This window comes from Putridiphycobacter roseus (assembly GCF_003234935.1).
Lineage (GTDB): Bacteria > Bacteroidota > Bacteroidia > Flavobacteriales_D > Crocinitomicaceae > Putridiphycobacter > Putridiphycobacter roseus.
The window spans coordinates 229,785-287,455 of record NZ_QKSB01000001.1 but is presented as its reverse complement, the minus strand read 5'-3'; the positions used below and the strand labels follow the sequence as shown (position 1 = coordinate 287,455).

Below are 57,671 nucleotides of genomic sequence, written 5' to 3'. Positions count from 1 at the left end.
CTATTTCAGAAAATAATAATAAACTTACATTGGCACCAACAGGAACTGTACCTGGCGTGACAAATTTTTGACCATCAAAATAACCTGCCATTACGGATTGGAAATTATTAAAATGGATAAAAAATAAGGTATTGGAGTTGTCATGCTTATCTCCTAATGTAACGGATAGTTGTGTTTTACTTCCTAATGAATTATAGAAATAATCACAGTTAATCCAATTGGAATTTAAACTATCTAATGCAAATGAATAGTAATCCTGAAATAAACCGTTTACTGTTTCGGTTAAAATAGGCGTAGCGACTGGTTGTCCTAATGTATCTAAAACCGGTTTCCAGTTTACAAAGCCTGTTGCATCTTCATAACCTTCAAATAATTTCATGTTAGGAGAGCTGATATCTGTAGGTACGCCTACATAAACAACGGTATCTGAACTAATGTATACTTGACTACTGTTATAAGTAAAGTTTATTCTAAACTGACCTCCTGTTACTAACACTTCATTGTCTGAAGTTGTCGTTTTATTCATTAGAACCATGTTTGCAGGGTCTAATATTTCTACAATATCAATATTAACATCTCCAAGAATAGTATCTCCTGCAGCACCTCTAAATGTATAAGGAGGTATTGTAAATACTATACCTTTGTTAGTAACAAAGTCACCACCACCAAGACCATTCACGGTAAAGTATTGAATAGAATCAAAAAAGTTAAACTCTAATGAATCTCTTATAGAAGAAGATGGGACAGGAGGAGGGATGATTTGATATTTCTTTTTACAAGAATATAAGCCAGCTCCAATTATCATGATGGCTAAAATTAATATTTGCTTTTTCATAAATCGTTTTTTATTTAATACCCTGCAATTAACAAAAGGTTGCCCAAATATAATAAAAAATTAAGTTTTTCTTTTTTTCTTTTTTGCAGCGGGGAATAAAATGTTATTTAATATCAATCTATAACCTGGTGAATTTGGGTGTAATTTCAAGTCTGTTGGCGGGTCGCCCACCATATGTCTATAGTCTTCGGGGTCGTGACCACCATAAAAAGTCCAAGTTCCCATACCTAGCTCTCCATGAATGTATCTTGCGGTATTAAATGCTTTACTTTCTCCTAGAATTAATACTTCAGATTTTATAAATTCTTTTCTAAAGTCGGTAGTTTGTCCCATAAAGCCATTAATAACTTGGGTATGATTTTGACATAACATGGTTGGTACTACATCCCATTTAGCGGAAAAATCGAATAAAAAGAATTTGTCTTGACTTTCGGGTAGTTTATGATCTCTAGTGGCATCAATATTGGAATATTCATAGACCATTGGGTCTTTTTCAAGCGTAAAATCTTTAAAAGCAAAGGTCTGGTCGTATTCTAGTTTGCTTTGATAATTTGGCGCTGAAGGATCATGGTCGTACATCTGCTCACAAATATCTGTGTTTTGCGCTGCCAGGGCAATATCAAAACTGTCGGTACCAGAACACATAGTAAATAGGAATCCACCACCAATTACATAGTTTTTAATATTTTGTGCCACTGCGAGTTTAAGGTCGGATACTTTACTGTATCCTAATTTACTTGCCATGGCCTCATTGTCCCTTACTTGCTGCTGGTACCATGGCATACCTCGATATGAGCGATAAAATTTCCCATATTGTCCAGTAAAGTCTTCATGGTGTAAGTGGAGCCAATCGAATTCGGCCAATCCACCTTTAACAATACTGGAATCATAGATTTCGGTATATGGGATTTCGGCATAAGTTAATACGAGCGTTACCGCATCATCCCAAGGTTGTTTTCCTTGGGGGGTGTATACCGCAATTTTTGGTGCGGATTCTAATTGAACCACTTCCATATTAACTTCCGGATTTGCAATTTCAGATTTTATCTGTAGTACCTTAACGGTTGGAATCACCTTGTAAGAAATTCCTTTAACGATTAGTTGTTCTTCAATAACCTTATTGTATGGGTATAAAAAGCTACCACCTTGGTAATTCAATAGCCATTCAATGATGATTTTGTTTTCTAGTGCCCAAAAAGAGACACCATAGGCTTTTAAATGGTTCTTTTGGGAGACGTCCATAGGGACGAGAATAGCATTAGCCTTTACAAAGCTTAAGCTAAAAATAAATAGTAAGGTTAGTATATTCTTAAAACGGTATATCATCATTTAGTATTGAACCTCCGGGGAGATCATCATTCATTTTACTACCTACAGTATATGTGCCAGAATTACCACTTTCTTGATCGAATTCGTTATTTTGTGTAAACTTGGTACCGTAGTCTACTTCTGCAAAAGCATCTAAATTGTCAAATCGTATCAATTCTTTAATAAACCTTAAACGCACATTATCTAAAGAACCATTTCTATGTTTTGCAACAATAATTTCACCAGTACCTTCGGTTGGCATACCATTTTCATCTTCAATTAAGCCATAATACTCGGGTCTGTATATAAAACAAACCATATCTGCATCTTGCTCAATTGCACCCGACTCTCTTAAATCTGAAAGCATAGGTCTTTTATCCCCACCTCTTGTTTCTACGGAACGACTTAATTGGGATAAAGCAATAATTGGAACACTAAGTTCTTTGGCTATTTCTTTAATTGAACGTGAAATCATACTAATTTCTTGTTCTCTATTACCACTTTTTAAACCAGCGGTCATCAATTGCAAATAATCAATAATTACTAATTGAATATCGTGCTGCATTTTTAATCGTCTACACTTCGCACGCAATTCGAAAATGGACAAAGCAGGTGTATCATCTATATAAATAGGCGCTTCTGATAAATTGGTAATATTTTCATGTAATTGTTTCCAATCTTTTTCAGAAGTAAAACCTTTTTTTAGTTTTTCGGAAGCCAATCCAGTTTCCATAGACATTAGTCTTTTGGTTAACTGAACACTAGACATCTCTAATGAAAAGATAGCAACACCTTGGTTAAACTGAACGGCTGTATTTCTTGCTAAGGACAAAACAAATGCAGTTTTACCCATACCAGGTCTAGCGGCTAATACAATCATATCTGATTTTTGCCAACCAGAAGTTAATCTATCTAAGTCAGTAAATCCAGAAGGGACACCACTTACACCATCTTTGTTTTTACTTGCTTTTTCAATTTCTTCAATAGCCTCTGAGACGAGTTCTTTTACACCCGAGTAACTTTTCTTTAAGTTACCTTCTGTAATTTTAAAAAGACCTTCTTCCGCTTCACTTAACACCTCAAAAACATCTTTTGTTTCGTCGTATGAATTTTTGATTACTTCGGATGAGATGCCAATTAAAGAACGTAGAATATATTTTTCAGCAATTATTCTTGCATGGTATTCAATATGTGCGGTAGACGCTACTCTATTAGTTAACCTAGCAACGGCACCTGGTCCACCAACCAAGTCTAAATCACCGTTTTTTCTTAACCTTTCGGTTACGCTTAATATGTCAATAGTTTCAGAACTGCCAAACAATTGTAAGATAGCATTGAAAATTTTTTGGTTTTCAATTTTATAAAAACTATCTACATGTAAAATATCTATCGCGTCATTAACAGCCTCTTGACCTAATAACATGGCACCTAATACCGCCTCTTCAACGTCGGTTGAATGCGGCGGTATTTTACCTACTTCATTGGCCGATAATACTTTATTTTGACTTAAAGTACGGCGAGGACGTGTGTTTGTATTGGGGTTTTCCATGTGTCACAAATTTAGGTAAACTTTAGTGGCTACAAAACCTTAATCCATTCTTATTACAAACAAGTTGTGGACAGTTAAAGTTCGAAAATGTTGATAACCGAAAAATTTATTTTAATCCGCCTTCAAACAACTCATTATCAACTTTCTTGCCCATTTCAACCGATTTTAATTTCAGCTCAATGATCATACCATTGTTGTTCATGATTTGTTTTTCTGAAAATAACATTCCTGTTTTATCTCCTCCATACATTTTATAATCTGAAAGTTCTATGGTAATTGTCATAGATTCACCTTCGTTGGTAATGATAGATTCTGATTTATGTAACAAACCGTCTTCTACACCATACCACTCATATTTTAAGTCTTCTGAAATTGTATTTTTAACTTCTAACTTGTAATATTTTACTCCTTTCACTTCGTCTACCCCTAAGGCAGTAATAGCCAAATTAGGATTGTTAAGGTAGTGGAACTGATCGAAAGGGTAATTGGGTTGACTTTTTTCTTTGATGTCCTCTGCTGATAGTGCAACCTCACCTTGCATGGAAATTGATTTTCCAGCTGTACCATTAAAAAACTCTTGTTGCATGGTCATGCCATTTGCTTTCATCAATGTGGCACTTTTATTTGGTTGCGCACTTAGATTTGTTAACTCAAGATTCATCCCCATTTGAGGTAAAGTTCCATCATATACCGTTTTTGTGTATTTGTTTTTCTTTAGTTTTTTAAGAATTGCTTTTTGATTGTCTGCTATAAAAGTTTTATGGATAAAGTTGTCTAGGATAGTTTTTGTGGTAACTCCTTCTGGCATTGCTTCTAGCGTTATTGCTTCACCTCCTAAACCATTTTTATAGTCGATTTTACCATCTGCATCAAATTTCAATAATTTTTCTGCTACCTCTTCATTTCCAACCACTATAATGTTTAAATTATTTGGTCTTAGATAAGCTTGCGCTACATTTAATAAATCATCCGCAGTAACCGCCTCTAAATTTTTTAAATAATCAGCGTAGTAGTTCAAAGGTAAGTTATAACGTATGGTATTTAACGCGAATCTTGCTACTGTTTGTGGACTTTCTAAAGAGCGTGCAAAAGCACCAGTCTTTGACTTAATTACTAAATCCAATTCCGCAGGCGTCACTTTTTCTTGGGTAATTCGAGTAATCTCTTTAAGGATTTGCGTTACGGCACTATCGGTCACTTCATTTCTAAAACTTCCACCAGCGGTAAATTCTCCAACCAATAAATCTGAGTTAATAGAAGAATAGCAGCCATAAGTATATGCTTTGTCTTCTCTTAGGTTAGACATTAATCTTGCAGAGAAACTTCCACCACCTAGAATAGAATTTAATACACTTAATTTAATTGCGTCTTTTGATCCTGGTTTTAAATCAATGGTATTGGTAATTTTAATTACACTTTGTACAGCACCAGGCTTGTTTACAAAATACACTTGATTACCTTTTGATTGGTTTACTTGGAATTCTTTTGTTGGTATGTTTTCTTCCAATGCTTTCCAATCGCCAAAATATTTTGTGGCTAAGTTTTTAGCATTTTCTTCCGTTACATCACCAACCACTACTAAGTAGGCATTGTTTGGGCGAAAGAAATTGGTGTAATATGCGCGGATGTCGGCTAGAGAAATATTGTTTAAAGTTTCCTCGGTTAATACTTCACCATACGGATGACTTTTACCGTAGTTAATTACAGCACTTGCATTAGATGACATGCTGCTTGCGTCTGATTTATTTGCTTCTAATCCAGAAAGTGTTTGTTTTTTAATTCTTTCAAATTCACTTTCACTTAATAATGGAGAAGTAACAACGCTTTTCAATAAATTTAATAACTTTTCAGAATGCTTCGTTAATGAAGAAGCGTAAAAACCATTGCTGTTTGGAAAAAAACTGGCTCCCATAAAATCAACAGTTTCGTCAAATTCAGCTTTTGTATAGTCGCTAGTACCGCTTCCTAAAAGTTCGCCAAATAAATCTGCTGTTCCCACTTTGTTTTCTTCTAAGTGTTCTGGATTATCAATAAATAATTGATAAGATATCTTTGGTAAGTTATGGTTTTCCACCACAATTACTTTTAAGCCGTTGTCCAAAGTTGAAATTTTCGGTGTTGGAATATTAATCTTTGGATTTGGTTGTGGTGTTGGTGCCTTAGATCTATCGATTTGTGCCATGGCACTAAAGGATACTAAAACAAGGATTAGTGTGATAAAATTTTTCATTATATAAATAATTATTTTTTTGGTAAATAGTATAGTACAACTCTATTACTAGGGTTGAAATAAGTGTTTGCCACTCTTTTAATGTCTTCAGGTGTAACCGCTAAATACTTGTCAATTTCAGTATTTATTAAATTAGTTTGGCCTTGGTAATAAGTATAATATTGTGCTAAGTTTTCAGCAATACCAGCCATACTAGAAAAAGATGAAATGACATCATTTTCAATTTGATTTTGAATTTTTTTCAATTCATTATCACTTACTAATTCAACTTGCAACTTTTTGATTTCAGCATCTACTGAAGCTTGTAAGTCTGCTAAATCCACATCTTTTTGTGCCAAAGCAAAGGTTAAAACGATTCCCGGATCTTCTAAAGGGAATGGGAAAATAAATGCTTGCAAAGCCTTTTGTTGGTCTTCCACTACATTTTTGTAGATTCTAGAAGACTTTCCTTCAGACAATATTTTTGTCAACATTTCAACTGCATAATGATCTGCATGGTTTAATTCTGGTGTTCTGTAAGCCACAAACATACCCGACAATTGTATGTTATCATAAATAGTGTCTTTGATTTCCTTTGTCAACAAACCTTCTTTGATTGTTGGACGAGGAATAGGATGTGGTTTTTCTGATGCTTTAGGGAAATATTTTTTAATAAAATCTTCAGTGGAAAGACTGTTGTAGTCTCCAATAAAGTTTTTACTATCCATTAACATACCTACCTCTGTTTTGTATTTCGCTGCAAATTTTTCGCGACTTAAAAACTCTTTATCTCTGTAAATATTTAATTTGTCGCCATTAGGAATGGTTCCGAAATAATCTTCAATCCATTTTTTTGTTTGCGCTACATCAATGTCACCAGCAATAGATAAGGTCACATTATGTGGAACATAAAATGTTCTATAAAAGTTCACATAATCCTTTTCTTCTGCTGCGTTTAAGTCATCCATACTACCAATTACGGTCCATTTGTATGGGTGGTTAATATATGCACGCTTAAAGATGTTTTCTTGAAAAGAACCATATGGTTGATTGTCCATTCTTTGTCTCTTTTCTTCCTTTACAACTTCTCTTTGGGTTTCAATACCAATGTTTTCCACCTTCGCATGTAATAGTCTTTCTGATTCTAACCATAAGCCCATTTCAATTTGGTTGGATGGTAACAATTCGTAATAGAATGTTCGATCTTGAGAAGTGTTTGCGTTTAAAGTTCCTCCAGCTTTTTCTACATATTTGTCATATTGATGACGGTCAATGTTTTCAGTTCCTTCAAACATTAAATGCTCAAAAAAGTGTGCAAAACCAGTTCTTCCTTCATTTTCATTTTTAGAGCCAACATGGTACATTAGCGTCACTGCCGCAACAGGTGTTGAATGGTCTTCATGTAAAATAACATGCATGCCATTTGGCAAGTCATACTCAATAAACTCAATCTTTGTGGATTGACCGAATGAAAATCCTGACAATAATAAGAGGCCAAGACTACTTAAATATTTCTTCATCATTTTTATAACAATTTGTACAAATGTAAGAACTGTTTTTGTAAACTTTGTACATTTATGGACTTAAGGTCGTTAAATAATTATAAACGGTATGAAAGAGATAAAACGTTATAGCCTAATATGCAGCTTACTGATTATGTTTGCATGTGGGCCTGCAAATACTGTAAATAAAGAGAAGTTAGATGAGCAAATGGATAAATGGCACCAAGATGTAGCCACATTTCAATTGGATGCCTATTTTGATTTTATGCATAGTAGTTTTATCTTTTTAGGAACGGATCCTTCAGAACGTTGGACAAAAGAAGCATTTTATACCTTCGCAAAACCTTATTTTGATAAAAAGTCTACTTGGGATTTTAAAGTGAATTGGCGTAATTGGTATTTTTCTAAGGACGGTAAAATCGCATGGTTTGAGGAGTCACTTGATACTTGGATGGAGGAATGTAGAGGGTCTGGGGTTTTAATTTATGAGGACAGTAAGTGGCAAATAGCACACTACAATTTGGCGGTTTTAATAGAGAATGATAAAATTAAGGATTTCATTTCACTTCGAAAAAAGTAAATACTTTCCGTATCTTCGCAGTAAAATAGAAAATATGCTTAAGATTGACGCCCATTCACACATTTTACCGAACACTATGCCAAATTGGACCGACAAGTTTGGTTATGGTGATTTTGTTTGGATGAAAGATTCTCCTGCTGGAAAAGGCAAGGCAGATATGATGAAAGGGAATGAATTTTTTAGAACAGTGGAGGAGAATTGTTGGAATGAAAACGTTAGGATTCCTGAATATGCGAATTTCGATACCCAGGTACAAGTGGTTTGTACGGTTCCTGTCATGTTTTCGTATTGGGCCAAAGCAAAAGACACTTTAGATTTAAGTCGTTTTTTAAATGACCATATCGCCAATTTACAGGCTAAGTATCCAAAGAATTATATTGGGTTAGGGACTATTCCAATGCAAGATGCAGATTTGGCTATTCAAGAAATGGAACGCTTAAAATATGAATTGAATATTCCCGGCATTCAAATTGGTTCGAACATCAATGATAAAAATTTAAGTGAAGCCGAATTTTATCCAATTTTTGAGGCTGCAGATCGATTGGGTTTAGCCGTGATGATTCATCCTTGGGAAATGATGGGGTTTAGTAGTATGGAAAAATATTGGTTGCCTTGGTTAGTAGGCATGCCGGCAGAGACATCAAGAGCAATGGCTTCTCTAATTTTTAGTGGCGTGATGGAAAAATTACCAAACTTAAGGGTGATGCTTTCGCATGCTGGTGGTTCCTTTATCCCGACTATTGGTCGCTTAGAACATGGCTTTAATTGCCGTCCTGATTTAGTTCAGGTGGATAATACCATTAATCCAAGAGAATATTTAGGTAAGTTTTGGGTAGATTGTATTACCCATGATATTGATATGTTAAAATACATTGTCAATGCGGTTGGTTCTGAGAAAGTTTGTCTAGGAACAGATTATCCATTTCCTTTAGGGGATTTAGAAATCGGAAAATTTATTACCGATAGCGACATGGCTAAGAAGGATATTGAGAATATTTTTTCCAAATCAACTTTAGATTGGTTGAACTTACCAAAATCAAAATTTTTATGAAAATAATAAGATTACTGTTCTTACTTTTAGTCATGAATACGAAAGGTTTTGGGCAAACAGGTTCACATCTATGCGCTGAAACAAAATCAAAAAGGGTGAGTTTAACCCAATCGCGTTCAAATACTTTGAATTTGGCTCAAATTGCGACCACGGAACTGTATGACGTTCATTTTTATCTTTTGGATTTAAATGTCGAAAGAACAACTACCGACTTGTTCGGAGCTGCAGAGATGCATGCAAAAGTTTTAGCCCCAACTTTAACAGGTATACTATTTGAATTACACGAAGACCTAGCTATTGATTCTATTTATTTGGATAACGTAAATGTAAGTAATTTCAATCGTACAGGATCGGCCGTGACTGTTCCTGCAAATTTTGTGCAAAATGACTTTTTTAAAGTGAGAATTGTATATGGTGGTTCTCCACCAAATCAAGCAACAAACCCATTAGCTGGTGGTGGAATTAACAATGCTAGTTCAGGCTCATGGGGAAATCAAGTAACCTGGACATTATCGGAACCTTTTTCTGCTTATGAATGGTGGCCTTGTAAACAATCGTTGACCGATAAAGCAGATTCTGTTCATGTTAGTATCACAACAGATTCAACGAACAAAGCTGGATCCATTGGTTTGTTAAAAAATGTGGTAGACTTAGGAAATGGAAAACACCGTTATAACTGGGAGTCAGTGTATCCGATTGATTATTACTTGATTTCAATCACAGTTGCTGCGTATGTAGATTACTCCATTTATGCTAATCCTGTAGGTGCAACTGCGCCAATATTGGTTCAAAATTACATTTATGATAATCCTTTAACCTTGGGTTATTTTCAGAATGAAATTGATCATACAGTTGATTTTATAGAATACTTTTCCACCTTATTCGGCCTGTACCCTTTTCATGCTGAAAAATATGGACATTGTATGGCACCTTTTAACGGTGGAATGGAACACCAGACCATGACTACACAAGGTTTTTTTGAAGATGGTTTAACTGCTCATGAATTGGGCCACCAATGGTTTGGAGATAATGTAACTTGTGCAACATGGGCGGATATTTGGTTGAATGAAGGTTTTGCTTCTTATACAGAGTACTTGATGGAAGCAAAGTTTAATCCAGGAGATGAAGTTGGCTTAATGGAAGATGTGCACAATAATGTCATGAGTCAGACTAATGGATCGGTCTGGGTGGAAGATTCTTTAAATACCAATCGGATATTTAGTAGTCGATTAACTTATGATAAAGGAAATGCTATCGTTCATACTTTAAGATTTTTGATGGACAATGATACTGTATTTTTTAATGTGCTAAAAACCTATCAAACGCAATTCGCAGGAGGAACAGCAAGACTTAATGATTTTAAAAATATAGCAGAAAATTTATCAGGATTAGATTTGACTGCTTTTTTTAATGAATGGTATTATGGACATGGATATCCTACTTATTCCGTAAAATATCATTTTAATGGGGTAGAGACTATCTTAGAAATTTCTCATACGGCATCTTCTATTAATAATACACCACTGTTCACTAATGATATAGAAGTTAAATGTTTTGGGGTTAACGGTTCTATTGGGACCTATCGAATTCCTATAACAGCAAATACAGTCAACACTTCAGTTCCTTTTAGTCACGAAATTTCAAGTGTGGTTGTAGATCCTGATAATTGGATTATCAATAAAACAGGAAGCATTCAAGAGGATATCAACTTACTAAGTGTATCGGCAGTGGATGTGAATCCTTTTAATTTGTTTCCAAACCCGGCAAAAGATGTGGTTTATATCAACGGAACTATTGGTGATGTGGTAACGGTATATAGTGTATCTGGACAATTACTATTTAGTCAAAAGATAACAAACACAAAGCAAGCAATTGATATTTCAAGCTTATCTAAAGGTTTGTACATGGTAAAAGTGAATGAACACGCACAACAGTTGATTGTGGTATAAATTTATTTACTGTTGCGCAGCATTTTAATGGAGAACCAAGCTAATCCTGCAATGATGATGGATAAGATGAAGTAAAGCCAATTATTGCTCTCGAATAGGGGCGTAACTTTTGGCTTTTCTTTATGCTGAATATTTACCACTTCGCCCAATATTAAGCTTGTGGTCATTTCTGGAATCTTTTCCGTATAATAGGCAATGTCATATGCCGGAGATTGAGCAGCCTTGTTGCCATAAACCAATTTGTAGTTTGCGATTTGGTTAAAGCGAGCAACTAAATAAGTAGGTGGTCCTTGAACTTGTGCACTTTCAATAGTAAGTGCTTGATTGTCTTGGTTAAATATCTCTATTTTAAATTGTTGGGCAATGACTGGAGAGAAACGAATGGCTTCTTTAGCAAAAGAATGAATGACACCTTGTTTTATCAATTGGTAATTATAAATGGTTTCTTTTGGGGTGACTACACTATCGGTTAAATAGGATAACTGATAATTTCTGTAGAAATCTATTTTATCGCTTATTTGAAGTAAAATTGAAGACGTTGGTACTTTGTCTTTGATAGTGAGCAGTATGGTTGAACTTTTTGACTTCGTATTACTTGTTTGCCTTGTTGTATTGACTTTATATGTGTCTAATACTTCCATTGGTTTTTCAGAGATGGTAATACTAGAATTTTGAAGAATAGGTGGTGTAGGGGATTGTATATTTAGTCTAAAGTATTTATATTTAGCTTGTTTAAAATTTAAAATGGTGTAATTAAAGTTTACGTACTCATTTTTGATTCCAATTAATTTTTGATTCTCTAAAATGGTAAACCACTCTCTTTGGTCGTTACTTCCCGATAAAGAACTGTTGAAATCGAAATTGTCGTTTGCAAAACTCAATTGAATTTGGTTGATAGATTGTAATTGATTCAACTCAAAAGTATAGTAGTATCCACGCTTGTTTTTAGTTGAGTTGATGACCTTAAAATTGATGTTTTTAAAGTTACTTTGCTCCTTGACTTCTTTTATTAAATAAGGCACTTCAATGGTGTCATTTTCTGTAAGGCCATATATGCGAATATCAGCAAAGTTTGGTTTAAGGTGTTGATAAATGGTAGGAGGTAATTTAATTTGATGCCATTCATTTTCTATTCCCGTTATAGATTGTTGGAATTTATAAGTCATCAATTGTGCAGTGACGTAATTTGAAAAAATGAAACAGGTCAGTAATAGCGTGAATATTTTATTCATCAATAGAAATTTTATGCTTGAATTTATTGTATAAAAAGGAAATGATTAAAAGTAAAACACCTAAAGCTAAAAACACTATGGTTTTAGAAATGGTGTTTAAATGTGCGATATCGTAAAAGAAAAGTTTGATTAAAGTAATGCCAAATAACGCTATTCCAATAATTCTCAATGGGGCGTTTTGTTTCCATATGCCCAATGCCACTAAAAACAATGCATAAGTGCCCCAAAGTATACTCAAACTTAATTTGTAAGCAACATTTGAATGTGCCATATCCAGCAAATGGATCAATTCACTACTCAGTATCCAAAGGATAAAAGTATGGGTGGTTATTTCTACAATTGTACTAGCGATTTTTATCGGGAAAACGGTATTCACCTTTTTTCTTAAGATAAACATGGCAAATGCAGCGACAAGAATGGCGAAATACCTGATGATAATATTATTGCTTCCAATCACAAAATAGTTGTTTTCAGCATTCAAATAATTGAATCGCAATTCGCTGATGCTATATAGTCCGGCTGTTAAAAAGAGGGTGATGGAAAGCGTAAGGATTACAATATTGACATAGCTTAATGTTTTGATTTTTAGCCATATTTTATTTAAAAAAGTCATTGTGATTGCAAATAGGAGTACATATATGGAGAACCATATCTTTCTAAAATCTAATAAATTGTGATTGTATGTCGTGGTCCCTTCTGTTTGATTAATGATTAATGCTGAGTTTTGATAGGCAATATCAAAATAATTAAAGAGTTCTAATCGACCAATATTAAAGGCCACAAATACCATGGCACTCGGAATGAGAATTTGTGCTACTCTATGAACAGTGGTAAAGCGATTTTTCTCCTCATTTAATTTAACGGTGTAGATTAAATAGCTTGCGATTCCCAGTGAGGCGATAAATAATAAATTTGAAAGGAAACTAATGTTGAATATTGGTTGAAGCTGTTCTTCGTAGAAATAGCCATAATAATTACTCCAATCATTTGCAAGACTGCAGAAAGCTAGTATGAAAATAGGGTAGGAGATCCATTCATATTGAATAATGTTTTTACGTCTTCCAATCCAAAATAATACCAAGGCGATAGCAGCCCATAAATTGGTTACCACATAGCCGTCGAATTGAACGGGAATTGCAATAGTGATGAAAACAAAAACCAGTCCTATGGTAAAATAAAATAGCTTTTTGTCCGCGGTTTTTTTCTTGTAAAACAAATAGGCGACCAAAAAGTTAATGATGGCAATTAATACGGTAAACGCACCTAAAAACCTTTCGCCACCTGGATAGTCATCAAGCAGCCAAATGCCGATAAAAAAGTAGATAAACGTATTGCTGATGATGAGTAGTACATCCGTGATACTAAACAGTTCTGACTTTACAATTTTGTATAAGATGAAAGAAGCGTAAAACAGGATAAAAAAGATACTTGAGAATATCATGCCATAGTTGAAGAATTGTATTTGATACGACTTGAATAGCCATGCAGCAAAAATGAGCCAAGTGAATACAAAGGCGCTATAAAATAAGCCTTTCCAATAGCGTAAAATAGAAATACACAAAATGCCAATATTTACAATGGTAATATAGGAGAAGAAAATGTCAAACCTTCCGGAGCCAGAACTCAAAAGAAAGGGGATGGCATAAGCACCGACTAGGCCATAAAGTGCAATGACTTGTTTGTTGTATTGAATTGCCGCAATGACGGTAAATATAGTGTACACCAGCAGGAGTATAAAAGTCGGGACTTGCGGGAGGAGGCCGTATAAGCTATAAGCCAGATAGGTGATGATATAGAATATTGCGACTGACCCACTTAAAATGACGGCACTAAAGTTTTCGTATTTTTTCTTTAATACAATCGCGGTTCCCAATAAGGCAACCCCAACCAAGTAAGCCAGAATAATTCTGGTTAATGGGCTGATTAATTCGTGCTCAATAGCATATTTTGCACCAATGCCTACACCAATTACCAAGATGACAATACCAATTTTACTGATTAAGTTTTCGCCAATAAATTTTTCAAGACTAGATTTTGTCTTGATTTTAGGAACAGCTTTTTGAGTAGATTCTTTTGTTATTGCTTCAGAAACTATGTCTTCCTTAATTGCAATGGTCGGTTCCGTTTCTTTAACAAGTTCCACTGCGGGGGAAACAGGGGTAGGAATTACGACTGGATTAATAACTTCAGCAGTTTTACCTGTTTTTAATTCATTAATGGCTTCTTGTAAAGCCAATAAATCTTCATTCAAAGTATTTTGTCTACGCAATAAAATGCGCATCCTATTTTCTAATAATTCTATTCGATCTTTGTTACTCTCCATTGATTCCCCGCTTAAGTAATCGTTAAAATAGTCTTTTTAATTGGTTTCAAATATAGTACTAATTGAGGAACCATAAAAAAAGCCAATTCTAAGGATAGAATTGGCTTTTAAAAATTGATATTTTTATCTTATTTCACACCGTGCATCAATTTCTTGATGAATGGTCCTAAAAGTAAAATCAATAGACCTGCCACAGCGGGTACAATGGTAAATATTAAGAAGAAAAACGATAGCGAGTATTGTTCCGTTATGTTTTCAATCTGACCACCTAACACAGCAGCTAATTTATTACCAATGGCAATGGCTAAGTACCACATACCAAACATAAATGCAATCATACGAGCTGGTACTAATTTACTGACGTAAGATAGTCCAACAGGCGATAAACAAAGCTCACCGAGGGTATGGAACAAATAGGCAAAGATTAACCAAATCATACTCACTTTAACCCCTTCTTGAATCCCATAAGATCCAAATGCAAGTAAGCCAAATCCAATAGCCATAATAATTAAACCAAGCGCGTATTTTCCGGTTGCTGAAGGGTTGTATTTACTTTCCCACCATTTGGAGAACATAGAAGCAAATGCGATAATGAAGAATGAATTTAAAATACTAAACCAACTCACTGTAATCTCTACTTCATTGTTTTTTATTTCAACAATTTTAGCTTCTACAATGCCATTGTCAATTTCTCTTTCCAAGGCATTGGTTCTTGCTCTATCCAATGCTTCTTCATTTAAGTATCCATAGGTACTCAATTCGTTATCCTTAGTGATCATGGATATTGGTTGTCCAATTTCAAAATCAATTGGCTCCGCAATTTTCATTTTCTTTTGCACAATTTTTTCATCTCCATTCAATACCATTTCTTCTGAGACGGCAGTATAGTTAAATACTAAATTTCCATCTTCATCCACCACTTGTTCTCCGGTTTCCTCATCCAATAAAGGTGTTTCAATAGCACTGTATTCTGCCATGTAAGCCACGGTATTTAAATCTCTGTTGATCATCCATAAGGCAACAGCCCATACCCCAGCAAAACAAATTGCCAATACAATGTTAGAGCCAGGAATTCTTTTAAAGGTTCTTTTCCATAAGAGAGCCAGTACCCAAGTGATAATCGCAAGTGGGACAATAGTTAATAAGGCATTGATGATGTTAAAAGCAATAGCCCCATTACCAATTAAATTCCTTTGTACAGAATCTCTGGCAAATAATACTAGAGAAGAAGCTCCTTGTTCGAAACTCAACCAGAAGAATACGGTAAAGAAGGCGAAGATGATAAATGCAAACATCCTGTCTCTCGTTACCCTTTCATAACGCATAATTCTTGAGCCAGCTAAGTATAGAAATAAAAGTAACCCAATAATAACCACAATATATTGTCCATCTAAACCAAAAGCTTTAAACGGAAATAAGTTGATATTTCCAATTTTGGATAAAGGATCATTAATTAAATAACCGACACCTATTACTGCTGTGATAAAAATAAGTATTTTATCTACCATGGTAAAAGGGTTGTAAGCCTCTATTTGTTTTTTAGCAGGTATTTCATCAATTGTTTCATTAGATGTTTTAGATTTTTGAACTGTGGTTTCAATTTCATTTTTATCTCTTTTTGGTACTTCACCAATGGTTCCAAATAATGGTTTAGCTAACCAAAATTGTAGCGTACCTAAAAGCATAAAAATTCCAGCTAGACCAAAGCCCCAGCTCCAGCCAATTCTCTCTGCTAAATAACCACAAAGCATCATTCCGAAAAACGCACCTGCATTAACTCCCATATAAAAAATGGTATAAGCGCCATCTTTTTTCTCTGGCACGTCTTTGTACATTTCTGAAATAATAGAGGTCATGTTAGGTTTAAAGAAACCAGTTCCAATAACTAAAAGCGCAAGACCTAAGTAGAGGGAGAATTCCGTTTCCAATGCCATAGATGCATGGCCAGCGGTCATAATCAGTGAGCCAATTACTACAGCCCAACGATATCCAATTAATTTATCGGCAACTAATCCACCAACAATTGGTGTTAAGTATAATAGTCCAGCATAAGTACCAAATAAGGCACCTGCATTTTCAGCCGACCATTCCCAACCAGGGTTGTAGCCAATTACGGCCATGGTTAAAAAGTTAATTAACAAAACCCGCATTCCATAGAATGAAAAACGTTCCCACATTTCCGTAAAAAATAAGACAAATAGTCCTGCTGGGTGTCCTAAAACTTTGGCACTGAAAAAGTCTTCAGTTTGATTTGATGTTCCTTGCATTGTTGTTTTTTAAGTTGTTGTTTTTTGATCTGCGAATTCGAATCCTTCCGTTTCGTCATGAATTTCATGCTCATTATCTTCAGCTCCGTGCGTTAAACGTTTTAAAGGTTTAAGTAAAGCAATTACCAATAAACCGAAAACGAGGGTCAAGATAAAAATAAATAAAAAGATATTGTGTTCTTTTTGGCTTTGAATTTCTTCAATAATAAATTCGCCGGTATAATCTTTTCCATCTCCTTTGTTTTCTTTTAATTTTTTAGCTTCTACATCTTTTTCAAATCTAAAAGAAGCATGATAAGGAGCCGCTTTACTTGCTTTGTTTTCAGAAAGTATACTGATTACTTCTGCTTTCTTTTCCGCTTTGTCAAAATCAAATAAGTATTTTACATCTTCATTGTTTTTATAACTTGTTGCAATAAACTCACCATTTTCAATGTAGATGTTTGCTCTGATTTTAAAATCAGCATCTTGTGCAACTAAGGTATCTGCTCTATTAAAAGCGCTTAATTGGTTAGATTGACCAACAAATTCAATATTGATTGGTTCTGATTGTGAAGCTTCACCGATAGAACCCGCTAATTTATTTCCTAAACCAGTTGCCGCAAAATAAACCCCCATCATGATGGATGCATATTTCAGAGGAGAGAGTTTGGTGATAAATGATAATGCAGTAGGGGATACACATAGCTCACCAATGGTATGGAGTAAATAAGCTCCAGTTAACCACCAGAAACTAGCAGTACCGAATGCTAAAGTGCTTGCTTCATTTGAAGCGCCTACCATGAGTAAAAAACCTAAGCCCATAATAATGGTACCAATTCCCATTTTTAATAAGGTAGAAGTTTCTTTTCCTTTTAGTTTTCTATTCGCCCAAAATCCGGCTACAGCTGTACCAAAAATTATAATAAATAAGGCATTAAAGGATTGAAACCAAGTAGCAGGCATTTCCCATCCTAAAATACTTCGGTCAATTTTTTCATTGGCATAAATATTTAAAAGTCCACCTGCTTGCTCAAATGCTCCCCAAAAGACAATGATGATTAAGAAAGAAATTAATAAAACAATCATTCTATCTTTTTCAACTTTTGTCAATGGTTTTTTCATTAATTCTTTTTCCCCTTCGTCTGTAGAGTTTCCTAAGAAATTCCCAACATGTGTAAGGTATTTTTGTCCCCACATATAAACCACCAGGCCGAATACCATTCCAATTCCTGCTAATCCAAATCCGTAGTGCCAGCCATAATTTTCCCCTACATAACCAACAATTAATGCAGATAAGAAAGCACCAATATTAATGCCGATATAAAATATAGTAAAACCTTTGTCTCTTCTAACATCTCCTTTTTTATACAAACCACCAACCATGGTAGAAATATTTGGTTTTAGCATACCTACACCTAAAATAATTAAGGTTAAACCAGAATAAAAAGCCCATTCTGCTTCAATGGCTAAAATTCCATGACCGAGGACTAATATCATAGCACCATAGAGTACGGATTTTTTCTGCCCCAAATATTTATCGGCAATTATACCACCAGGGATAGACATTACATATACTAGCATGGTGTACCAACCATATAATTCTAACGCATTTGCTTTGGTCCAACCCAAACCACCATCACTCAGGGTAGAGGATATATATAATACCAAAAGTGCACGCATCCCGTAATAGGAAAAACGTTCCCACATTTCGGTAAAGAATAGTATAAATAGTCCTATTGGATGTCCGAACAAAGTTCTTGTTGGGATATTAGTAGTGGTATTGCTCATACTTAACGATAAAATTTGATGGTGAAAATAAGCAAAATATATTATTTTTCAGTTTTTGAAGTCGTTTAATGTGTAAACGGTATTTTTTTTATCTCCAATGGAATTCTTTTCCTTGGTATTTTAAATGTTACAGAATTTTAGTTAATTTTCGAGAATGAATTATAAGTTGAAGATTTTTAGTCAAATAATTGCTATTGTTTTTTGTGCTTTTATCGTGGCATGTGAATTCGAAAATAAGGATGCCTATATTCCTTTTGAAAAAGTTGGAAAAAAAACAGTGGTAGATCCCCATTCATTTTCCAATTTTAATGCCGTTCAATCTACGCATTTGCATTTAGACTTAACCGTCGATTTTAAAGCCAAAAAATTAAAGGGTAGGGTAGATCATCAAATCAACCAATTAACAGCTGCAGATACAATTATTTTTGACACGAAAGATTTGAATGTTACCCGTGTTGAAATTGATGGAAATGAAGTTTCTTATTTTTATGGACCAAATGATTTTTTATTGGGAAGGGCATTAAAAGTTAAATTGGAGCCCAACACTAAATTAATTTCTATTTTTTATGAAACTGCTACTCATGCAGAAGCATTAATGTGGCTAGACCCGCAACAAACAGCAGGGAAAGAATTTCCATTTTTATTTACCCAAGGAGAAGCCATTTTAACAAGGACTTGGATTCCATGTCAAGATGCGCCAAGTAATAGGATTACCTATTCTGCTGTAATACGTTGCGATACGAATTTAATAGGGGTAATGAGCGCCGAAAAATTAGATTACAATGAATTAGGCGTATACGAGTTTGAGATGAAAGAACCTATTCCAACTTACTTAATCGCTTTGGCTGTCGGTCATTTAACTTATGCCAAATTGGGAGATAGAACGGGTGTTTATGCAGAACCTGAAATGCTAGACCAAGCTGCTTATGAGTTTCAAGATGTCGAAAAGATGATTCAAACTGCGGAAACGCTTTACGGACCTTATGCTTGGGGGCAATACGATATTTTAGTAATGCCACCTTCTTTTCCTTTTGGTGGAATGGAGAATCCAAGATTAACTTTTGCTACACCAACTATAATTGCGGGCGACCGTTCTTTGGTTTCTTTAATTGCCCATGAATTGGCACATTCTTGGTCGGGTAACTTAGTTACTAATTCTACCTGGAATGATTTTTGGCTCAATGAAGGTTTTACTGTTTACTTTGAAAATAGAATCATGGAAGCGCTATATGGTAATTTGGTTGCAGATATGTTAATGAACATTGAATACCAAGAGCTATTGGAGGAAAATGGGGAAATTATGTCGGGTAAGCATCCTGAAGACACCAAATTAAAATTAGATTTGGCTGGCAGAAATCCAGATGACGGCATGACCAGTATCGCTTATGTGAAAGGAGCTTTGTTTTTACAAACTATAGAGGAGTTGGTAGGAAGAGAAAAATTTGATGTCTTCGTGAAAAATTATTTCCAGACCCATAAATTTCAAACCATTACAACAGAAGAGTTTATTTCTTATTTGAACTATCACTTGCTGGAACCAAATCATTTAACTTTCAATACAGAAGAATGGGTTTACCAAAAAGGAATACCAAATAACCATAAAGTTATTACTTCCATAAAGTTTGAACGCATAGATGATATCCTCTTTCAAATAGATAGTACTACGCCATATGCAACCTTAAAGCTTGACACATTAAACTGGACGACCCAAGAATGGATTCATTTTATTAAAAAATTACCTTCCGCAGGAATTACACCTAATAATTTAAAATACTTGGACGAAACATTTGCTTTGTCTACCAAAGTGAATGCTGAAATTAAGACGGTTTGGTATATCAAATGTATACAGAATGATTATACAGCAATCAGAAAAGATTTATCGGCATTTTTAATTGAAATTGGTAGGCGGAAGTTTTTAGAACCAATATACGAAGCACTTGCAAATCAGTCGGTGGAGGATAAGGTATATGCGATTGAGGTTTACACTTTAGCAAGACCAAATTATCATGCTATTTCTTTTAACACAGTAGATGAAATATTAGGCGTGCATTATTGATTTAGACCTATACCAATTAATGGTTTCAATTAAACCTTCATTGGTAGTTTTTACTGGGGCATAATGTAATAAGTCTTTGGCTTTAGAAATATCGGCTTGACTATTGTCAATGTCCCCAATTCTTTTGGGCAAATAAATTGGACTAAGTCCTGTTTTAATTTCACCTTCTAAAGTTTGGTATAATTCATTTAAAGAAAGCTTATCTCCCAAAGCAATATTGAACACTTCATGTTTAACAAAATGGGTAGCACATGCTGCTAAAATATTTGCATACACCACATTACTGACGTGGGTAAAATCTCGAGAAATAGTCCCATCTCCATTAATGGAACATGGTTTATTTTGGGTCAAGTTGGTGATAAAAATTGGAATCACCGCTGCGTACGCACCTTTTACGTTTTGTTTTGGTCCAAACACATTGAAATACCTTAAACCAATGATATCCATTTTGTATACGTCAGCAAAAGTTTCGGCATACAATTCATTGGCTTTCTTTGTCACCGCATAAGGAGATAAAGGTTTACCAGTAGATGTTTCAATTTTAGGAATCGTCTTATCATCCCCATAAACAGAAGAGGAAGAGGCATAAACCACTTTCTTAACCTTATTTTCTTTCGCTGCAGCTAACACATTTAGAAAGCCTGTGATATTAACTGCATTGGTAGCAATTGGGTTGTCAATACTTCTTGGAACACTTCCTAAAGCTGCTAATTGAATTACAATGTCTATATCGTTAAAGGCAGTTAATAATGCTTCGTAATCTGTGATTGATTTTTGGATAAACTCAACATTTGGGAGGGGAATAAAATCCTGAATATTTTCTATAAAGCCAGTTGAAAGGTCATCTACTATTACAATTTTTGCCGCCTCTAGTGCAATTAATTTTTCTACTAGATTTGAGCCAATAAAACCAGCACCTCCAGTAATTAAAAATTTAGATTTTTTAATTTTTTCAAGAATTTCTGGGGTGAACATAGGTTGTATTTATTATGTAGATAGGTTTCTTTTGAGAAACTTTATAGGACAAAGATAAAGCTTATCCTTTAGTATTAATTCACTTTCTACTTAGTTTTTTCAAGATTTTCGAAACTAAATGACTGAGATCTTCGGAGAGTTTTAGTTTTAATATGATGAACCAATAAGTACTCGTAATTAATATAGAATAGACCAATACCTTCAAAATAGGGTTCAAATCTACTTTTACAAAAGAAACGATCATATAGTAGAAGATTCCTATACCAAGAGCAGTGAAAAACGCTTTTTTAAAGGGTTGTAAATGGTAGGTTGATTTTAGAAAATACCACCTGGCAATATTAATGATTCCCATAGCCAAAGCAGAAGCTGCGGCTGCACCTGGTAATCCCCATTTTTGGATAAAAAAGTAATTAAAAATAATGATTAAAAATGCCAATGCGACATTAAAAAATGTATTGTATTTATATTTCTTTGAACTTGCAATTATTTCCATGTTGACGCCTGTCATCATTTCTACTAATTGTGCCAATCCAATAAAGAAAAATACATATATACCTTCTTTGTATTGGGGTAAAAAAGTCAAAACAGGTGTGATGCAAGCCCAGCCTACCAAAAACAAATATTGTCCAATTATTAAGAGGTTTACGGTACTTTTTTCATATACTTTTTGGATGTTGGGCAGATCATTTTTATGCCAAGAGTCAGCTAAAACGGAAGTAACAATCCTTTTTAAGCCTCTTGCTGGAGCGGCAATTAATATGCCAGCAAAAAACATGACAGAGTACACACCAACTGCCCCAGTTCCTAAGTAATAATTTACCATCAACTGGTCAATAGAAATGATGATGATGCCAGAGGCAGAAGCTATGATGCCGTATAAACCTTGACTGAATAAAGCAGGGCGGTCCGATTTTTCAAATATTTTATGCTTAAAATGACGACTTTTAAATTGGTCATTGAAGGAGGTTAAAACCATTACCAAACCAGGTATGCATAAAGCCAGGACATAGATATATAGGTATATGTCAAATGAAATAATTTTTAACCAGAATAATAGTAAGTTGATTAATATAACTGCTTTGATTAAAAAACTATCTAAAAATGCACCCAAGACGGACTTAAAGTTCATTCTAAAAATGGCGTCTAGATTTTTAAATAATATTCTAAAAAAGATTAAAGGGAAGATTAAATAAGAAAAGTGGTGGATTAAATCGGAGGGTTGTTTACTTCCCAAAATATAGTCATCAAACAAAAAATAAAATAACCAACCCAATACGATACCAATCAAAGAATATTTAAATGCTATTTTGATGTATTTTTGATAACCATTTTGCTTCTGTTTTATCGCTGGAAAAAACTGAATGGTAATTTGATTGAAACCCAAACTAAAAATTGCAGCAAAAAATGCGGATACAGAATCGAGTAGGGCAAAAGTGCCAATTTCTTCTTTTGAAAAAATAAATGGCATGATAAATCGAGAAATTGCACCAACCCCAATTCCTATAAAAATAAATGTATTGGATTTTATGGTTTGATTTTTAATGATGCCCATGTAGTGCTTTTTCTATGCGGTCTATTGTTGCTTCCCCAGTGTTAAGTAGATATTTTTTTAGATAACTATTGTACTTGTTTTTGTCAATCACTGGGTGCGATTTTGCACTAAAGTAGGCTAGCAAGTCCGTTTTATTTTCTAAATTAATTCCTACTCCTTCTGCTATGTAGCCTGCCCGATCATTTTTTGTGAAATTTAAGATTAACAGTGGTTTATAGTAGGGTATAAATTCTAAACCAACTGTGGAAAAACTAGTAATTAAAGCACTTGCTATTTCAAAATGTGCATTTAATGTGGAGGTGCGATCAATTAAAAAATCATGAAAATTTACTTGGGCAGCAATTTGATCAAAATAAGTGTCCGATTTTTCAAGGGGATGTGGCCTAAGTACCAATTGATAATTATGTCCAGAAAGCTGTTTGAATGTCTCCAAAACTGCAGCTATTTCTATACTCATCTGTGTTTTGTCGGGTTGTGGCTGGGTCGCATAAACAATCACTTCTTTCTTTTTATCTATTTTAGAATTTAAAAAGTGAGGTGGTTTTAATGGCGTTATTTTACCAACAGTTAGACATTGTTTTTTATCATACCCACCTTTATTTATTAATAATTCTGTGAAATAAAGTCCCCAAGTAAAAGTAATGTCAGGTAACATTGGTTTGTTGTGGTATGCGCCATACATGTATGCACTATGAATCTCATCAATTAATCCGTGTTGGAAAGCATACACCATGTGTTGATTTTGCTTAGCCGCGTATTGAATTACTTTTTGTTGTGGACTATTTTCGTTAGACAATAGGATGTTTTTTGATTTTAATTTTTTAAAAAAATTATTAAATGCTTGAAAACGGATGAAGCCTAAGCTGAAATTAGCTTGATTTTGCCAAAATAAATGATGGAGTAATTGCTGGTCTGTAGTTAATGTTGCCGACCCTATCGTATTTTTTATGTTTGTTATGGATTTTTTAAATACCCATAATCCATTCCAAAGTTTAAATTTAAAAAGAGAATTGAAAAATAGCCGATCACTATGGGCAATGACCCTAGGTGAAATTTCACTTGGCACTTGGTGATTGATGAACAACTCTCGATTGATTAGGATCTCACTATTATTATTCAATGCACCAAACCTTTTATCGAAGCCATGAATAAAATCCTGCGGACTAGAGATAAGTATATTTTTTGAATGGCTTTTTTTGGTGGGATATTTTATTGCATTCCTAAATATGGTTTTAAATTCCTTGAGCAAAGATCTTTTTTTTGCAGTATTTTTTTTTGCAGGATGATATTTAGCCGCTGGAAAATAGTGGGTAAGAAAAGTATCTGTAGTTAGTATTTCTCCAGAAGGATGGTCTTTTAAAAATTGGGCGATATGGGCCAATTTTAGCTTATAATTTTTATAATTTTGAAAAAGTCTGAAATACTCTAAAAACCAAATGTTAATACCAGATTCCTCTTGCAAATTAAGAAACAAGTGGTCGAATTGGTTGTAAAAGCTTGAAATGTCCTTAAATGCAGTTATGATTAGATGATTTTTTTGTTCGATATCTAATTCAAACCATTCCATGTTTATATGCAATGATTTATTTTGACTAAAGTACTGGTTGGAAGAAAAGTCAAATGTTAATGCCACATTACCATCCATGTAATACTTCATAATGGTCGGTTTTTAAGTGTTTCAATTGTGGCGACAAGTTTTTGAGTTAAGTTTTTTCTAGTATATTTAACTATTCCTTCGTAGGTAAATTGTGTCGTTTTATCTACTCCTTGGCGAAGCATTTCTGTTAAACCATTGACGTCTGTATAATCAAACATTTTACCAGCGCTTACATTTTCTAAAATCTCTGCAGCATTGCCTTTTGTTGGTCCTACACCTATAATGGGCTTTTTGTAACTCAAGTATTCAAAAATTTTACCAGTAACTATTCCTTCATTATTTATTGTATCTGGGATAGCAAGAACTAACATGTCACTTTGGGCGTAATAATTAACCAGACTGGCTTTTTTTACATATTCAAAAAAGGAAACAAATGCTTGTAAGTTTAATGCAGCTACTATTTTATGAATATATTGGTCTTGAACCCCAACAAAGTTTAAATGTATATGGGGGTAAGATTTAGTTATTTTTTCAAATGCTTCAAAGAACCCATGCATATTGTATTGGTCCGATATGATACCGACATATAATAAATTAAATTTCCCTTTAAATTGGATATTAAAATTAGGATCTATTGTACCAATGTCATCTGTATCAAAACCATTTTCTATGATATGAATATTGTCTGGATGTTCTGATTTTGCAGCAAAAATTGTTTTTAGGCCTTTGCTTACGGTTAAAACTATATCCGCTTCATTGATGACACGTTTTTCTATTTTAGCCTCTTTCCGCTTAAGAAAATCGATTTTCATCAATTGATTATAATAAAAAATATCGGTCCAAGGATCTCTTAAATCTGCAATCCAATTTATATTTCTTTTTGTTTTTAACTGTATTCCTATTAATTGACTAGAGTGGGGAGGACTAGTGGTAACTACATGTTGAATGTTATACTTGTCAATGATTTGTAGCGCCGCTTTTTCCGCATATTTATTCCATCCTTTTCTAGGGTCAGTTACAAATAAATTACCTCTTATAAATCTAAAAATAGTTTGTAGTTTGGAGCTTTTATTCACATTGCTAAAACCAGAGTGCGGCATGTTTTTTTTGCCAATTATTTTAGCAAATAATCGCATAGGTTCAAAAGATTTTGTTCGAATTACGGTAACGTTATTAGCTACAGAATTGATCAAAGATTCATCTACTAAAAAATAAGATGCTTTGCTGGGGTCTACGGTTAAAATAATAGGTTCCCAATTACAAGCAGGTAAATATTTAGCAAATTTTATCCAACGTTGCACCCCTGAGCCCCCACTTGGTGGCCAATAATAGGTAATGATGAGTATTTTTTGCTTTTTTTGCTCCAAGTATTATTCATTAATAGTTGTATCTGCTTTTTGCTCCTTATTTTTTACAGTTAAAAATAAAGCAATTATCATAAACAAAATAATACCAATATTACCAATGTTAGCTATGATACCCGCGCGCTCGTAAGATGGAGAATGAAATTCAAAAACAATTTCATTTTCACCAGCAGGAATATTAATCGCTCTTAATACATAGTTTACACGTACTACTGGCGTCTCTACATCATTCACATAAGCTACCCATCCATCTTGGTAATATATTTCGGAGAATACAGCTAGTTGAGGTTCCGTGGTACTTGATTTATAAACTAATTTGTCGGGGTGATAACTTTCCATTTCAATAGTGCCTTTACCCGTATACGATTCTTTATTTACAAGATTGTCTCCTTTGAAACGTTTGTCGACTAAAGTAGTTTCTCTTGGGTTCCAGCCACTATTAGCACTTTTTCCAATGGAAAATACTTTTGTTACCACAGAATCGGGTGTTGCATCATATACCCAATTTAACCCAGTAGAATCAATGATTAAAGCTATATCTTGGTCTTGAATAGATTGAAAAGGTACCTCTACAGGTATTGTGTCCTTGCCATTTAGTGCCAATATAGCTACAGTTTGATTTGGTGCTACTACACCATTATGGAAAGGTTGGTTATTAATTAAAACAGTGGTTAAATTTTTGTTTTCCATTTCAAAAGCTGCTTTAGAGGACATGGCGTTAATTTCTTGATCGGCGTTTTCAACAAATTGAATCTTTTTTGCCAACCACGCATTACCCATAGCACCATTGTTTACTTTTACCAATTTAGAATTGGCAATATTACCTTTTCGGTCTCTTTCCGGTTGTAGATAATATTTTGTGTTTAACATGTCAATTACCGCCTGGTTGTTTTGGGACAAGTGAAACTCAATTAAGTCTTGGTATCGACTAAGTTTAGCACCATGGTAACCACCAATTGATTTGTTAAAGTAACCTATATAAGAACTGTTGAACGCATTGCCAACCTCAAATACTCTAAAGTTGGTATTTCTATTTAATGTTCTGAAAGTGGTAAAATCACTTCTTCTTTGTTTTTCTAAATTGGAAGCATCTTTGGCTTTTAACTCTTTATTTAAGTCGTTAAGGGCTGCATCAATTTTACTTTTAATTTCCGGGTGTAATGACAATTCATTATTTAAAATGGCCAATTCTCCTTCTCCAGCTTTAAATGGATAAACTTGTTTAAATTTTTCAATCCATTGTTCATAGTTCTTTCCTTTTGACTCCGTAGATAGATACCTTCTATCCACAGTAAATAAATCAGCGAAAACCATCAATATTAAAAAGCCAACCAATAAATATTTAGAGAGGTTAAGTTTTACAAAAGCAATTAAAGCAATAATTCCAGCCAAAAGAAATCCTATAGAGCGACCAACATCTGATTTAAATATTTCGGTTCTTGTTTCGCTTAAAGCATCAAAAAATGCTTCGTATTGTGGAATTTGATTGGGATCCTTAATGTTGTCCAACATACTTAGCTCTTGACCACTTATAAAGTGGTTAAAAGTAGCGGGCATCACATAGAAACCAATTAATAATAATAAAAGACCACCAGAAATATAAAATAAAGGTTTAATATCTGCTATAATCTCTTCTTTCTTGCTGACTAATTTATTTAAGAATAAAATTCCCAATAAGGGGATACATAGTTCGGCTACGACGAGTATTATTGTCACCGCTCTTAATTTATTATAACCAGGTAAATAGGTTAGAAACAGATCGGTTAAGCTACTATCCGTAAAACTAAATCCACCCATTATTATTACAATTAGTAATAAGGAATTAGCAAGGTTAAATACCAATTGTTTTTTACCATCTATAAATAAGTTTACTAAATACAGCAGAATTGGAATAAGAATAAGTGCAGATACATAATTTTTACCCCAACTTAATGCAATGGTCAATAATGTTGCCACTAAGAGTGCCCATTTATAGCGATCTTTTACATAGTATAATGCCAAAGCAGCTAATAAAATCACAATAATGCCAATATATACTGGTCCAGAAGTAAAGGGTTGCTCTCCCCAATATTGGCTACTTTGCGCAATGTTACTTCTATAGTTGCTAGGTGCTTCGCGAATAATATCTTTTAAAGCTTCATTTTGTCCCATTGCCTGCGACACCCCACCTTTATAATTGGGGACTAAAAAAGTAAAAGTTTCATCAATGCCGTAACTCCAATTAGTAACATATGCTTTATCTAATCCAGCTTGGTTAACTTTATCTGTGGTATTGCCATCTAAACTTTGGGTCAATTCAGAACCGCCACGAATGGTTTGCTTGGCATATTCAAGGGTACCGAAGATGTTACCATAATTAATCATTATCGCTAATACATAGCCAAATAATAACAAGCCAGTTCTTTTAGCAAAATTGATTAAGTTTTTTTGTTTGATACTTTTAATCAATTCTACTACACCTAAGAATAGCATAATAAATGCCATGTAGTAAGTAATTTGAATGTGATTCGCGGTTAATTCAACCATTAAAGTTATGGCAGCAAAAGCGGCACTTAAAATATAGTTTTTTGAGCGATAGGTGAGAATAAAACCGGCCAACATCAATGGGGCAAAACTAATGGCTGCAGCTTTAGAGTTGTGTCCTGCTTCCATTATAATGATGAAGTAAGAGGACAGTCCAAATGCAATAGAGCCTAGTATACTAACGAGTGGTTTAATTTTTAAACTTAGTCCTAATATATAGAAACCAAAAAAGTATAGAAATAAAAAGCCAATAGGGAAAGGGATTAAAAAGCGAAATAATTTAGAAACACTTTTTGTAAACCAACTGCCTTCGTAAATCATGGAAATTTGCGTCGACGGCATACCAGAAAACATGGCATTAGTCCAAAGCACTTGTTCTTTATCATTATCTCTGTAATCTGTGATTTCACGAGACATGCCGGTAAAGTTGGTAACATCTGCTTGTTTAATAGTATAACCCTCTAATGCGGGGCTCATGTATACCATTGAAATTATTAAAAATAAGGCAATTGCGCCTACATGCCACAGGTTTTTTTTCTGTAAAATTTTGGCTTTAATATTCATCATATTAAACAGTTAATTTAGAGTATGCTTCTTTTTTAGAAGGGTGAATAAAGTAAAAATCTTGGTTAAATGTATGAATTTCTTCTGGTTCAATCCCTTTTAATTTGTTAAAATCAAGGATGTGTATTTGATAATCAAGAGATAGTAAAAGTTTCACCACTGCTTCTCGATTTTCTTTACCGTTTAATTCAATTTGAATAAGTGGCTTATAATTTTCGATATGATTTTTTAAGGATGGCATAACAAATTGCTCATAGCCTTCTACATCACATTTTATATAATTGATTTGGTCTACTTTTTCTGACGCCAATAATTCGTCGCCCACCATCATGGGTACATCAAAACTTAACGCCGCTTGGTCTACATTATGATTGTCTACCTTCGTTAACCCGTGACGTACAATTCCATTGACGATTGGAATAGACATTTTTACTGCGGTTTGTGCTTTGCTTCCCAAGGCAACATTGAATAACTTAATGTTTTTATTGGCTTGGTACTTTCTCATGTTCTTTTTCCAAACATCTGCAAATAAAGGAATGGGCTCAATAGCTAAAAGTTTACCATTTTCTTGAATAGACTTGGCCATAAAATAGGAGTAATAGCCCAAATTAGCACCAATGTCAATCACCACATCATTCGGTTTTATCACATTTTGAATAAAATGGAGTTCGGCATATTTCTTTTTAAAAAACCCTAAGGAAATCATTTTTAAATAAATGCTACTGATTAATTGTAAGTAGCCTTTAATGCCTAATAATTTCACTAATAGTTTTCGAATTGCTTTCATCCTTTAATCTAGTTCTTCAAAATCAGTATATTCCGATTCACGAATTTTATTTTTATCCACTTTGTGAATGCTGGTCTTTCCGACATTTTCAAAGCTGGACTTAGTATTTGATGCGTTAGCCTTTACATTTTTATCTTCTTGTACATTACGACGAACCATCATTACCTTTCCTATTAAACGAAAGATAACAATGACACCAATAATGACTAATATTTGCCGTATTCCAATCACAAATTATTTGCTCAAGTATAAATTTCTTTCGCTATAAATTTCTTGGAAAAAAGGATCTTTTAAACTCTTGATAAAACGGATAGCTTCACCTGTAGATTTCATTTCAGGTCCTAATTCTTTATTAACATTCGGGAATTTATCGAAGGAGAATACTGGGATTTTCACCGCATATCCATCTAAGTGTGGTTTAAAGTCAAAATCAGTTACTTTATTGTGTCCTAACATTACTTTAGTTGCGTAATTTACGTAAGGCTCTTTGTATGCTTTCGCAATAAAAGGAACTGTTCTAGATGCTCTTGGATTTGCTTCAATAACATACACAATGTCATCTTTTATGGCAAACTGAATATTCATTAAACCTACTGTTTGTAGTTCTACGGCAATTTTTTTGGTGATGTCTTCAATTTGTGCCATTACGAAATCTCCTAAATTATAGGGTGGCAATACTGCATAAGAGTCACCGGAATGTATTCCTGCAGGTTCAATGTGTTGCATCACACCGATTATTTTTACATTTTCACCATCACAAATTGCATCAGCTTCTGCTTCTATGGCACCGCCCAAAAAGTGATCTAATAATATTTGATTGTCTGGTAATTCATGTAAAATGTCCACTACATGATGCTCCAATTCTACGTCGCTAAGTACAATCTTCATTTTCTGTCCACCTAATACGTAAGAAGGTCTTACTAATAAGGGATAGCCTAAATCTTTGGCTAATTCTAGCGCTTGTTCCGCGCTTTCTACTACGCCATATTTTGGAAATGGGATATTATTCTTTTCTAATAACGCAGAGAAACGACCACGGTCTTCCGCTAAATCAAGGGCATCAAATGAAGTCCCCATAATTTTAATGCCATATCGCTCTAGTTTTTCTGCCAATTTTAAGGCTGTTTGTCCGCCCAATTGCACAATAACACCTTCTGGTTTTTCATGTCGGATAATGTCATAAATATGTTCCCAAAATACCGGTTCAAAATATAGTTTATCCGCCGTATCAAAATCAGTTGAAACTGTTTCAGGATTACAATTAATCATAATGGTTTCATAACCGCATTCTTTTGCGGCTAAAACACCGTGGACACATGAATAATCAAATTCAATTCCTTGTCCAATTCTGTTTGGACCAGAACCTAGGACAACAATTTTCTTTTTGTCAGATACAACAGATTCATTTTCTAATTCAAAGGTAGAGTAGTAGTATGGTGTTTGTGCTGGGAATTCGGCAGCACAAGTATCTACTATTTTATATACTCTATTGATGTTAAATTCTTCTCTCTTTTTATATACTTCAGATTCAAGACATCTTAATAGATGTGCAATTTGTCTATCCGCATAGCCTTTTTGTTTGGCTTCAAATAAAATATCTCTGTTGATATTTTCAATTGAAAATTTACTGATGTCTTTTTCAAGATTAATCATCTCTTCAATTTGTCTTAAGAACCAATTGTCAATCTTTGTCTTTTCTTTAATTGTTTTAAATGGTATACCTAATTTAATGGCGTCGTAAATGTGAAATAAACGATCCCAACTTGGGAATTCTAAACTATTTAAGATTTTATTTTGATCGGTTATTTCTTTACCATCTGCTCCCAATCCGTTTCTTCCGATTTCAAGTGATTGACAAGCTTTTTGCAGTGCTTCTTGGAATGTTCTACCAATCCCCATTACCTCTCCAACTGATTTCATTTGGAGGCCTAATTTATCATCTGCTCCAGGGAATTTAGAGAAATTCCAACGCGGTATTTTTACAATTACATAATCCAATGTAGGTTCAAATAGCGCCGAAGTTGTTTTTGTAATCTGATTTTTTAATTCGTCTAAGTTATATCCAATCGCTAATTTGGCAGCGATTTTGGCAATTGGGTATCCAGTCGCTTTTGAAGCTAATGCCGAAGAACGAGAAACCCTAGGGTTAATTTCTATGGCAATGATTTCTTCTTTTTCATCATTACTTACTGAAAACTGAACATTACATCCGCCAGCAAAGTTACCAATGGCACGCATCATTTTGATGGCCATATTTCTCATTTTTTGAAAGGTTGTATCTGACAAGGTCATGGCTGGTGCTACTGTAATAGAATCTCCTGTATGAACTCCCATAGGATCAAAATTCTCAATAGAACAAATAATTACCACATTGTCATTATTATCTCTCAATAATTCTAACTCGTACTCTTTCCATCCCAATAAAGCTTTATCAATCATTACCTCGTGGATAGGAGATTTGTGTAAGCCAGATGTCAGGTGTTTTTCAAAGTCAGCCTCGTCGTATACTACTGCGGCTCCTGTACCTCCTAAAGTATAGGATGCTCTAATACATAATGGGAAGCCATATTCTTGGGCAACTTTTTTACCTTCTAAAAATGATTTTGCGGTAGTTTGTGGTGCCATACCAATACCTATTTCCGTCATTAAATTTTTAAAGGCTTCACGGTTTTCTGTAATCTCAATGGCTGCAATATCTACGCCAATAATTTTCACGCCATATTCTTCCCATAATCCTAATTCATCACATTTAATCGCTAGGTTTAGTGCTGTTTGGCCACCCATAGTAGGGAGTACAGCATCTATTTTATGTTCCTTTAATATTTTTTCAATGGAAGCAGGTTCTAGTGGTTCCAAATAAATGTTATCAGCAACCACGCTATCTGTCATAATCGTCGCTGGATTACTGTTGATTAAAGTTACTTCAATTCCTTCTTCTCTTAAGGATCTTGCTGCTTGTGATCCTGAATAATCAAATTCACAAGCTTGTCCAATTACTATTGGTCCGCTTCCTATAATTAAAATCGATTTGAGGCTATTATCTCTTGGCATAATTTGGGAGTTTACTTTTTTTCAAATTGCCACAAATTTAGGTAGAAATTATTTAAGACTTGTTCACAAAACATGGATACTTTTAAACAATTTTTGAATGTACTCATATTGAATAGAAAGTACCTAATGTGGTTAGGTGTTATATGCCGACTACTTGCTAATTTAAGAGGAAGTTATGGATTGCTTCCAGGTAGGTTGTGTAGCCCATAATTTTTGGAATATCCCCGTGTTTAGCGTTTTCTACGCGAATGGCTTTTTTATAGGTGCCTTGGTGGTTTTGGTAAACTAACTCTCCGTTTTCTATCGCTATGTAATCATCTTCAACACCATGAATCCAAAGTAAAGGTACTTTCACATCTTTTATTTTTTCTGCGTTGTTAAATCTTAAATTACTGATAAATGCTGGATGAAGGTTGATTATTGTAGATGAGTTTGCTAGGTTTTCGACTGAGGCTAAGGGGGATTCTAAGATTATTTTTTTAGGTTGAAAATCTGTTCTGTAGGCTGCGCGATCAATTACAGGGATGCAACCTAAGCTGTAACCATAATAAATGACATTAGATGGATTAGCGTTTTTAGCTATTAGCCAATTAATAGCTGCATCCATATCTTCTGCCAAGCCAGCCTCATCTGGTGTTCCTTCTGACATGCCATAACCTCTAAAGTCAAACATTAATACACCCCGATTTACTGTTTCGTTTAAATGTGCGAGTAGCCTTGTTCTTGGGTAATAAATATCCATGTTTAAAGATTGTCCGTGACAATATAATAGGATGGTGTCTTGCGCAATAGTATTGATGTTACCAATGTATAGACCGTATATTTTGTATGTTTCACCTGTAGACTTGTCTATGGAAGTGAAGGTTAAAATGGTTCTGTTTGAAACGGGGATGTCGTATGCTGCAGGAACACTTTGCTCCCCTGCGTCATAGTTTTCGAGTTCGTATTTTTCTGTCGTAGAACTAGGGAAGGCTAACTGGTCTACCGTTAGTTTTTTACAACTGGCAAAAAAAAGTAGGATTAATATGGGGAGATTTTTTTTTAGGTTCATTTTTTAAAGTTTAGTAAATATCTATAGCCAATAAAGACTCCTGATGCACCGTTTTTGCCAAAAAGGGAGGTACTATAAGGTATAAAATCATAAGAATTGTCTAGGTTAGGACCAAGCCATTTTAGCTCAATTGAAAGTTGACTTTTCCCTTTTTTTCCTTTTAATACATGGCCTATTTGTGGGTTTATAAGCCAATGATGTGCTTGTGCTTGATTGTTGGCCATTGTTTTGCTTAATTCAAAATAATTATTAATCCCTAAGTAGAAATAGTTTTTCCTTTTTCCATAATTCCAGTAAGCGTTTAAGTCTAAGACTGGCCAAAATTTTGCTGTATTTTCAGAAACACTATAAATAAAATTGAATGCAGGGGTTACTGATAAGTTAGGGATGTATTTTTTCTGCTGCATGAATTTGTATGTGACACCACCGTCTATCTGAATATTTCCATATAGTATAGCTGTGGTATGTAAGCTAGTAAAAGCAGTTGTGTTACTGTCTATGCCATATCCAATTTCTATTGCTGACAATGGGATGGGGATAGGTACTCCTAAATTGAGTAAGGGACCGCCAAAGTGAGCGCCGACACTTAATTGCTTGGCTGGAATAGGCTCCACAAACTTGGCAGGCCCGCAACTAAACAAAAAGAATAAAAGGCCTAGAGGGATTAGTTTATTGTCTTTCATTTTATATTGGTGTTATGCTTTAAATTTACATTAAATTTATTAATAATAAGCAGAGAAAATAAATTGATTATTGAATTTAAATATTGTAATTATTTATAGGGATGGTTAGTGGAAACTTTCTTATTTTTGTAGCATGTATTTGAGTGAAGATTATAAAAATATAGTAAAGTTAAGGTTTAAGTCTTTGGATAGATTAAGTCCAGAATTTTTTGAAGAATTGTACGCTGGAATTATAAATCCAGAAAATTTTGACATTAAATCTTTTGAGCAATTTTCCTTGGAAGAGGTGTTAGAATATTTAAAGAAAAGTCACTCTGAATATTTGAATGTTTGGTTTCCACAAATTGAATCCTTAGTCAAAGAGGTGCAAAAAGAATTTGGTATCAATGATACGACCTTAACCCTAAAATCTTTTGTGGTAAACTATTATAATGAATTAACTACTCATATCAATTTTGAAGAGAAGGTGTTATACAATTTTGTGGAAAAGTTGTTACAAGGCACTTATGTCGAAAAGGAGAAGGTATTTGTGTTGAATCATTTTTTAGAGACACACAATCATGATGTTTCAGATGAATTAAGTGTTATTCAAAAGGTTTTAATTAATAAAGATCCTACTTTAACTAATCATCAATCGACAGTTGCTTTATTTGAAAAGTTGAACATTATTGAAAATGACCTTACCATTCATGGTTTGGTGGAAGATGAATTATTGATTGAGAAAATCCATCAATATATAGCGGATCAGTTTTAGTTATTTGATGCCGTTTTCTGGATATTTCCCAGAATAATTTTTATAAATTTCTTTTATCGTAGCAATGTCTGCTTCAATGTTATTTGTGGGTTTAAAAACTTGAATAATTCCACCCGTTTTTGTTGCGTAGTCTATAAATCCAAGGACAATAGGAACATTTGCTGCTTGGGCAATATAGTAAAATCCTTTTTTCCATTTTTTACTATACGACCGAGTGCCTTCGGGTGAAACAACTAATGTTAATTGTTTACTGTTGTCGAATTGTGTTTTTAATTTTTCGGTTAAGTTTGTTTTTTGTTTTCTATCGACCGGAATTCCTCCCATCCAATTTAAGAACCAACTAAAAGGGGGAATGTAAAGTTCTTTCTTAATTAGGAATTTAACGTCTACTTTAAAGATGCCCCAAAATGCCATATGGCCAATAAAAAAGTCCCAATTGGACGTGTGGGGTGCCATGACGAGGACACATTTGTTTATTTCTGGTGGCAATTCGGGGTGGATGTCCCACCCCATTGCTTTAATCATTAGTTTGCCTATGAATTGTTTCACGCAACAATCTCTATTTTTTCAATTAAATCACCTTCTCTGATTTCATCAATGGTGTCAACACCTTCAATTACTTTACCAAAACAAGTATGGTTACCATCTAGGTGAGAGGTGTTTGTTCTACTGTGGCAAACAAAAAATTGCGAACCACCAGTATTTCTACCTGCATGAGCCATAGAAAGCACCCCTCTATCATGGAATTGTTTCTCTGCGTCTACTTCACAATCGATTGTATATCCTGGTCCACCAGTACCGTCTCCTTTTGGGCAGCCTCCTTGTATTACAAAGTCGTTAAGTACCCTGTGAAAAGTAAGTCCATTGTAAAAGCCACTTTTTGCTAATTTGACAAAATTATCTACTGTTTTTGGCGTTTCCTTAGCGTAAAGTTCAGCCTCCATTTTTCCCTTGCTGGTGTGTATTATTGCTTTCATATTTTTTTTTTACAAGGTTAATGATTTTTTATCGGCTAGGCTTTATGCAAATTGTAATAATATTGCTATCATTGTTTTCTAAATTTAACACCATGGATGAATTAGATAGCATTGACTCTTTAGAATCTCAAAGTAATGCACCAAAAGCTTTACCTAACGCAACTGCAGTTTTGGTTCTCGGTATTTTATCAATAGTCACTTGTATAGCGTATGGGGTGGTAGGACTAATATTAGGAATCATTGCGTTGGTATTATCAAAAAAAGATAAGGAAATGTATTTGACAAATCCAACGGCATATGAAGTTTCTTATAAGAATTCAAAAGCAGGAAAAGTTTGTGCTATTATTGGAGTTTCTTTATCTGCTTTATTTTTTATATACCTCATTGGTGTTATCTTATTTCTGGCTTCAAATGCTACTTATTACAATTCATTTTTAAGATAATTGATTGCTTGTAGTTTTAAAGAGCATTTTGGCGTAACCTGCTTTGGGTGTGGTTTTCAGCGTGCTATTCACTTGTTGTTTAAAGGAGAAATCTTACAGAGTATTCAGCTGTTTCCTGCAGCAATTCCTTTGATTATACTTGGTGTTTTTACCTTGCTACATTTGAAGTTTAAGTTTCAAAAAGGTGCCAGTATCATTGTAATTCTATTTTCTATTGTTGTTGCTCTGATGATTTTAAATTTTGTGCTAAATTTCATTTAAAAGAATTAATTTTGTCACATGATAAAACCAATGTATTCTTTCGCTGAACTCGAATTTTCTTCGCCTCTAATTCGTGATTTAATAGCAGAAAAGTCCACTATAAAACCTTTAGTGAACCACTTTTTTTCTGAAGAAAACCTTATCCAGGCTGCAAAAAACCGACAATTTTCACAAGAAGCAAGAATTACTTTGCAAAATGTGTTGCAGCGTCAAAATGAAACACTTAATCTTTCTATTGAGACAAAAAACAATATAGATCGTATTACAGATGAAAATACGTTTACCGTTACTACCGGGCATCAATTAAATTTAGGTACTGGACCTTTGTATACGATTTATAAAATTTTAGAAGTAATTAACTGGGCAAAGAAAGTCAATAGTCAGCAGGAGGATATACATATGGTACCTGTTTTTTGGATGGCAACGGAAGACCATGATTTTGATGAAATTAATCATCTTCATTTGTTTGGTAATAAGGTAGAATGGAATCATGCAAACGAAAAAGGGAGTATTGTTGGAAGATTGGAAACCAAAGGGATGGATGCCTTTGTTGATGAGGTTTTCGCTAAATTTGGGGATGAACAATTGAAAGGGAAGGTACAACAATATTTATCCGCGTATCAAAAAGCGAATACCTTAGGCGCATCTAATAGAATGCTAATTAATGAATTCTTTGGTGACTATGGTTTGGTGATTATTGATGGAGATGACCAAGCATTAAAAAAAGAAGCTGTTTCCATTTTTTCGACAGAAGTTACTTCCAGTGTGATATTAAATGCTGTGAATGAAACAAATGAATACCTTTCACAAAATGATTATCACCAACAGGTTTTTGTGCGACCATGTAATTTGTTCTACATTCAACCCAATGGAGTGCGAGATAGAATCGAAAGAGAGGAAGATGACTTTACAATAGGTACAAAGAAATTAACCGAAGATGAATTATTAGAGGAGATTAAGCTCGCTCCTGAAAGGTTTTCTCCCAATGCACTATTAAGACCGGTTTATCAGGAAACTGTATTGCCAAATTTGGTATATGTAGGCGGTGGTGGTGAAATTGCATATTGGTTGCAATTAAAATCTAGTTTTGAAGGATTCGAGGTAGATTTTCCATTGCTAAAAGTGAGGGATTCTGTGTTGTTGATGAATGAAAAGCTAGTCGATACTATGAATGAGTTTGGTTATTCACTCATGGAATTAAAGATGCCATTGGATGATTTGTTAAAAGATTACATGCTTAAAAACCAAGGTGATGTTTTAAGTTTGGCGAGTGAAAAAGAAGACTTGGTTAGTCTTAAAGAAAAGTTGATGGCAAAAGCCATGTCTATCGACGCGAATGCGGAACGTTTTGTGGAGGCTGAATTTCAAAAAATGGAAAATCAACTAGATAAAATGGAGAAAAAGTTCATGCAGGCAGAAAAGAAAAATCATGAAAAATCCTTAAAACAACTTAGCCGTTTGAAAAATAGTATTTATCCAAACGGCGGATTTCAAGAAAGATATGATAATATTTTTATGCACATCCAAAATGAAACTATCATTCACGATATACAACAGCATTTATTCCATCAAATGATAGAGCAACCAGTAATTCACGTAATTAATGTGTGATTAATTACCAAGCGTAAATTGGAAATTTAGTCATTAAAGATTTTACAGCTACTTTAATGTTTGCTAATTCCGCTTCGTTTTCGTGGTTGTTAATGACTTGGTCGATTAATGCAACAATTTTTTGAATGTCATTTTCTTTAAGTCCTCTAGTGGTGACTGCAGGTGTTCCTATTCTAATACCCGACGTTACAAAAGGAGACTTGTCGTCAAATGGCACCATGTTTTTATTTACAGTAATATCAGCCTTACCTAAGGCAATTTCTGCTGCTTTTCCGGTAATATTTTTGGAACGTAAGTCAATCAACATAGAATGGTTGTCTGTCCCGCCAGAGATGATGTCAAAACCAAGATCGACTAATCCTTGTGCCATCACTTTAGCGTTTTTAATCACTTGTTCTTGGTAGGTTTTAAAAGCAGGCTTTAAAGCTTCTCCAAAGGCAACCGCTTTTGCGGCGATTAAATGTTCCAATGGTCCACCTTGTGTACCAGGAAATACACCGCTATCTAGAAGTGCGCTCATTTTTCTAAGCTCACCCTTTGGTGTTTTTATTCCCCAAGGATTTTCAAAGTCATTTCTCATCATGATAACACCACCTCTTGGTCCTCTCAATGTTTTGTGTGTCGTAGTAGTAACAATGTGACAATAATCGAAAGGGTCGTTTAATAATTTGGCAGCAATTAAACCTGCTGGGTGTGATATATCCGCTAAAATAACAGCGCCAATTTCGTCGGCCACTTCTCTTACTATTTTATAATCCCAATCTCTGGAATAAGCAGAAGCCCCCAAGATGATCATTTTAGGCTTTTCTTTTCTTGCTATTTCTACTAGTTTGGTGTAATCAATTTTACCCGTTTCTTTTTCAACACCGTAAAATACATTTTTATACAATTTACCTGAAAAGTTTACTGGTGAACCGTGTGTTAAATGTCCCCCATGAGATAAATCAAATCCCATAATTTTATCACCAGGATTTAAACAGGCAAGCATTACCGCAGCATTGGCTTGAGAGCCAGAGTGAGGTTGTACATTGGCCCAAGTTAAATTAAACAAAGATTTTAAACGATCAATGGCTAATTGTTCAATTTGATCTACTACTTCGCAACCACCATAATACCTTCTACCAGGTAGTCCCTCAGCATACTTATTGGTCAAAATTGAACCTGTTGCTTTCATGACAGTTTCACTGGTGAAGTTTTCTGAAGCAATTAATTCAATTCCTTCTATTTGTCTTTGGTGTTCTGCTTCAATTAAATCAAATACTGTTTGATCGTTCATGGTTGTATAATTTGAGGCAAAGATAAAAAAAACACCTAAAAATAACACCTATCTATAAAATATTTATATCCACAAAATTGTACTTAATTGTTGTTTATTTAAATTTAAAAAATGCATTTTGTGCTTATATTAATATTCTTATATCTTTTTTTATAAAAAAAACTATCTTTGTTTCCTTAAAATACATTGAATGAGTACACCTTCTAAGATTGAAAATCAACAAAAATTAATACAAACGAAAGATTTGGTATTTATTTGGAGATTAATACGTAATAATCTTGGAGTTATTATTTTAACACCAATTTTAGCCTTATTGATTGGTTACGTGTACACTTATCGATTGTCTGATGTGTATGGTGCGAAAGTACAATTGTTATTAAAATCAAATGACACGTACGATTATCAAGATCAGATCTATCAAGGTCTAGGTGCGTATGGTGCTTATATGGATGTTCAGAATCAAATGAGAATTATTAGGTCTAGAGATTTAATAGGTGAAATCATTGATAAAATGAACATTAGTACTTCTTATTATGTGGTAGGTAGAGTGAGAAGAAAAGAAGTGTACAATACTTTGCCTTTTACTACAGACGTGGAGGTAATTAATGGCATGTTATTCGAGCAACCTGTATATGTGTTTATCCAAGATAAAAAGTCTTATAGAATAGAGTATGTTGTAAATAACGAAGAAAAATCAATCGTTGGTACATTCGGTGAAGTTTTTATTAATGAGGATTTTAAAATCAAACTAAAGAAAAGTTATTCTTACTCTGCCGAATCTATGGACAGAATTACGGATGCGGAGTATGAGATTGTTTTTCATTCAAGAAATCAGTTAATTAATAAGTATAGGAGTAAGATTGATATTGAAAATCTAGAATACACTAGTATTTTAGAGATTAATGTATTGGATGAGATAGGGGTAAGAGGAAAGTTATTCCTAGATACATTGACTTCTGTGTATGTTGATTATTCCAAAAGATTGCAGTTAGAGGTAAATCAAAATACAATTGATAATATTGAAAGACAATTGGACACCATCAACTTGTTTATCACAGCCAAAGAAAACGAAATATTAAACTATAAAAATAAAAACTCTATCTTAAATCTTCCTAAGGAGGAAGATGATTATTTTGAAAGATATGTATCAAGTCTTAGTGACAAAAGAAATTTAGAAATCAAGAGAAATGCATTGAGAACATTGGAGTCTTATATCATTAATTTAAATGAAGAAAACTTTTTGCCGCCTAGTTTTGAAGCACTTAAAAGTGATATTTATTTAACGCAAACCATCAAAAAGGTGTATGACTTGCAATTAGAATTGAAAAGCAAGAGTTCGTCCCAGTTAGATAATAATGCGAATATTATTAAAAATCAAGCGGAAATTAATAGCCTCAAGAAAGATGTTCTCATTTATATTAATAACCTAGAAGGTGTTGTTGTTAAAGAAATATCCTCATTGGATTCTTATATTAGTTCGAATAGAAATAAGATAAAAAAGATACCAGTTTCGGAGCAAGGTTTAGAAAATATTTCTCGTGAGCTAGAAGTGAACAATAAAATGTATTTGTATTTATTAGAAAAGAAAACAAACTCATTGATTACAAGAGCTGGTATTATCCCTCAAGTAAGGGTGGTGGAAACAGCTTCTCAGCTTGGCGTTGTAAAACCCGATAAAGAAAAAATCATCAGACTGTTTGTTTTAGGAGGTTTATTAGTTGGCTTGTTTGTGGCATTAATCAGAAAGTTGTTTTTCGAAAAAATACAAAATGTAAATGAGCTTAGTGAAGCCAGTTATTTGAATGTTGTTGGAGGTTTACCTTTTGTAAATCAAAAAGATTCTAAATTAATTGTAACGGAACGACCAAAAGACCAGATAACAGAAAGCTTTAGGACTTTGCGTACTAATTTGAATTATTTAGGGGATTTAGGGAATAAAAAAGGCGCGAAAAAGATTTTGGTATCTTCTTTCTTCCCTGGAGAAGGTAAAACTTTTACCTCTACTAATGTTGCAAGTATTCTTTCCATGTCGGATAAAAAAGTAGTACTGGTCGATTTTGATTTACATAAACCTAAAGTGCACAAGACATTCGATATTGAGAATACAAAAGGAGTTTCAAGTTATTTGATTGGTAAAGATGTTTTAGATGATGTCATCCGTAAAAACATGTTAACCAATTTAGATGTAATTACTGCGGGGCCTATTCCACCAAATCCATCCGAACTTGTTTTAAAAGCAAAAATGAATGATTTGTTTGCCGAATTAGAAAAGAGATACGAGTATATTATTGTAGATACACCGCCATTTGGTTTATTGAATGACGGTATTGAATTAATTAAATACTTAGATGTGTTTTTAGTGGTGATGAATACAAAATATATCAAGCAAAAAGGTATTAGAACCATTGAGAATTTATTAAGTAAGCATGATAATATTGAAGTTGGCTTAGTCTTAAATGGTATTAAACGGACTAGATTGCAATATTATTATTCAAAATATTCTTATAAATACAACTATAGTTACGGGTATAATTATGGGTATGGCTATGGAGATACTTATTCGGATTATGTAGAAAAGGATTAGTATTCTGCTCTTAATTTTTTCACCCAAAAAAAAATGACTATTTTTGCGTCCTTAAAAACGTAGAAAAATCATGATAGCTGTTAACAACCTTTCTTTACAATTTGGCAAAAAAGTTTTATTTGATGATGTAAATTTAAAATTTGTATCGGGAAATTGCTATGGTGTCATTGGTGCCAATGGTGCAGGAAAATCCACTTTTTTAAAGGTGTTGACTGGAGAGCAAGATCCAAATTCAGGTCACATTTCCATTGAAGCAGGTCGAAGAATGGCTGTGCTTAGTCAAAACCACCATGAGTTTGATGAGTTTACTGTATTGAATACAGTAATGATGGGACACCAAGAATTGTGGAAAATAATTCAAGAAAAAGAAGCTATTTACGCCAAAGAAGATTTTACGGAAGCAGATGGCATGAAAGCTTCAGAATTAGAAGCGGAATTTGCCGAAATGGATGGTTGGAATGCCGAGACGGATGCAGCAACGATTTTAAGTAACTTAGGAATAGCAGAAGATTTGCATTATACCTTGTTGGAAGATATCCCAGGTGAATTGAAAGTAAGGGTGTTGTTAGGTCAAGCAATTTTTGGTAATCCTGATATACTAGTACTGGATGAGCCAACCAATGATTTAGATATCAATACTATTTCTTGGTTAGAAGACTTTTTATTAGATTTTAAAAATTTAGTAATTGTTGTATCACACGATAGACACTTTTTAGATACCGTTTGTACCCATGTTTGCGATATCGATTACGGAAAAATTAACCTGTTTACTGGTAATTATACCTTTTGGTACCACTCTTCTCAATTGGCCTCTCGCCAAATGTCTGACCAGAACAAGAAGATGGAAGATAAAAGAAAAGAATTGCAAGAATTTATTTCAAGGTTTAGCGCCAATGCTTCCAAGTCTAAACAAGCAACGAGTAGACGTAAGTTGTTAGATAAGTTGAAATTAGAGGATATCATGCCTTCTTCTAGAAAATATCCAGGAATTATATTTGAACAAGAAAGAGAAGCAGGAGATCAAATTCTACATGTAGAAGGATTATCCAAGTCTGTAGATGGACAGGTTTTATTTAATAAATTAAATATTAATGTTTCCAAAGGTGATAAAATTGCATTTCTTTCTAAAAATAGTATGGCTATGACAGCGCTGTTCGATATTTTAAACGGTACAGACCAAGCGGATGAAGGGACTTTCGAATTTGGTTCCACTATTCGGGCGACACATTTACCCAATGAAAATGCTAAATTTTTCGAATCCAATTTATCCTTGATTGATTGGTTAAGACAATATGCGGAAACAGATGAAGAAAAAGAAGAGGTGTATTTGAGAGGCTTTTTGGGTAAAATGCTATTTTCTGGTGAAGAAGCACTGAAGAAATCAAATGTATTATCTGGTGGTGAAAAAGTGAGGTGTATGTTGTCTCGTCAAATGTTAGGAAAAGGGAATGTCTTGATGTTAGATGAACCAACGAATCACCTAGATTTGGAATCTATTACGGCTTTTAATAATGCATTAATCAAATTCCCAGGTACTGTTCTATTTACTTCTCATGATCATGAGTTTGTTCAGACGGTAGCCAATAGAATAATTGAATTGACGCCAAATGGATATGTGGATAAGTTGATTTCCTATGATGATTATTTAAAAGATGATAAAATTCAAGAGCAAGTGCAAAGCCTTTATGCTAAATAGTATTTTGTTTATTTAATATTTTTGAGAGGTAAAATGGTTCATTATTAATAATTAGAACACATAAAAGTAGATATTATAAGGAGGAGTTAATTACTTAATCGTTTATTTATGAATGCAGAACTTATTAAGTACAGTATCATTGGGTTTATTCTTCTTGAATTTATTTTTAACAAGTATTTATCATATTTAAACAACAAGCATTGGTCACAGGAAGTGCCTAAAGAAATGCAAAATGTTTTAGATGAAAAAAAATATGCTGAGGCAGCAGCTTATCATAAAGTAAATGGAAAGTTTGGACTCATTTCTTCTGTAATTTCTTTTTTATTAATTGTGTCAGCTTTATTTTTTGGTTGGTTTGGATTGCTTGATGAGTACTCAAAAACGCTAAGTGATAATCTTTATTTGCAAAGTGGTTTTTTCTTTTTAATTCTTTATCTCTTATCTTTATTAATAGCAATCCCATTTTCTTATTATGAAACCTTCTATATTGAAGCGTCTTTTGGGTTTAATAAAACAAGTAAAACTACCTTTTGGCTGGATCAATTTAAAAGTTTATTACTGACCCTTGTAATTGGTGGTGGACTTATTTTTATGTTGGTGTTTTTCTACCACTATGTAAGTACTGGGTTTTGGTATTGGTTATGGCTCATTATGGTTTTAATTGTCATTTTAACGAATATGTTTTATGCAGATTTTATCTTACCAATATTTAATAAGTTAAGTCCATTGCCGCCAGGTGAGTTAAAAACGTCTATACAGACTTATGCAAATAAAGTGGGGTATGAAATTAAAAACATTTATAGCATAGATGGTTCTAAAAGGTCTACCAAAGCAAATGCATTTTTTAGTGGGTTGGGACCAAGAAAAACCATTGCATTGTATGATACTTTGATAGATAAAAATACTACCGAGGAATTAACTGCTATTTTAGCACATGAAATTGGGCACTATAAAAAAAAACATGTTTACCTTACTTTATTACTCAGCATTGTGCAGCTAGGTATTACTTTTTTCTTGTTAGAATATTCCTTGTCTTTTGATGCCGTTGCCATGGCATTAGGTGGCGAAGAACAATCTTTAGTACTTGGATTAGTCGCTTTTGGGTTTATCTTTAGCCCAGTCGGTTTTATTTTAGGTATTTTGATGAATTTTATCAGTCGAAAAAATGAATTTGAAGCAGATGCTTATGCAAAAGAAACCTATGGCGGTAAACCATTGATTGAAGGATTGAAAAAGTTATCCGTGGATAGTTTGTCTAATTTATATCCGCACCCTTTAAATGTCTTTATAAATTATTCTCATCCACCTTTGTTGGAAAGAATTAAAGCAATTAAACAATAAGCTAATCATTTTTAAGTTTGGAAAGTATCTTGGAATTAATAACACATAAAAATATTGATAAAGAACGTTGGGACAGTTTAGTTTCAAATAATGACAGTAGTCAGTTGTTTATGTATTCCTGGTATTTAGATGTCGTTTCACCTAATTGGTCGGCATTGATTTATAAAGATTACGAGGCAATCTTTCCGATTACAGAAATAAAAAAATTTGGGACTAAGCAAATAATTCAACCCATTTTCACACGAGAGTTTAATGTGGTTGGCAAAGGGGTGGATAATCAGGATGTTTTTAATCATTTAAAAGCGAATTATCAAAACATTTCCCTTCGATTCAATTTAGAGATGCCGCAATTCTCACCACATTCAAGAATCGCCCAGTTTGTAAAATTAAACGAGGATTTTTCTGGGAATTACTCCACGAATGCAAAGCGATTGATAAAAAAAGCACAAAAGCATTTTGTCTATAAATCTATCCCTGATGTAAGTGCGTTAATGGCAATGGTAAAAGATATTTTAGTTGAAAAAATTGAAGAATTTACCCCGGATAATTTATTGGTATTAGAAGGTTTGATGGAAAAAGCGTTAGAGCAAGAGCAGGGACAGTGCATTGCGATATTTCAAGATGGTAATTTTGTTGGTGCAGGTTTCTTTTTAATGGCAAATGATCGTGTGACCTATTTAAAAGGTGTGGCAAATCACGAGGCTAAGAGATTGGGGGCTATGTATGGTTTAATGCATTATGCGTTTAATAAATATAGTCTAAACTTTAATGTTTTTGATTTCGGAGGCTCTAATGTTAGCAATGTAGCACAGTTTTATAAGAAATTTGGCGCCTATGATTATACTTATTATAATTATGAATTGAATCAGTTGCCTTTTTGGTATAAACTCAGTAAAAAACTTTTAAAAAAATGAAAAAGAATGTTTTAATAATTGGTAGCTCTGGGGGTATTGGAAGTGAATTGGCGAAGTACTTTTTGGAAACAGACTATCAGATAATTTTTCACTATTTTAGCCACAAACCAAAGGTGCAGCTTCGCGAAGGAGATCGGTTAGTTTCTGCAAATGTGACCATAGAAAGTGAAGTAGAAAGCATGATTGCTGAAATTAAAGCAGCATATGGTAAAATAGATATTGTTATTAATAACGCAGGGGTATCCATTTCTGAAATTTCATGGAAAACTAATTTGTCCAATTGGGAAAAAACATTGGCTATTAATTTAACAGGTCCTTTTTTGGTTAGTAAGCATGTTGCACCTATAATGCGTGCAAATAAGTGGGGTAGAATCATTTTTATCTCTTCAATTGTTGCTCAATCTGGATTTATTGGTACAGCAGCTTACGGCGCTTCTAAAGCGGGTCTGCTTGGTTTGAATAAGTCTTTGGCTAAAGAATTGGCAGCAAGTGGAATCACCGTAAATGCAATAGCGCTAGGTTATTTTAATGTTGGAATGATAGCGGATGTACCAGCAGAAATGAAACAAAACATTATTGATTCTATTCCTAAAAAATCATTAGGTGATACCATCCAATTGTTTGAAACCATTAAATATATCATTTCAGAAAACAGTGATTATCTTACGGGACAAACCATCAATTTAAATGGTGGATTATATATGTAAAAATGCGTGTATTTGATTTAAAAATCACTTATATTTGTTAGAAACCACTAGCTATGATTCATAATTTCAGTGATAAACCTTCTATATTTCAAAATTATATTGCAGAGATTAGAGATGCGGATATTCAAAAAGATGCCATGCGATTTAGAACAAATTTAACGCGTATCGGTAGTGTTCTTGGTTATGAATTAAGTAAAAAATTGAAATATGTAAATAAAATTATCCGCACGCCACTGGGTGAAGCCAGTCAAGATGTACTTGACGAGACGGTGGTTGTGGCCTCCATTTTAAGAGCGGGAATCCCAATGCATAATGGTTTATTAGAGGTGTTTGATAAAGCAGAAAACGCTTTTATATCTGCCTATAGGAAGTCTCATAAAAATGGAGATTTTGAAGTCCATGTAGAATACTTAGCGGCACCTAATTTGGATGGTAAAACTTTGATTATAGCCGACCCAATGTTGGCAACAGGTAGTTCCATGGTTTTAGTATATAAAGCTTTACTGCAAAAGGGCACGCCTAAAAAAGTACATATCGTTTCTGCTATTGGTAGCGTTGAAGCAGTGGCTTACATACAAGCAAAATTACCGCAATCTACCGAAATATGGATCGGCGCAATTGATCAAGAATTAACCGCACAGTCTTATATCGTACCTGGATTAGGTGACGCAGGAGATTTGGCTTATGGGAGTAAGTCTAATAAATGAAGTGGGGATGGTATTTATACGGGTTTGGCTTAGGTACAATTAAGTACTTGCCAGCGCAATGGCTATTAGTCATGTCACTCAATTCCAGTGATACGAAATTGAATTTTATTGAAATATTTTTATCTACCTATATTGGAGCTTTAGTTTGCATGACTGTTTTTTATTTTGGAAGTGAGTTCTTTATTGAAAGATCCTTGAAGAAAAATAAGTTAAAAGAAGCCGAAGCATTAAGCAAGAATTTACCCTTTGAAGCAAAACGTAAATTTACCCGAATCAATAAGTTGATTGTGAAGGTTAGAAGAAGTTTGGGTATTTACGCCTTTACCTTTTTAGCACCCTTATTTCTGAGTATTCCACTTGGGTCTATTGCTTGTGCTAAATTTTATGGGCATTATAAAAAAACTTTTGTTTTAATGGTGCTCTTTATGGGGATATATGGTTTTGTGATGACCTTAGCTATGATGATGATTTATGAATGAAATTCGACACGTTTTTTTTGATTTAGACCATACGATTTGGGATTTTGAATCTAATTCTAGAGCAGCCTTAAAGGAGTTGTTCGTTAAGTATAAATCGGAATTAAATGAAGTCAGTTACGAACGCTTTATCTCAGTCTATGAAAAAGTAAATGCAATTTATTGGAATCGATATAGAAAAAACTTAGTAAGCAAGGAAGAGTTGAGATTGGGTCGATTTATGGATGCATTCGCAGCACTGGATTTTCCGATTTCCCATAGCTTTGCCACCGATTTGGCAAATGGTTATCTGGAAATTAGTCCCTACAAAACTAATTTGTTTGCTGGCGCACATGAAGTATTAAATTACTTAAATACTAAATACCATTTGCACATTATTACCAATGGTTTTATAGAGGTGCAACACATCAAATTAGAGGCTTCAAAACTGAGTACCTATTTCGATTTAATTTTGTGTTCAGATGAAATAGGCGTTAAAAAACCAAATCCAATAATATTTGAATTTGCTTTAAATAAAGTCGCCGCACTTGCCCATGAGTCCGTGATGATTGGAGATTGTATAGATGCGGATGTAAGGGGAGCTGCAGATGTCGGTATGAAGGCAATCCATTTTGACCCCGAACGTAAAACTGTGCAACAGGAGTTTATTTCCATTCAGTCTCTTTTAGACTTAAAGTTGATTTTGTAGGAAAAACATTATTTAGATTCATTCTAAATTAAGATAATACTCGGCAAAAATACGTGCTAATGAATGCATATTTATAAATTTGTGACCCTAAAATTAATCCAAAAGATATGTCCAAGACTATCAAAATTAGGAAGGGTTTAGACATAAAATTAAAAGGAGCAGCAGAAAAGGTAATAACTACTGTTGATTTGAATAATAATTTTATTGTTAATCCTACCGATTTTCATGGCGTGATGCCAAAAATGGTCGTAAAAGCAGGCGACAAAGTGAATGCTGGAGATGTTGTGTTTTACAACAAAAACAGAGTAGAGGTGAAATTTTGTTCTCCTGTTTCTGGTGAAGTTGCTGAGATTGTACGAGGTGCTAAAAGAAAAATTTTAGCAGTTAGAATAACTGCTGATTCAGATATTAGCTATACGCCACTACCAGCTATCGATTTAAACACAGTAGATAGAAAAGATGCAAAATCATTTCTGTTAAATGCTGGTTTATGGCCTTTTATTAAAATGCGACCTTTAGACGTAATTGCAAATCCAGAGGATAATCCAAAAGCTATTTTTATTTCAGCTTTTGATTCTTCTCCGTTAGCGCCTGATTATGATTATTTATTGCATGATGAGGGGGAATCTTTTCAAGCTGGTATTGACATTTTGAAAAAAATGACAGACGGTAAAGTGCACTTAACTATCAATAGTTCTGCTAAGGCTGATGAGGTTTTTAAGCAAGCGAAAGGAGTTCAGTTGAATAGCATTAACGGAATGCACCCAGCAGGTAATGTTGGGACGCAGATTCATCATATTGACCCGATTAATAAAGGGGAGGTAGTTTGGACTGTAAATGCATTAGATGTTGCTTTAATTGGTCGTGCTATCCAGTCGAAAAAATTTGATTTATCCCGTGTAATCGCAGTGTGTGGTTCTGAAGTGAAAGCGCCTAAATATAGTCGTGCTATAATCGGTGCGGAGGTAAGTCCTTTCTTAAAGAATAATGTCAATGAGGGCGATATTCGTGTGATTTCTGGAAATGTTTTAACAGGGACAAAAATTGAGCAAAATGGTCATTTAGGATTTTATGATGCACAAATCACCGTAATTCCAGAGGGCAACAAAGCGAAGTTTTCTTTTACTGAAGGTTGGATGGAACCAGGATTTAAAAAGTTCTCCGTTAGTAGAACTTATTTTTCATGGTTAAGTCCAAATAAAAAACACGTAATTGATACCAATACAAATGGAGAAGAACGTTCATTTGTGGTGACAGGTGAAATGGAAAAAGTATTTCCATTTGATATACTACCAATGTATTTAACTAAAGCATGTATGTATCATGATTTAGATGAAATGGAGAATTTAGGAATTTATGAAGTGGCACCAGAAGATATGGCGCTTTGTGAATTTGTATGTACTTCAAAAGTAAATATTCAATCTGTCATCCGTGAAGGATTAGATGAGGTTCGAAGAGAAATCATGTAATAATATTCATTAAAGAAAAGATAAAGTGAATTCAATAGAAAAGTTAATGCGAAAATTTGAGCCCGACCATGATGGTAAGTGGGCCAAGTTTCACCCTGTTTGGGACGGTTTTTTTACGATTTTATTTACACCAGGTGAAACCACTCAAAAAGGTGCTCACATTAGAGATGGTGTAGATTTAAAACGTACCATGATGATGGTAATTATTGCCTTGATTCCATGTTTGTTATTTGGAATTTATAATACTGGCCACTGGCACTATATAGCGACAGGTGAAACGACGGCATATATGGATATGTTTGGTGCAAAAGTGGGTTATGGTTTAATGAAGGTACTGCCTTTAGTGATTGTTTCTTACGGTGTTGGTCTAGGTGTAGAGTTTATATTTGCGATTAAAAATCAACATTCAATTCAAGAAGGGTTTTTAGTTTCAGGGATGTTAATTCCTTTAATAGTACCCGCAGATGTTCCTTTGTGGATGTTAGCAATAGCTGTTATTTTTGCCGTAGTAATTGGTAAAGAGGTGTTTGGTGGTACAGGGATGAATATTATCAATGTTGCCTTAACAGCTAGGGCCTTTTTATTCTTTGGATATCCTACTAAAATGTCAGGTAATGATGTTTGGATGAGTGGTATTTCAGATGTAGCGAAAAGACCGGATGGTTATACTGGTGCGACACCTTTAGGGGATTTAGCAAGTTTTGCATCTGATGAATGGGTGTATGAGTCTGTAGATAAATTTTCTGACAAGTGGTCTTTGATGGATTCTATTTTTGGATTTATTCCAGGATCTGTTGGGGAAACTTCTATGATTGCAATTGGAATTGGTGCACTTATTTTATTAGGGACTGGAATAGCAAGTTGGAGAATTATGTTATCGTTCGTAATTGGTGGTTTAGCAATGGGTTATTTGTTTAACGCAACTGCTGTGAATCCTTTCATGGAATTAAATCCAATACATCAAATTGCATTAGGTGGATTTGCTTTTGGTGCGGTGTTTATGATCACTGATCCGGTAACAGCAGCACAAACTAATACAGGTAAATATATTTATGGCTTTTTAGCAGGGTTCTTTGCCATTCTAGTAAGGGTATTTAATCCAGCTTTCCCTGAGGGGGTGATGATGGCAATTTTGTTCTTTAACATCCTTGCACCATTAATTGACCACTATGTGGTTCAAGCAAATATAAAACGAAGATTGAAACGTCTTAAAACTAAAACCGCATAACCATGGCAGTGAATAAAGATAGTAACGGTTATACTTTTCTATTTGCAATTATTTTAGTTGCAGTAGTAGGTACAAGTTTAGCCTCTTTGTCGGTAGGTTTAAAACCGCGACAAGCAAAAAATGTTGAAGTGAAAAAGAAAATGGACATTTTAGGTGCCATTAAAATTGAAAGTACCCGTAAAACAGCTACTGAAGTATATAGTAAGTATATTTTAAGTGATGAATGTTTAATCATTAATGACTTAGGTGAAGTGGTAGATGGTGATGCTTTTAAAGTAGATATTAAAAAAGAATATAGAGATAAGAAATTGCCAGTAACAGCAAGAAATTATCCACTATATGTTGCCAATATTGATGGGAGTAAAAAATACATCATTCCAATGGTAGGTTCTGGTTTATGGGGACCAATTTGGGGGTATATTGCGGTAAACGAAGATAAAAAATCTATTTTTGGTGCTGTTTTCGATCATAAAACAGAAACACCTGGATTAGGGGCTGAAATTAAAACGGCTGCATTCCAAAAACAATTCGTTAATGAGTTGATTTCTGATAATGGTACTTATAAAAAAATGAGAATTGTTAAAGACGGATCTGGTTCATCAAAAGAATTTACAGTGGATGGAATTACTGGAGGAACAATTACTTCTAAAGGTGTGGAAGAAATGTTAGATAGAACAGTTCAGGTTTACGTTAATTACTTTAATAAATAATTGAGATATGAGCGAAGTAAAATCAAGAGAGCCTTTATTCTCGAAAAAGAATAAAAAATTAATTACGGATCCTTTGAATGATAACAATCCAGTTACTATTCAAGTTTTAGGAATCTGTTCTGCTTTGGCTATTACAGTATCTGTTGCACAAGCTTTAACTATGACTGCTGCAGTAATATTTGTATTGGTCTTGGGTAACGTAATTGTATCCATGTTAAGAAACCTAATTCCTTCAAGAATTAGAATTATTGTTCAATTAGTAGTAGTTGCCTCTTTGGTAATTATTGTAAACGAAATATTAAAAGCTTATTTGCCTGATTTAGGGGAAAAACTTTCTGTTTTTGTTGGACTGATTATTACCAACTGTATTATCATGGGACGATTTGAAGCATTTGCAATGGGGAATAAACCTTGGGCAGCTGCATTAGATGGTTTTGGTAATGCCTTAGGATATGGAATTATTTTAGTAATTGTATCTGTCTTTAGAGAGTTATTTGGAACAGGTAAATTAATGGGATACCAAATTTTTGGAAACGCAATTGCTGGAGAAGAAACTGGATTATACAGTATCGGGTATTACAATAACAACTTAATTATTTTAGCACCTTTTGCTTTAATAACGGTAGCATTGGTTATCTGGGTACAACGATCAAGAAACAAAGCATTAATTGAAGAACATTAAATAAAAGTAAAATGGATTTAATAAATATATTTATCAAAGGCGTTTTCATTGAAAACATGATTTTCGCCTATTTCTTAGGTATGTGTTCATACTTGGCGGTATCTAAGACTGTGAAAACAGCTGTTGGTTTAGGGTTTGCCGTAATATTTGTATTAGGGGTAACTATTCCAGTGAACTGGTTGTTGGAAAACTACATTCTAAAAGATGGTGCTTTAGCTTGGTTGGGTGCTGAATATGCACAATACGATTTAAGTTTCTTATCTTTTATTATGTTTATTGCTGTCATTGCATCTATTGTACAATTGGTAGAAATGATCGTAGAGAAATATGCGCCTGCGCTTTATGGTGCATTGGGTATTTTCTTACCATTGATTGCTGTTAACTGTGCTATTTTAGGTGGTGCCTTATTCATGCAAGATCGTCAGTATTCAACTATTGGAGAAGCAACTGTATTCGGAATAGGATCCGGTGTTGGCTGGTTGTTGGCTATTGTAGCCATTGCAGCAATTAGAGAAAAAATTAGATACTCAAATGTACCAGGTCCTTTGAAAGGATTGGGGATTACTTTCATCATTACTGGTTTAATGGGGATTGCATTCATGAGTTTTAGTGGAATTGATTTATAAAAAGAAATAAAAGAAAATGGGAGCAGTTATTACAATCACACTCGTAGTTTTTACCACAATGATTTTATTGTTGGTGAGCTTGCTATTATTTGTTAAAGCAAAGTTGTCGCCAGCAGGTAAAATAAAAATTACCATTAATGGGGATAAAGTATTAGAAGTTGATGGCGGGGGAACCTTATTGTCTACTTTAGGTAATCAAGGTATTTTCTTACCTTCTGCCTGCGGTGGTGGAGGTACATGTATTCAATGTATCTGTCACGTAAAGTCAGGTGGTGGAGAAATCTTACCGACTGAAAAACCACACTTTTCACGTAAAGAAATCGCTTCTGGAATCCGTTTAGGATGTCAGGTTAAAGTGAAAGAAGACATGGAAATTGAGGTAGAGGAAGAAGTGTTGGGGATTAAAGAATGGGAAGCTAAAGTGGTTTCTAACTACAATGTAGCAACATTCATTAAAGAGTTTATCGTTGAAATTCCTGAGGATATGGATTATAAGGCGGGTGGTTACATCCAAATTAAAATTCCTAAGTGTACGGTTAATTATTCAGAAATGGATATTACTGCACACCCACTAGATCACCCAGGTGAACCGGATAAATTTAAAGCGGATTGGGAAAAATTTGGTTTATTTCCATTGGTGATGAAAAACGACGAGGAAATAGTAAGAGCTTATTCTATGGCTTCTTATCCTGCTGAAGGACGTAAAATAATGTTGAATGTAAGGGTAGCTACTCCTCCGTTTGATAGAGTTAAAGGTGGATGGATGAATGTGAACCCTGGTATCGCATCTTCTTATATCTTTAATTTAAAAGTGGGAGATCCAGCTATTATATCTGGTCCTTATGGTGAGTTCTTTATTAATGATTCTGATGCAGAAATGCTTTATATTGGTGGTGGAGCTGGAATGGCGCCTATGCGTTCTCACTTATATGAGTTATTTAAAACGATTAAAACTGGTAGAAAAGTATCTTATTGGTATGGTGGTCGTTCTAAGGCTGAATTATTCTACTTGCACTACTTTAGAGATTTAGAAAAAGATTTTCCTAATTTCAAATTTCACCTAGTATTGTCGGAACCTTTAGAGTCAGATAATTGGAAAGAAAAGAAAAATATGGAGGATGAAGGTGATGGATTTGTTGGATTTGTGCATAATGCAGTAATCGAACAATACCTTTCAAAACATGATTCACCAGAAGATATAGAGTTTTACTTCTGTGGACCACCATTGATGAATCAAGCCGTTATTAAAATGTGCGACGATTGGGGTGTACCACCTGAAAATGTAAGATTTGATGATTTTGGAGGATAAGTCCTTTGAAAAATATAATTACTAATAAAAACCCAGACAAATACTGTCTGGGTTTTTGTATTTTTACTTTAAGCATGTACCTTTACTTTTAAGTGTTACCTGAATGAAAATAATGCTTTTGATATGGACCTTATTTTTTAGCTTTATAGGTATTAGTCAAAACTTGGTGCCTAATCCTAGTTTTGAAAATTATAACTCACTTCCATGTTCTTTTGTGCTTTCTCAGGCTGGCTTCAATAACGCCATGATAGATTGGATGATGCCAACATATGGTACTTCAGATATATTTAGTACTACTTTAGCCACCTCCTGTTATAGTGCCGCCTTATCGATTAACACCGACGCTATTGGACAACAATTACCAAGAACGGGTAATATAATGTCAATGGTTAATACTTATGGTTTAGGTTGTGGTACTGGTACCGGTGCTCCTGATTATAGAGAATATCTAGAAGTACCACTGATAAGTCCCTTGGTTCTGGGTACAACGTATTATGCAGAAATGTATGTTTCTCATGCAGAATATTCAACGGAAAAAAGTAATAATATAGGGATGTATTTTTCAAATACGTTGATTAATAGTCCCATATGTAGCCAGCTTAATTTTACACCACAAGTTAATGAAACTGCCGTTATTGCAGATGGTGTCAACTGGGTTAAAATATCCGGAACCTTTGTGGCGACTACAGCAGCTGAATATTTAATTATCGGTAATTTTTTTGATGATGCCAATACCATTTTTATTTCGGATACTACGCAAAATGTTGCAAATGCACGGTACTTTGTGGATGATGTATCTGTAGTGGCACAATGTTCTACCGTTTCAATGGACACTACAATTTGTGCCAATCAACCGCTTACTCTTTTTGTAAATACAGATTCTTTAATAGGATGGGCCTTGGATACGGCTCCTGGTATTATCGTTTCGACGGATACTTTATTTAACGTTTCTCCCGTTGCTACTACTACTTACCTCGTGTATAGTAATTGTGATACCAATGCGGTTACCATAACCGTAAATGGTAACACTTCAAATTTACTGGGTAGCGATACCACGCTTTGTTTTGGGGAACTGTTAAATTTAGAAGTAACAGCTGTTAATTCCAATTATTTATGGCATGATGGAAGTGTAGATTCTAGTTATGTCGTTTCGCAGCCTGGAACATTCTGGGTAGAGGTTAGTGATAATAATTGTACTTATGTTGATTCTGTAACGGTGAATTACACCCCATTTTTCAACGTAAATTTAGGTCCTGATACTACTATTTGTGAATTGGATACTTTATGGTTGGACGCAAGTGTTTTAAATGCCAATTATTTATGGCATGATGGCGCTACTTCGGCCACCTTTGAAGTGCTGCAGCAAGGTGATTATTGGGTAGAGGTCACGGTTAATGGCTGTAAAAATGTAGATTCGATTACAGTAAATTTGACTCCCCTTCCTACTATTGATCTTGGTAATGACACCACTTTATGTGTTAATACATCCTTATTATTAGATGCAAGTAATGTAAACGCTAGTTATCTATGGCAAAATAATGCGGTTACTGCTACCATTACAGCTTCTCAACAAGGAGTTTATTGGGTGGAAGTAACCAAAAATAATTGCGTTTTCTCAGATTCCATTTTTATCAGTTATAATCCTATTTCTTCTATTGATTTGGGAAATGATACGGTAATTTGTACGCTCGGAAATACAATTCAACTGGATGCAACATTTCCGAACGCTACTTATCTGTGGCAAGATGGTGCTGTAGGACCTTTGTATACCGCTAATCAACAAGGTGTTTATTGGGTACAAGTAACTCTTGACAATTGTAGCTTTACAGACTCTATAGAAATAGATACTAGTTTTTATACTTTGCCATCTATGACTTTAGGTAACGACACGATTATTTGTCAAGGGGAAAGCATTTTATTAGATGTGTCCACCATTAATGCCACATATTTATGGCAAGATAATTCTGTTAATGCCAGTTTATCGGTAAATACTCCTGGAATATTTTATGTGGATGTAAATTTTAATGGTTGTGTAAAATCAGATACAATACAAATTGTTTATCAAAATTTAAACCCTAATTTTAGTTTACAAAAGGCTTCGGTATGTTTTCCTCAGCAGGTAAACTTTTTTAATCAATCTACTGTAAATATTGGTTCAATCGATTCTTGGTACTGGAATTTTGATAATAACGATTTTTCTGTCATAGAAAATCCATCTAGTACTTTTAATCATTCAGCGACCTATGACTTAAGTTTGCGTGTGACCTCAAATATAGGATGTGTAAAAACGATAACTATACCTTGGATGGTAGAGGTGGAGCCCGAGGTTAAATCCAATTTTAATTTTAGTCCTAACGAGGGTGTTGCTGGTGAAACAGATATTTCGTTTTTTAATTTGTCCTCTAATTCCGACCAATTTCTTTGGGATTTCGGT

45 protein-coding genes (2 of these 45 cut by a window edge) are annotated in these 57,671 nt (G+C 34.1%); 23 read left to right on the top strand and 22 right to left on the bottom strand.

Annotated elements, in window-relative coordinates; translation table 11 throughout:
• The 5 genes from DNU06_RS01215 to DNU06_RS01195 all read right to left on the bottom strand — a co-directional run.
• Positions 1 to 835, bottom strand: the 5' portion of a protein-coding gene (locus tag DNU06_RS01215) for a hypothetical protein (protein ID WP_111061381.1). Its footprint begins 116 nt before the window's first position; only the first 835 of its 951 coding nucleotides appear in the window; its start codon is at positions 833 to 835; its stop codon lies off the left edge, out of view.
• Positions 836 to 895: 60 nt separating this feature from the next.
• Positions 896 to 2,164, bottom strand: a complete 1,269-nt coding sequence (locus tag DNU06_RS01210) for an asparagine synthetase B (RefSeq protein WP_199398965.1) — start codon at positions 2,162 to 2,164, stop codon at positions 896 to 898.
• Positions 2,145 to 3,692 carry a replicative DNA helicase gene (gene dnaB / locus DNU06_RS01205; RefSeq protein ID WP_111061380.1) on the bottom strand — a complete coding sequence of 516 codons (1,548 nt, stop codon included), beginning with the start codon at positions 3,690 to 3,692 and terminating at the stop codon, positions 2,145 to 2,147. Before dnaB ends, DNU06_RS01210 begins: the two co-directional genes overlap by 20 nt.
• Before the next feature lie 106 nt (positions 3,693 to 3,798).
• Positions 3,799 to 5,922, bottom strand: coding sequence for a M16 family metallopeptidase (locus DNU06_RS01200; protein ID WP_111061379.1), 2,124 nt, complete (start codon positions 5,920 to 5,922; stop codon positions 3,799 to 3,801).
• An 11-nt stretch (positions 5,923 to 5,933) separates the two neighbouring features.
• The gene (locus DNU06_RS01195) at positions 5,934 to 7,424 is read right to left on the bottom strand and encodes a M16 family metallopeptidase (RefSeq protein WP_233502915.1); all 1,491 of its coding nucleotides are present in this window, start codon (positions 7,422 to 7,424) and stop codon (positions 5,934 to 5,936) included.
• Between the two features lie 88 nt (positions 7,425 to 7,512).
• Between DNU06_RS01195 and DNU06_RS01190 the strand changes: the two genes are divergently transcribed.
• The 3 genes from DNU06_RS01190 to DNU06_RS01180 are packed head-to-tail and all read left to right on the top strand — an operon-like array spanning position 7,513 to position 10,983.
• Complete coding sequence (locus tag DNU06_RS01190) at positions 7,513 to 7,983, top strand: nuclear transport factor 2 family protein (protein ID WP_111061377.1); 471 nt, start codon at positions 7,513 to 7,515, stop codon at positions 7,981 to 7,983.
• A gap of 34 nt (positions 7,984 to 8,017) precedes the next feature.
• Positions 8,018 to 9,034: an amidohydrolase family protein gene (locus tag DNU06_RS01185; protein WP_111061865.1), complete on the top strand. Its 1,017-nt coding sequence runs from the start codon at positions 8,018 to 8,020 to the stop codon at positions 9,032 to 9,034.
• On the top strand, positions 9,031 to 10,983 hold the full coding sequence (locus DNU06_RS01180) for a M1 family aminopeptidase (protein WP_146239102.1): 1,953 nt from the start codon (positions 9,031 to 9,033) through the stop codon (positions 10,981 to 10,983). Before DNU06_RS01185 ends, DNU06_RS01180 begins: the two co-directional genes overlap by 4 nt.
• Positions 10,984 to 10,985: 2 nt before the next feature.
• Here DNU06_RS01180 and DNU06_RS01175 read toward each other — a convergent pair whose 3' ends face one another.
• The 4 genes from DNU06_RS01175 to DNU06_RS01160 form a co-directional block, all read right to left on the bottom strand.
• Positions 10,986 to 12,215 (bottom strand): DUF3999 family protein, encoded by a 1,230-nt coding sequence (locus tag DNU06_RS01175; RefSeq protein WP_111061375.1) that lies wholly within the window; start codon positions 12,213 to 12,215, stop codon positions 10,986 to 10,988.
• Positions 12,208 to 14,538, bottom strand: coding sequence for a DUF2339 domain-containing protein (locus DNU06_RS01170; protein ID WP_111061374.1), 2,331 nt, complete (start codon positions 14,536 to 14,538; stop codon positions 12,208 to 12,210). The genes DNU06_RS01175 and DNU06_RS01170 overlap by 8 nt, the downstream gene beginning before the upstream one ends.
• Before the next feature lie 128 nt (positions 14,539 to 14,666).
• Entirely contained in the window at positions 14,667 to 16,805 is a 2,139-nt protein-coding gene (locus DNU06_RS01165; protein WP_111061373.1) for a peptide MFS transporter, read from the bottom strand.
• A 9-nt stretch (positions 16,806 to 16,814) separates the two neighbouring features.
• Positions 16,815 to 18,575: a peptide MFS transporter gene (locus DNU06_RS01160; protein ID WP_111061372.1), complete on the bottom strand. Its 1,761-nt coding sequence runs from the start codon at positions 18,573 to 18,575 to the stop codon at positions 16,815 to 16,817.
• 154 nt (positions 18,576 to 18,729) lie between these two features.
• On the opposite strand from DNU06_RS01160, the gene DNU06_RS01155 reads away from it, so the two are divergent.
• Positions 18,730 to 20,631 carry a M1 family metallopeptidase gene (locus tag DNU06_RS01155; RefSeq protein ID WP_111061371.1) on the top strand — a complete coding sequence of 634 codons (1,902 nt, stop codon included), beginning with the start codon at positions 18,730 to 18,732 and terminating at the stop codon, positions 20,629 to 20,631.
• On the opposite strand, the gene DNU06_RS01150 is transcribed toward DNU06_RS01155, so the two are convergent.
• The 10 genes from DNU06_RS01150 to DNU06_RS01105 form a co-directional block, all read right to left on the bottom strand.
• The gene (locus DNU06_RS01150) at positions 20,614 to 21,606 is read right to left on the bottom strand and encodes an NAD-dependent epimerase/dehydratase family protein (RefSeq protein WP_111061370.1); all 993 of its coding nucleotides are present in this window, start codon (positions 21,604 to 21,606) and stop codon (positions 20,614 to 20,616) included. The genes DNU06_RS01155 and DNU06_RS01150 overlap by 18 nt on opposite strands.
• A gap of 79 nt (positions 21,607 to 21,685) precedes the next feature.
• Positions 21,686 to 23,158: a lipopolysaccharide biosynthesis protein gene (locus DNU06_RS01145; protein ID WP_111061369.1), complete on the bottom strand. Its 1,473-nt coding sequence runs from the start codon at positions 23,156 to 23,158 to the stop codon at positions 21,686 to 21,688.
• Positions 23,145 to 24,815, bottom strand: a complete 1,671-nt coding sequence (locus DNU06_RS01140; protein ID WP_111061368.1) for a CDP-glycerol glycerophosphotransferase family protein — start codon at positions 24,813 to 24,815, stop codon at positions 23,145 to 23,147. Before DNU06_RS01140 ends, DNU06_RS01145 begins: the two co-directional genes overlap by 14 nt.
• Complete coding sequence (locus tag DNU06_RS01135; RefSeq protein WP_111061367.1) at positions 24,812 to 26,122, bottom strand: glycosyltransferase family 4 protein; 1,311 nt, start codon at positions 26,120 to 26,122, stop codon at positions 24,812 to 24,814. Before DNU06_RS01135 ends, DNU06_RS01140 begins: the two co-directional genes overlap by 4 nt.
• A gap of 3 nt (positions 26,123 to 26,125) precedes the next feature.
• Positions 26,126 to 29,209, bottom strand: a complete 3,084-nt coding sequence (locus DNU06_RS01130) for a hypothetical protein (protein ID WP_111061366.1) — start codon at positions 29,207 to 29,209, stop codon at positions 26,126 to 26,128.
• A gap of 1 nt (position 29,210) precedes the next feature.
• Positions 29,211 to 29,993 (bottom strand): FkbM family methyltransferase, encoded by a 783-nt coding sequence (locus DNU06_RS01125; RefSeq protein WP_111061365.1) that lies wholly within the window; start codon positions 29,991 to 29,993, stop codon positions 29,211 to 29,213.
• Positions 29,994 to 29,996: 3 nt separating this feature from the next.
• Entirely contained in the window at positions 29,997 to 30,155 is a 159-nt protein-coding gene (locus DNU06_RS17785; RefSeq protein WP_158526791.1) for a hypothetical protein, read from the bottom strand.
• 72 nt (positions 30,156 to 30,227) lie between these two features.
• Positions 30,228 to 33,044 carry a carbamoyl-phosphate synthase large subunit gene (gene carB / locus DNU06_RS01115; protein WP_111061363.1) on the bottom strand — a complete coding sequence of 939 codons (2,817 nt, stop codon included), beginning with the start codon at positions 33,042 to 33,044 and terminating at the stop codon, positions 30,228 to 30,230.
• Between the two features lie 157 nt (positions 33,045 to 33,201).
• A complete protein-coding gene (locus tag DNU06_RS01110) occupies positions 33,202 to 34,095 on the bottom strand; it encodes an alpha/beta hydrolase (RefSeq protein WP_111061362.1) in 894 nt (297 codons plus the stop codon).
• Positions 34,092 to 34,778, bottom strand: a complete 687-nt coding sequence (locus DNU06_RS01105) for a hypothetical protein (protein WP_111061361.1) — start codon at positions 34,776 to 34,778, stop codon at positions 34,092 to 34,094. Before DNU06_RS01105 ends, DNU06_RS01110 begins: the two co-directional genes overlap by 4 nt.
• 133 nt (positions 34,779 to 34,911) lie before the next feature.
• On the opposite strand from DNU06_RS01105, the gene DNU06_RS01100 reads away from it, so the two are divergent.
• Positions 34,912 to 35,532 carry a hypothetical protein gene (locus DNU06_RS01100; protein ID WP_111061360.1) on the top strand — a complete coding sequence of 207 codons (621 nt, stop codon included), beginning with the start codon at positions 34,912 to 34,914 and terminating at the stop codon, positions 35,530 to 35,532.
• Here the strand turns inward: DNU06_RS01100 and DNU06_RS01095 are convergent, their stop codons facing one another.
• Both DNU06_RS01095 and DNU06_RS01090 read right to left on the bottom strand, forming a co-directional pair.
• Positions 35,533 to 36,081, bottom strand: a complete 549-nt coding sequence (locus DNU06_RS01095) for a lysophospholipid acyltransferase family protein (RefSeq protein ID WP_146239101.1) — start codon at positions 36,079 to 36,081, stop codon at positions 35,533 to 35,535.
• Positions 36,078 to 36,509, bottom strand: coding sequence for a peptidylprolyl isomerase (locus DNU06_RS01090; RefSeq protein ID WP_111061358.1), 432 nt, complete (start codon positions 36,507 to 36,509; stop codon positions 36,078 to 36,080). The genes DNU06_RS01095 and DNU06_RS01090 overlap by 4 nt, the downstream gene beginning before the upstream one ends.
• Positions 36,510 to 36,601: 92 nt before the next feature.
• Here DNU06_RS01090 and DNU06_RS01085 point away from each other — a divergent pair, with 92 nt between their 5' ends.
• The 3 genes from DNU06_RS01085 to bshC are packed head-to-tail and all read left to right on the top strand — an operon-like array spanning position 36,602 to position 38,824.
• A complete protein-coding gene (locus tag DNU06_RS01085) occupies positions 36,602 to 36,952 on the top strand; it encodes a CCC motif membrane protein (RefSeq protein ID WP_111061864.1) in 351 nt (116 codons plus the stop codon).
• Entirely contained in the window at positions 36,953 to 37,213 is a 261-nt protein-coding gene (locus DNU06_RS18175) for a DUF2752 domain-containing protein (protein WP_111061357.1), read from the top strand.
• A gap of 18 nt (positions 37,214 to 37,231) precedes the next feature.
• Positions 37,232 to 38,824 (top strand): bacillithiol biosynthesis cysteine-adding enzyme BshC, encoded by a 1,593-nt coding sequence (bshC, locus tag DNU06_RS01075; RefSeq protein ID WP_111061356.1) that lies wholly within the window; start codon positions 37,232 to 37,234, stop codon positions 38,822 to 38,824.
• Positions 38,825 to 38,828: 4 nt separating this feature from the next.
• On the opposite strand, the gene glyA is transcribed toward bshC, so the two are convergent.
• Positions 38,829 to 40,100 (bottom strand): serine hydroxymethyltransferase, encoded by a 1,272-nt coding sequence (glyA, locus tag DNU06_RS01070; protein WP_111061863.1) that lies wholly within the window; start codon positions 40,098 to 40,100, stop codon positions 38,829 to 38,831.
• Positions 40,101 to 40,290: 190 nt separating this feature from the next.
• Between glyA and DNU06_RS01065 the strand changes: the two genes are divergently transcribed.
• The 15 genes from DNU06_RS01065 to DNU06_RS00995 form a co-directional block, all read left to right on the top strand.
• The gene (locus DNU06_RS01065; RefSeq protein WP_111061355.1) at positions 40,291 to 42,684 is read left to right on the top strand and encodes a polysaccharide biosynthesis tyrosine autokinase; all 2,394 of its coding nucleotides are present in this window, start codon (positions 40,291 to 40,293) and stop codon (positions 42,682 to 42,684) included.
• 70 nt (positions 42,685 to 42,754) lie between these two features.
• Positions 42,755 to 44,380, top strand: a complete 1,626-nt coding sequence (locus DNU06_RS01060) for an ABC-F family ATP-binding cassette domain-containing protein (protein WP_111061354.1) — start codon at positions 42,755 to 42,757, stop codon at positions 44,378 to 44,380.
• A 108-nt stretch (positions 44,381 to 44,488) separates the two neighbouring features.
• A complete protein-coding gene (locus tag DNU06_RS01055; RefSeq protein ID WP_111061353.1) occupies positions 44,489 to 45,721 on the top strand; it encodes a M48 family metallopeptidase in 1,233 nt (410 codons plus the stop codon).
• Positions 45,722 to 45,738: 17 nt separating this feature from the next.
• Complete coding sequence (locus tag DNU06_RS01050; protein WP_111061352.1) at positions 45,739 to 46,635, top strand: GNAT family N-acetyltransferase; 897 nt, start codon at positions 45,739 to 45,741, stop codon at positions 46,633 to 46,635.
• On the top strand, positions 46,632 to 47,342 hold the full coding sequence (locus DNU06_RS01045; protein WP_111061351.1) for an SDR family oxidoreductase: 711 nt from the start codon (positions 46,632 to 46,634) through the stop codon (positions 47,340 to 47,342). Before DNU06_RS01050 ends, DNU06_RS01045 begins: the two co-directional genes overlap by 4 nt.
• Positions 47,343 to 47,395: 53 nt before the next feature.
• A complete protein-coding gene (gene upp / locus DNU06_RS01040; RefSeq protein ID WP_111061350.1) occupies positions 47,396 to 48,049 on the top strand; it encodes a uracil phosphoribosyltransferase in 654 nt (217 codons plus the stop codon).
• Entirely contained in the window at positions 48,046 to 48,528 is a 483-nt protein-coding gene (locus DNU06_RS01035; RefSeq protein WP_111061349.1) for a hypothetical protein, read from the top strand. The genes upp and DNU06_RS01035 overlap by 4 nt, the downstream gene beginning before the upstream one ends.
• Positions 48,521 to 49,213: a YjjG family noncanonical pyrimidine nucleotidase gene (locus tag DNU06_RS01030; protein ID WP_111061348.1), complete on the top strand. Its 693-nt coding sequence runs from the start codon at positions 48,521 to 48,523 to the stop codon at positions 49,211 to 49,213. Before DNU06_RS01035 ends, DNU06_RS01030 begins: the two co-directional genes overlap by 8 nt.
• A gap of 107 nt (positions 49,214 to 49,320) precedes the next feature.
• Positions 49,321 to 50,682: a Na(+)-translocating NADH-quinone reductase subunit A gene (locus tag DNU06_RS01025; protein WP_111061347.1), complete on the top strand. Its 1,362-nt coding sequence runs from the start codon at positions 49,321 to 49,323 to the stop codon at positions 50,680 to 50,682.
• Positions 50,683 to 50,707: 25 nt separating this feature from the next.
• The gene (locus tag DNU06_RS01020; RefSeq protein WP_111061346.1) at positions 50,708 to 51,910 is read left to right on the top strand and encodes an NADH:ubiquinone reductase (Na(+)-transporting) subunit B; all 1,203 of its coding nucleotides are present in this window, start codon (positions 50,708 to 50,710) and stop codon (positions 51,908 to 51,910) included.
• Between the two features lie 2 nt (positions 51,911 to 51,912).
• Entirely contained in the window at positions 51,913 to 52,620 is a 708-nt protein-coding gene (gene nqrC, locus DNU06_RS01015; RefSeq protein ID WP_199398964.1) for an NADH:ubiquinone reductase (Na(+)-transporting) subunit C, read from the top strand.
• A gap of 7 nt (positions 52,621 to 52,627) precedes the next feature.
• A complete protein-coding gene (locus DNU06_RS01010; RefSeq protein WP_111061345.1) occupies positions 52,628 to 53,302 on the top strand; it encodes an NADH:ubiquinone reductase (Na(+)-transporting) subunit D in 675 nt (224 codons plus the stop codon).
• Positions 53,303 to 53,313: 11 nt separating this feature from the next.
• The gene (gene nqrE / locus DNU06_RS01005; RefSeq protein WP_111061344.1) at positions 53,314 to 53,928 is read left to right on the top strand and encodes an NADH:ubiquinone reductase (Na(+)-transporting) subunit E; all 615 of its coding nucleotides are present in this window, start codon (positions 53,314 to 53,316) and stop codon (positions 53,926 to 53,928) included.
• A gap of 16 nt (positions 53,929 to 53,944) precedes the next feature.
• A complete protein-coding gene (nqrF, locus tag DNU06_RS01000) occupies positions 53,945 to 55,237 on the top strand; it encodes an NADH:ubiquinone reductase (Na(+)-transporting) subunit F (RefSeq protein ID WP_111061343.1) in 1,293 nt (430 codons plus the stop codon).
• A 103-nt stretch (positions 55,238 to 55,340) separates the two neighbouring features.
• On the top strand, positions 55,341 to 57,671 hold the 5' portion of the coding sequence (locus DNU06_RS00995; RefSeq protein WP_111061342.1) for a PKD domain-containing protein. It continues 417 nt past the right edge of the window; the window shows 2,331 of its 2,748 coding nt (coding positions 1–2,331); the start codon lies at positions 55,341 to 55,343; its stop codon lies off the right edge, out of view.

Coding starts and splice junctions, on each gene's coding strand:
- DNU06_RS01055 (WP_111061353.1), top strand. CDS start 44,489: ATGAATGCAGAACTTATTAAGTACAGTATCATTGGGTTTATTCTTCTT.
- DNU06_RS01110 (WP_111061362.1), bottom strand. CDS start 34,095: ATGAACCTAAAAAAAAATCTCCCCATATTAATCCTACTTTTTTTTGCC.
- DNU06_RS01045 (WP_111061351.1), top strand. CDS start 46,632: ATGAAAAAGAATGTTTTAATAATTGGTAGCTCTGGGGGTATTGGAAGT.
- DNU06_RS01085 (WP_111061864.1), top strand. CDS start 36,602: ATGGATGAATTAGATAGCATTGACTCTTTAGAATCTCAAAGTAATGCA.
- DNU06_RS01155 (WP_111061371.1), top strand. CDS start 18,730: ATGAATTATAAGTTGAAGATTTTTAGTCAAATAATTGCTATTGTTTTT.
- nqrF (WP_111061343.1), top strand. CDS start 53,945: ATGGGAGCAGTTATTACAATCACACTCGTAGTTTTTACCACAATGATT.
- DNU06_RS01160 (WP_111061372.1), bottom strand. CDS start 18,575: ATGAGCAATACCACTACTAATATCCCAACAAGAACTTTGTTCGGACAT.
- DNU06_RS01165 (WP_111061373.1), bottom strand. CDS start 16,805: ATGCAAGGAACATCAAATCAAACTGAAGACTTTTTCAGTGCCAAAGTT.
- DNU06_RS01060 (WP_111061354.1), top strand. CDS start 42,755: ATGATAGCTGTTAACAACCTTTCTTTACAATTTGGCAAAAAAGTTTTA.
- DNU06_RS01190 (WP_111061377.1), top strand. CDS start 7,513: ATGAAAGAGATAAAACGTTATAGCCTAATATGCAGCTTACTGATTATG.
- DNU06_RS01065 (WP_111061355.1), top strand. CDS start 40,291: ATGAGTACACCTTCTAAGATTGAAAATCAACAAAAATTAATACAAACG.
- DNU06_RS01130 (WP_111061366.1), bottom strand. CDS start 29,209: ATGATGAATATTAAAGCCAAAATTTTACAGAAAAAAAACCTGTGGCAT.
- DNU06_RS01125 (WP_111061365.1), bottom strand. CDS start 29,993: ATGAAAGCAATTCGAAAACTATTAGTGAAATTATTAGGCATTAAAGGC.
- DNU06_RS01090 (WP_111061358.1), bottom strand. CDS start 36,509: ATGAAAGCAATAATACACACCAGCAAGGGAAAAATGGAGGCTGAACTT.
- upp (WP_111061350.1), top strand. CDS start 47,396: ATGATTCATAATTTCAGTGATAAACCTTCTATATTTCAAAATTATATT.
- DNU06_RS01210 (WP_199398965.1), bottom strand. CDS start 2,164: ATGATGATATACCGTTTTAAGAATATACTAACCTTACTATTTATTTTT.
- DNU06_RS01025 (WP_111061347.1), top strand. CDS start 49,321: ATGTCCAAGACTATCAAAATTAGGAAGGGTTTAGACATAAAATTAAAA.
- DNU06_RS01175 (WP_111061375.1), bottom strand. CDS start 12,215: ATGAATAAAATATTCACGCTATTACTGACCTGTTTCATTTTTTCAAAT.
- DNU06_RS01140 (WP_111061368.1), bottom strand. CDS start 24,815: ATGAAGTATTACATGGATGGTAATGTGGCATTAACATTTGACTTTTCT.
- DNU06_RS01145 (WP_111061369.1), bottom strand. CDS start 23,158: ATGGGCATCATTAAAAATCAAACCATAAAATCCAATACATTTATTTTT.
- DNU06_RS01030 (WP_111061348.1), top strand. CDS start 48,521: ATGAATGAAATTCGACACGTTTTTTTTGATTTAGACCATACGATTTGG.
- DNU06_RS01195 (WP_233502915.1), bottom strand. CDS start 7,424: ATGATGAAGAAATATTTAAGTAGTCTTGGCCTCTTATTATTGTCAGGA.
- DNU06_RS01185 (WP_111061865.1), top strand. CDS start 8,018: ATGCTTAAGATTGACGCCCATTCACACATTTTACCGAACACTATGCCA.
- glyA (WP_111061863.1), bottom strand. CDS start 40,100: ATGAACGATCAAACAGTATTTGATTTAATTGAAGCAGAACACCAAAGA.
- dnaB (WP_111061380.1), bottom strand. CDS start 3,692: ATGGAAAACCCCAATACAAACACACGTCCTCGCCGTACTTTAAGTCAA.
- DNU06_RS01200 (WP_111061379.1), bottom strand. CDS start 5,922: ATGAAAAATTTTATCACACTAATCCTTGTTTTAGTATCCTTTAGTGCC.
- DNU06_RS01150 (WP_111061370.1), bottom strand. CDS start 21,606: ATGTTCACCCCAGAAATTCTTGAAAAAATTAAAAAATCTAAATTTTTA.
- bshC (WP_111061356.1), top strand. CDS start 37,232: ATGATAAAACCAATGTATTCTTTCGCTGAACTCGAATTTTCTTCGCCT.
- DNU06_RS01105 (WP_111061361.1), bottom strand. CDS start 34,778: ATGAAAGACAATAAACTAATCCCTCTAGGCCTTTTATTCTTTTTGTTT.
- DNU06_RS01035 (WP_111061349.1), top strand. CDS start 48,046: ATGAAGTGGGGATGGTATTTATACGGGTTTGGCTTAGGTACAATTAAG.
- DNU06_RS01170 (WP_111061374.1), bottom strand. CDS start 14,538: ATGGAGAGTAACAAAGATCGAATAGAATTATTAGAAAATAGGATGCGC.
- DNU06_RS01180 (WP_146239102.1), top strand. CDS start 9,031: ATGAAAATAATAAGATTACTGTTCTTACTTTTAGTCATGAATACGAAA.
- DNU06_RS01100 (WP_111061360.1), top strand. CDS start 34,912: ATGTATTTGAGTGAAGATTATAAAAATATAGTAAAGTTAAGGTTTAAG.
- nqrC (WP_199398964.1), top strand. CDS start 51,913: ATGGCAGTGAATAAAGATAGTAACGGTTATACTTTTCTATTTGCAATT.
- DNU06_RS17785 (WP_158526791.1), bottom strand. CDS start 30,155: ATGATGGTTCGTCGTAATGTACAAGAAGATAAAAATGTAAAGGCTAAC.
- DNU06_RS01010 (WP_111061345.1), top strand. CDS start 52,628: ATGAGCGAAGTAAAATCAAGAGAGCCTTTATTCTCGAAAAAGAATAAA.
- carB (WP_111061363.1), bottom strand. CDS start 33,044: ATGCCAAGAGATAATAGCCTCAAATCGATTTTAATTATAGGAAGCGGA.
- nqrE (WP_111061344.1), top strand. CDS start 53,314: ATGGATTTAATAAATATATTTATCAAAGGCGTTTTCATTGAAAACATG.